The organism is Leucobacter sp. wl10, assembly GCF_003569785.1.
Classification (GTDB): domain Bacteria; phylum Actinomycetota; class Actinomycetes; order Actinomycetales; family Microbacteriaceae; genus Leucobacter.
This window is the reverse complement of the sequence record NZ_KZ983990.1, coordinates 1-55,948: the sequence shown is the minus strand read 5'-3', so window position 1 is coordinate 55,948 and position 55,948 is coordinate 1. Positions and strand designations below refer to the sequence as shown.

52 protein-coding genes, 1 tRNA gene, 1 pseudogene and 1 riboswitch (1 of these 55 cut by a window edge) are annotated in these 55,948 nt (G+C 71.3%); of the genes and pseudogenes, 32 read left to right on the top strand and 22 right to left on the bottom strand.

All coding sequences use genetic code 11. The annotated features are described in order from the left end of the window. Positions 1–712: the 3' portion of an acyltransferase family protein gene (locus D1J51_RS05250; protein ID WP_119074302.1), read on the top strand. 398 nt of this gene lie to the left of the window's left edge; only the last 712 of its 1,110 coding nucleotides appear in the window; its start codon lies off the left edge, out of view; it ends in the stop codon at positions 710–712. Positions 713–764: 52 nt separating this feature from the next. On the opposite strand, the gene D1J51_RS05245 is transcribed toward D1J51_RS05250, so the two are convergent. From D1J51_RS05245 to D1J51_RS05215, 7 genes are all read right to left on the bottom strand, one after another. Next, positions 765–2,771: an ABC transporter ATP-binding protein gene (locus D1J51_RS05245; RefSeq protein ID WP_119074140.1), complete on the bottom strand. Its 2,007-nt coding sequence runs from the start codon at positions 2,769–2,771 to the stop codon at positions 765–767. An 80-nt stretch (positions 2,772–2,851) separates the two neighbouring features. Then, positions 2,852–3,367 carry a 6,7-dimethyl-8-ribityllumazine synthase gene (gene ribH / locus D1J51_RS05240; protein ID WP_119074139.1) on the bottom strand — a complete coding sequence of 172 codons (516 nt, stop codon included), beginning with the start codon at positions 3,365–3,367 and terminating at the stop codon, positions 2,852–2,854. Positions 3,368–3,396: 29 nt separating this feature from the next. Further along, positions 3,397–4,674 carry a 3,4-dihydroxy-2-butanone-4-phosphate synthase gene (gene ribB / locus D1J51_RS05235; RefSeq protein ID WP_119074138.1) on the bottom strand — a complete coding sequence of 426 codons (1,278 nt, stop codon included), beginning with the start codon at positions 4,672–4,674 and terminating at the stop codon, positions 3,397–3,399. Next, positions 4,671–5,336, bottom strand: a complete 666-nt coding sequence (locus D1J51_RS05230) for a riboflavin synthase (RefSeq protein WP_119074137.1) — start codon at positions 5,334–5,336, stop codon at positions 4,671–4,673. The genes ribB and D1J51_RS05230 overlap by 4 nt, the downstream gene beginning before the upstream one ends. A gap of 3 nt (positions 5,337–5,339) precedes the next feature. Then, the gene (gene ribD / locus D1J51_RS05225) at positions 5,340–6,443 is read right to left on the bottom strand and encodes a bifunctional diaminohydroxyphosphoribosylaminopyrimidine deaminase/5-amino-6-(5-phosphoribosylamino)uracil reductase RibD (RefSeq protein WP_119074136.1); all 1,104 of its coding nucleotides are present in this window, start codon (positions 6,441–6,443) and stop codon (positions 5,340–5,342) included. Positions 6,444–6,494: 51 nt separating this feature from the next. Continuing rightward, a riboswitch (FMN riboswitch) is annotated at positions 6,495–6,631 on the bottom strand. A gap of 69 nt (positions 6,632–6,700) precedes the next feature. Further along, a complete protein-coding gene (locus D1J51_RS05220) occupies positions 6,701–6,988 on the bottom strand; it encodes a DUF1345 domain-containing protein (protein ID WP_240422945.1) in 288 nt (95 codons plus the stop codon). Positions 6,989–7,124: 136 nt separating this feature from the next. After that, complete coding sequence (locus tag D1J51_RS05215; protein WP_119074135.1) at positions 7,125–9,254, bottom strand: bifunctional lysylphosphatidylglycerol flippase/synthetase MprF; 2,130 nt, start codon at positions 9,252–9,254, stop codon at positions 7,125–7,127. Positions 9,255–9,433: 179 nt separating this feature from the next. Here D1J51_RS05215 and D1J51_RS05210 point away from each other — a divergent pair, with 179 nt between their 5' ends. Further along, positions 9,434–10,474 carry a zinc-binding dehydrogenase gene (locus D1J51_RS05210; protein WP_119074134.1) on the top strand — a complete coding sequence of 347 codons (1,041 nt, stop codon included), beginning with the start codon at positions 9,434–9,436 and terminating at the stop codon, positions 10,472–10,474. Between the two features lie 114 nt (positions 10,475–10,588). Here D1J51_RS05210 and trpS read toward each other — a convergent pair whose 3' ends face one another. The 3 genes from trpS to D1J51_RS05195 all read right to left on the bottom strand — a co-directional run bounded on the left by trpS (position 10,589) and on the right by D1J51_RS05195 (position 13,461). Further along, a complete protein-coding gene (trpS, locus tag D1J51_RS05205; RefSeq protein ID WP_119074133.1) occupies positions 10,589–11,602 on the bottom strand; it encodes a tryptophan--tRNA ligase in 1,014 nt (337 codons plus the stop codon). A gap of 93 nt (positions 11,603–11,695) precedes the next feature. Beyond that, positions 11,696–12,562 carry an exodeoxyribonuclease III gene (locus D1J51_RS05200; protein WP_119074132.1) on the bottom strand — a complete coding sequence of 289 codons (867 nt, stop codon included), beginning with the start codon at positions 12,560–12,562 and terminating at the stop codon, positions 11,696–11,698. Between the two features lie 20 nt (positions 12,563–12,582). Continuing rightward, positions 12,583–13,461 carry an exodeoxyribonuclease III gene (locus tag D1J51_RS05195; RefSeq protein WP_119074131.1) on the bottom strand — a complete coding sequence of 293 codons (879 nt, stop codon included), beginning with the start codon at positions 13,459–13,461 and terminating at the stop codon, positions 12,583–12,585. A 213-nt stretch (positions 13,462–13,674) separates the two neighbouring features. Here D1J51_RS05195 and D1J51_RS05190 point away from each other — a divergent pair, with 213 nt between their 5' ends. The 3 genes from D1J51_RS05190 to D1J51_RS05180 all read left to right on the top strand — a co-directional run bounded on the left by D1J51_RS05190 (position 13,675) and on the right by D1J51_RS05180 (position 17,905). Further along, positions 13,675–16,320, top strand: a complete 2,646-nt coding sequence (locus D1J51_RS05190) for a helix-turn-helix transcriptional regulator (RefSeq protein ID WP_162903670.1) — start codon at positions 13,675–13,677, stop codon at positions 16,318–16,320. Positions 16,321–16,431: 111 nt separating this feature from the next. Next, a complete protein-coding gene (locus D1J51_RS18580) occupies positions 16,432–17,742 on the top strand; it encodes an LCP family protein (RefSeq protein ID WP_119074129.1) in 1,311 nt (436 codons plus the stop codon). A gap of 71 nt (positions 17,743–17,813) precedes the next feature. Beyond that, a tRNA-Ser gene (locus D1J51_RS05180) sits at positions 17,814–17,905 on the top strand. A 210-nt stretch (positions 17,906–18,115) separates the two neighbouring features. Here the strand turns inward: D1J51_RS05180 and D1J51_RS05175 are convergent. Further along, positions 18,116–18,811, bottom strand: a complete 696-nt coding sequence (locus D1J51_RS05175; RefSeq protein WP_119074128.1) for an SDR family oxidoreductase — start codon at positions 18,809–18,811, stop codon at positions 18,116–18,118. Next, positions 18,790–20,970 carry an FAD/NAD(P)-binding protein gene (locus D1J51_RS05170; RefSeq protein WP_119074127.1) on the bottom strand — a complete coding sequence of 727 codons (2,181 nt, stop codon included), beginning with the start codon at positions 20,968–20,970 and terminating at the stop codon, positions 18,790–18,792. The genes D1J51_RS05175 and D1J51_RS05170 overlap by 22 nt, the downstream gene beginning before the upstream one ends. 131 nt (positions 20,971–21,101) lie before the next feature. Between D1J51_RS05170 and D1J51_RS05165 the strand changes: the two genes are divergently transcribed. The 5 genes from D1J51_RS05165 (at position 21,102) to D1J51_RS18320 (ending at position 27,425) form a co-directional block, all read left to right on the top strand. Next, complete coding sequence (locus D1J51_RS05165; RefSeq protein WP_119074126.1) at positions 21,102–22,745, top strand: TIGR04028 family ABC transporter substrate-binding protein; 1,644 nt, start codon at positions 21,102–21,104, stop codon at positions 22,743–22,745. Continuing rightward, a complete protein-coding gene (locus tag D1J51_RS05160; protein ID WP_119074125.1) occupies positions 22,742–23,785 on the top strand; it encodes an ABC transporter permease in 1,044 nt (347 codons plus the stop codon). Before D1J51_RS05165 ends, D1J51_RS05160 begins: the two co-directional genes overlap by 4 nt. Next, positions 23,782–24,657 carry an ABC transporter permease gene (locus D1J51_RS05155; RefSeq protein ID WP_119074124.1) on the top strand — a complete coding sequence of 292 codons (876 nt, stop codon included), beginning with the start codon at positions 23,782–23,784 and terminating at the stop codon, positions 24,655–24,657. Before D1J51_RS05160 ends, D1J51_RS05155 begins: the two co-directional genes overlap by 4 nt. Beyond that, positions 24,654–26,375 carry a dipeptide ABC transporter ATP-binding protein gene (locus D1J51_RS05150; protein ID WP_119074123.1) on the top strand — a complete coding sequence of 574 codons (1,722 nt, stop codon included), beginning with the start codon at positions 24,654–24,656 and terminating at the stop codon, positions 26,373–26,375. The genes D1J51_RS05155 and D1J51_RS05150 overlap by 4 nt, the downstream gene beginning before the upstream one ends. Before the next feature lie 78 nt (positions 26,376–26,453). Continuing rightward, the gene (locus D1J51_RS18320) at positions 26,454–27,425 is read left to right on the top strand and encodes a carboxymuconolactone decarboxylase family protein (protein WP_240422943.1); all 972 of its coding nucleotides are present in this window, start codon (positions 26,454–26,456) and stop codon (positions 27,423–27,425) included. 104 nt (positions 27,426–27,529) lie between these two features. Here the strand turns inward: D1J51_RS18320 and D1J51_RS05140 are convergent, their stop codons facing one another. Beyond that, positions 27,530–28,321 carry a helix-turn-helix domain-containing protein gene (locus tag D1J51_RS05140; protein WP_119074122.1) on the bottom strand — a complete coding sequence of 264 codons (792 nt, stop codon included), beginning with the start codon at positions 28,319–28,321 and terminating at the stop codon, positions 27,530–27,532. A 100-nt stretch (positions 28,322–28,421) separates the two neighbouring features. Between D1J51_RS05140 and D1J51_RS05135 the strand changes: the two genes are divergently transcribed. Beyond that, entirely contained in the window at positions 28,422–28,985 is a 564-nt protein-coding gene (locus D1J51_RS05135; RefSeq protein ID WP_119074121.1) for a VOC family protein, read from the top strand. A gap of 45 nt (positions 28,986–29,030) precedes the next feature. Here the strand turns inward: D1J51_RS05135 and D1J51_RS05130 are convergent, their stop codons facing one another. After that, positions 29,031–29,594 (bottom strand): helix-turn-helix domain-containing protein, encoded by a 564-nt coding sequence (locus D1J51_RS05130; protein WP_119074120.1) that lies wholly within the window; start codon positions 29,592–29,594, stop codon positions 29,031–29,033. Between the two features lie 67 nt (positions 29,595–29,661). Here D1J51_RS05130 and D1J51_RS05125 point away from each other — a divergent pair, with 67 nt between their 5' ends. Continuing rightward, on the top strand, positions 29,662–31,332 hold the full coding sequence (locus D1J51_RS05125; protein WP_119074119.1) for an SAM-dependent methyltransferase: 1,671 nt from the start codon (positions 29,662–29,664) through the stop codon (positions 31,330–31,332). A gap of 40 nt (positions 31,333–31,372) precedes the next feature. On the opposite strand, the gene D1J51_RS05120 is transcribed toward D1J51_RS05125, so the two are convergent. Beyond that, complete coding sequence (locus tag D1J51_RS05120) at positions 31,373–32,119, bottom strand: GntR family transcriptional regulator (protein WP_162903669.1); 747 nt, start codon at positions 32,117–32,119, stop codon at positions 31,373–31,375. Between the two features lie 179 nt (positions 32,120–32,298). On the opposite strand from D1J51_RS05120, the gene D1J51_RS05115 reads away from it, so the two are divergent. From D1J51_RS05115 to D1J51_RS05095, 6 genes are read left to right on the top strand one after another with little or no spacing between them, the layout of a single operon-like run. Further along, positions 32,299–33,456: an ABC transporter substrate-binding protein gene (locus tag D1J51_RS05115; protein WP_119074117.1), complete on the top strand. Its 1,158-nt coding sequence runs from the start codon at positions 32,299–32,301 to the stop codon at positions 33,454–33,456. Then, the gene (locus D1J51_RS17850; protein ID WP_162903668.1) at positions 33,453–34,352 is read left to right on the top strand and encodes an ABC transporter permease; all 900 of its coding nucleotides are present in this window, start codon (positions 33,453–33,455) and stop codon (positions 34,350–34,352) included. Before D1J51_RS05115 ends, D1J51_RS17850 begins: the two co-directional genes overlap by 4 nt. Beyond that, positions 34,337–35,245, top strand: a complete 909-nt coding sequence (locus tag D1J51_RS05110; RefSeq protein WP_162903667.1) for an ABC transporter permease — start codon at positions 34,337–34,339, stop codon at positions 35,243–35,245. Before D1J51_RS17850 ends, D1J51_RS05110 begins: the two co-directional genes overlap by 16 nt. Next, positions 35,242–36,360, top strand: a complete 1,119-nt coding sequence (locus D1J51_RS05105) for an ABC transporter ATP-binding protein (protein ID WP_240422941.1) — start codon at positions 35,242–35,244, stop codon at positions 36,358–36,360. The genes D1J51_RS05110 and D1J51_RS05105 overlap by 4 nt, the downstream gene beginning before the upstream one ends. Beyond that, complete coding sequence (locus D1J51_RS05100) at positions 36,357–37,019, top strand: HAD family hydrolase (protein WP_119074115.1); 663 nt, start codon at positions 36,357–36,359, stop codon at positions 37,017–37,019. The genes D1J51_RS05105 and D1J51_RS05100 overlap by 4 nt, the downstream gene beginning before the upstream one ends. Next, entirely contained in the window at positions 37,016–37,894 is an 879-nt protein-coding gene (locus D1J51_RS05095; RefSeq protein ID WP_119074114.1) for an endonuclease/exonuclease/phosphatase family protein, read from the top strand. Before D1J51_RS05100 ends, D1J51_RS05095 begins: the two co-directional genes overlap by 4 nt. A 21-nt stretch (positions 37,895–37,915) precedes the next feature. Here D1J51_RS05095 and aspS read toward each other — a convergent pair whose 3' ends face one another. Further along, a complete protein-coding gene (aspS, locus tag D1J51_RS05090) occupies positions 37,916–39,265 on the bottom strand; it encodes an aspartate--tRNA(Asn) ligase (RefSeq protein WP_205547737.1) in 1,350 nt (449 codons plus the stop codon). Positions 39,266–39,466: 201 nt separating this feature from the next. Here aspS and D1J51_RS05085 point away from each other — a divergent pair, with 201 nt between their 5' ends. Continuing rightward, positions 39,467–40,129, top strand: a complete 663-nt coding sequence (locus D1J51_RS05085; protein WP_240422939.1) for a TrmH family RNA methyltransferase — start codon at positions 39,467–39,469, stop codon at positions 40,127–40,129. A gap of 52 nt (positions 40,130–40,181) precedes the next feature. Here D1J51_RS05085 and D1J51_RS05080 read toward each other — a convergent pair whose 3' ends face one another. The 4 genes from D1J51_RS05080 to D1J51_RS05065 form a co-directional block, all read right to left on the bottom strand. Beyond that, a complete protein-coding gene (locus D1J51_RS05080) occupies positions 40,182–41,549 on the bottom strand; it encodes an MFS transporter (protein WP_119074111.1) in 1,368 nt (455 codons plus the stop codon). A gap of 164 nt (positions 41,550–41,713) precedes the next feature. Then, positions 41,714–43,480, bottom strand: coding sequence for an acetyl/propionyl/methylcrotonyl-CoA carboxylase subunit alpha (locus D1J51_RS05075; RefSeq protein WP_119074110.1), 1,767 nt, complete (start codon positions 43,478–43,480; stop codon positions 41,714–41,716). A 172-nt stretch (positions 43,481–43,652) separates the two neighbouring features. After that, positions 43,653–44,426: an ABC transporter permease gene (locus D1J51_RS05070; protein WP_119074109.1), complete on the bottom strand. Its 774-nt coding sequence runs from the start codon at positions 44,424–44,426 to the stop codon at positions 43,653–43,655. Further along, the gene (locus D1J51_RS05065) at positions 44,423–45,205 is read right to left on the bottom strand and encodes an ABC transporter ATP-binding protein (protein ID WP_119074108.1); all 783 of its coding nucleotides are present in this window, start codon (positions 45,203–45,205) and stop codon (positions 44,423–44,425) included. Before D1J51_RS05065 ends, D1J51_RS05070 begins: the two co-directional genes overlap by 4 nt. A gap of 130 nt (positions 45,206–45,335) precedes the next feature. Between D1J51_RS05065 and D1J51_RS05060 the strand changes: the two genes are divergently transcribed. From D1J51_RS05060 to D1J51_RS18315, 4 genes and pseudogenes are all read left to right on the top strand, one after another. Further along, positions 45,336–45,644, top strand: a complete 309-nt coding sequence (locus tag D1J51_RS05060) for a PadR family transcriptional regulator (protein ID WP_371414076.1) — start codon at positions 45,336–45,338, stop codon at positions 45,642–45,644. Beyond that, positions 45,641–45,997, top strand: a complete 357-nt coding sequence (locus D1J51_RS05055; protein ID WP_119074106.1) for a DUF1048 domain-containing protein — start codon at positions 45,641–45,643, stop codon at positions 45,995–45,997. Before D1J51_RS05060 ends, D1J51_RS05055 begins: the two co-directional genes overlap by 4 nt. A 1-nt stretch (position 45,998) precedes the next feature. Then, positions 45,999–46,310 (top strand): DUF1048 domain-containing protein, encoded by a 312-nt coding sequence (locus D1J51_RS05050; RefSeq protein ID WP_119074105.1) that lies wholly within the window; start codon positions 45,999–46,001, stop codon positions 46,308–46,310. Positions 46,311–47,594: 1,284 nt separating this feature from the next. Further along, a pseudogene (locus D1J51_RS18315) lies at positions 47,595–47,743 on the top strand (IS1380 family transposase); the annotation flags it as partial. An 82-nt stretch (positions 47,744–47,825) separates the two neighbouring features. On the opposite strand, the gene D1J51_RS05035 reads toward D1J51_RS18315, so the two are convergent. Further along, complete coding sequence (locus D1J51_RS05035) at positions 47,826–48,419, bottom strand: TetR/AcrR family transcriptional regulator (protein WP_119074103.1); 594 nt, start codon at positions 48,417–48,419, stop codon at positions 47,826–47,828. A 94-nt stretch (positions 48,420–48,513) separates the two neighbouring features. Here D1J51_RS05035 and D1J51_RS05030 point away from each other — a divergent pair, with 94 nt between their 5' ends. Then, a complete protein-coding gene (locus D1J51_RS05030; RefSeq protein WP_119074102.1) occupies positions 48,514–49,506 on the top strand; it encodes an NAD(P)-dependent alcohol dehydrogenase in 993 nt (330 codons plus the stop codon). An 85-nt stretch (positions 49,507–49,591) separates the two neighbouring features. On the opposite strand, the gene D1J51_RS05025 is transcribed toward D1J51_RS05030, so the two are convergent. Next, positions 49,592–49,807, bottom strand: a complete 216-nt coding sequence (locus tag D1J51_RS05025) for a hypothetical protein (protein ID WP_240422937.1) — start codon at positions 49,805–49,807, stop codon at positions 49,592–49,594. A gap of 136 nt (positions 49,808–49,943) precedes the next feature. On the opposite strand from D1J51_RS05025, the gene D1J51_RS05020 reads away from it, so the two are divergent. The 8 genes from D1J51_RS05020 to panB all read left to right on the top strand — a co-directional run bounded on the left by D1J51_RS05020 (position 49,944) and on the right by panB (position 55,825). Further along, entirely contained in the window at positions 49,944–50,327 is a 384-nt protein-coding gene (locus tag D1J51_RS05020; RefSeq protein ID WP_119074101.1) for a PadR family transcriptional regulator, read from the top strand. Further along, positions 50,324–51,061, top strand: a complete 738-nt coding sequence (locus D1J51_RS05015) for a hypothetical protein (protein WP_162903665.1) — start codon at positions 50,324–50,326, stop codon at positions 51,059–51,061. Before D1J51_RS05020 ends, D1J51_RS05015 begins: the two co-directional genes overlap by 4 nt. Before the next feature lie 201 nt (positions 51,062–51,262). Beyond that, positions 51,263–51,724 (top strand): MaoC family dehydratase N-terminal domain-containing protein, encoded by a 462-nt coding sequence (locus D1J51_RS05010; RefSeq protein ID WP_119074099.1) that lies wholly within the window; start codon positions 51,263–51,265, stop codon positions 51,722–51,724. Next, entirely contained in the window at positions 51,721–52,146 is a 426-nt protein-coding gene (locus D1J51_RS05005) for a MaoC/PaaZ C-terminal domain-containing protein (protein ID WP_119074098.1), read from the top strand. Before D1J51_RS05010 ends, D1J51_RS05005 begins: the two co-directional genes overlap by 4 nt. A 62-nt stretch (positions 52,147–52,208) precedes the next feature. After that, positions 52,209–53,309, top strand: coding sequence for a UDP-N-acetylmuramate dehydrogenase (locus D1J51_RS05000; RefSeq protein WP_240422965.1), 1,101 nt, complete (start codon positions 52,209–52,211; stop codon positions 53,307–53,309). Between the two features lie 5 nt (positions 53,310–53,314). Then, on the top strand, positions 53,315–54,082 hold the full coding sequence (locus D1J51_RS04995; protein ID WP_119074097.1) for a Rossmann-like and DUF2520 domain-containing protein: 768 nt from the start codon (positions 53,315–53,317) through the stop codon (positions 54,080–54,082). Further along, a complete protein-coding gene (gene panC / locus D1J51_RS04990) occupies positions 54,079–54,969 on the top strand; it encodes a pantoate--beta-alanine ligase (protein ID WP_119074096.1) in 891 nt (296 codons plus the stop codon). The genes D1J51_RS04995 and panC overlap by 4 nt, the downstream gene beginning before the upstream one ends. 1 nt (position 54,970) lies before the next feature. Further along, positions 54,971–55,825 carry a 3-methyl-2-oxobutanoate hydroxymethyltransferase gene (gene panB, locus D1J51_RS04985; protein ID WP_119074095.1) on the top strand — a complete coding sequence of 285 codons (855 nt, stop codon included), beginning with the start codon at positions 54,971–54,973 and terminating at the stop codon, positions 55,823–55,825. Positions 55,826–55,948 lie beyond the last annotated feature (123 nt).

Below are 55,948 nucleotides of genomic sequence, written 5' to 3'. Positions count from 1 at the left end.
GCGTATCCTGCTGCCCTGGATCGCGAAGCTGCGGCGGCCGCTGCTGACCTCGATCCTCATCGCGCTGGCCTCGGGGATCCTGCCGGCGATCGGCACCCAGTTCTCCGCGTCGCGCACGCTCGCCTTCCTGCCCTTCTTCGTCGCGGGCTGGCTGATCCGCGAGCGCGGCTGGCTCGAGGGGCAGTGGTTCGCGCGGCCGTCGCGCGGCGCGCTCGCGGGAGCGTGGGCGCTGCTCGGCGCCGTGGCGCTCGTCTTCGCGCTGACGCCGCGGCTGCGCGAGTTCTGGCGCATCGACACGTGGCTGACGTGGCGCGACGACTACACGTGGCTGTTCGCGAACGCTCCGATCGGCGACTGGCTGCCGGACCGGTGGGGCTGGGTGATGCTGGGCGGCGCGGGGGTCGCCGCGGCGCTCATGGCGGTGGCCGCGGCGATGACCCTCGCACTGCTGATCGTGACCCCACGCGGGAAGGGGAGGATGACGGTGTGGGGCACCCGCACCCTGTACGTGTACCTGCTGCACGGGGTGGTGATCTGGGTGCTCCGCCAGACGGGCGCGATCGACCGGATCGGCGCGGTCGGCGCGCCGGGGCTGCTGGCCATCGTCGCGCTCGGGATCGTGATCGCGGTGCTGTTGTCGATGGCGTGGTCGCCGCGGGCGTTCAGCGCGGTGGTCGAGCCGCGGTTCGACTGGGCGCTGCGCCGCTCGTAGCGATCCCGTCTCCCTGTGTGAAACCGCTGCCGCGGGCGACGGGCCGCCGCCGTCACGCGGACGCGCTGTCCTCGGGCACCAGCAGCTGGTGCCGGGCCAGTTCGCGGTAGAGGGGCGTCGACTCCAGCAGCTCGGCGTGGGTGCCCTCGCCCACGACCCGGCCGGCGTCGAGCACCACGATCTTGTCGGAGTCGATCACGGTCGAGAGGCGGTGCGCGATCACCACGAGCGTGCGCCCCGTGGCAACGGAGTCGAGGGCGTCGCGCATGAGGCGCTCGTTGACGCCGTCGAGGCTCGCCGTCGACTCGTCGAGCAGCAGGATCGGAGGCGCCGCGAGGAGGGCGCGCGCGATCGCGAGACGCTGCTTCTCGCCGCCCGACAGCATGATCCCCTTCTCGCCCACCTGCGTGTCGAGCGCGGCCGAGAGCTCGGCGCCGGAGCGCGCCGCGGCGTCCGCGCGCGCGACCGCCGATCCGGAGCGGTCCAGCAGCCCGCCCAGGTTCACGGCGCGCAGCACGCGCTCGCACGCCGCGTCCGAGGCGTCCGGGGCGGTGATTCTGAGGTTGTCGCGCAGGCTGCCCGCCAGCACGGGGGCGTCCTGCTCCACGTAGCCCAGCTGGGTGCGCACCTCGGAGCGGTCCAGGGTGCGCAGGTCGGCGCCGTAGAGCGAGATCGCGCCCCGGTCGGGGTCGTAGAAGCGCTCGATGAGCGACAGCACGGTCGACTTGCCCGCTCCGGACGGGCCGACGAGGGCGACCCGCGACCCGCGGGGCACCTCGAAGCTGACTCCGTGCAGCACCGGCGTCTCCACGATCTCGGCCGGAGCGGCCTCGGCGTCGCGCCGGCTCGATCCGCGTCCACCGCGCACCAGCTCCCGGGCGTCGGCGCGCTCGGGAGCCGCCGACCGGTACGCGAAGCGCACCTCGGAGAGCCGGATCGCCGGGGAGTCGTCGAGGCCTGAACCGGCGAGGGGCACGATGCGCCCGAGCGGCGACAACTGCGCGTCGCGCTCCGTCTCGACGGGCAGGGCGGTGATCTCCTGGATGCGGCCGAGCGCGCCGAGCGCCTGGTTGACGGCCGAGATCGCGCCGAAGGCCTGCCCCAGCGGCATCACCATAAGGAACAGGAAGATGATGAAGGTGACCAGCTGCGCGATCGTGATGACCCCGGTCGCCACCCGGAAGCCGCCGAGGCCCAGCACCGCGAGGAACGACACCTGCATCGCGATGAACGAGACCGGCACGATGAGCGCCGAGATGCGGGCCACCCGGATCCCGAGCCGGTAGGCCTCGGCCGCCTCGCCCTCGATCGCGCGCTGCTCCCGCTCGGCGGCGCCCGCGGCGCGGATCGTGCGCACCGAACCGATCGCCCGGTCCACGGCCGCCGCGAGGTCGCCCACCTTCTCCTGCGACCGGAGCACCGCCGGCCGGATCCTCGCCGAGAGCGCCACCACGACCGCGATCGCCACGAACACGACCCCGAAGGTGACGGCGAAGAGCAGCGGATCGATGACCAGCATGCCGACGAGCGCGCCGACGAAGAGCAGCGCCCCGCCGATCGCCTCGACGAGACCCTGGGTGAGCACGGCCCGCAGCAGGGTGGTGTCGCTGCCCACGCGCGAGACGAGATCGCCGGTGCGGCGCCGGTCGAACTCGGGGATGGGCAGGTGCAGGATCTTCGCGATGAGGCGCTTGCGGCTCGCCAGCACCACGCCCTCGCCCATGCACTGCAGCAGGTAGTGCTGGTAGCTGTTGAGCAGGGCGCTCACGAGCACGAGGGCCACCAGCGCCCACAGCAGCCCGCCCGGGGCGACGGAACGTTGCACCCGCTCGATCACGGAGCCGACGAGCAGCGGTTGGGTGAGCGAGGCGAGGGCGCCGAGGATGCTGAGGACGGCGATGAAGAGCAGTTTGCCGCGCTGCTCGAAGAGGTAGGGGAGCAGCTGCCTCAGGGTCGCTCGCGGCCCCCGAGCTGCGGAGGCGCCTCCTCGGGATCGGGAACGCCGGTCGGTCGGGGTCTTGCCTGCCGTGCCTGCGGTGTCGTCGGGTCTGCCAGCCACGGCCTCAACTCTAGGCCAGCGCGGCTGGCAAAGCACCGGCGATACCGGGGCGCCGGGGCGGTGCGCGAGACCCTCGGGGGCTACGACGGGTCGGGCGAGGCGAGCCCTGCCTGGCGGATGGCGCGGGCGGTGACGGCGAGATGAAGCGCGGCCTCGACGGCCTCCCGCCCCTTCGACTCGGGCGCGCCGGGGCGGCCCGAGCGATCCAGCGCCTGCTGCTCCGTGTCTGTTGTGAGCACACCGAATCCCACGGGCTTGCCGGTGTCGAGCTGCACGCGGGTGAGGCCGTCGGTGACCGCCGCGCAGACGTACTCGAAGTGGGGCGTGCCGCCGCGGATGATCACGCCGAGGCAGACCGCCGCATCGAAACCGCCCCCGCCCTCGTTCACCGATGTCAGTGCGGCCTGCGCGGCGAGGGGCAGCTCGAAGGCGCCCGCGACGCGGAACAGCTCGTGCTCCGCGCCCGACGCGGCCGCGCTCCGCTCGGCGCCGTCGATCAGCGACGACATGATCTCCTCGTGCCAGCTGCCGGCGATGACGGCGACACGCAGATCGCTTGCGTCGACGGTCAGGTCCGGGGCTCCGGCTCCGCTCATGATGACTGCTCCTTCGCTCGCGTCCGGTCTCAGGCGCCGCGCACGTCGTCGGGCAGCTGGTGCCCCATGCGATCCCGCTTCGCGGCGAGGTAGCCGACGTTCTGCTCGGTCACGCCGACGAGCAGGGGCACGCGCTCGACGACCTCGATGCCGTAGGAGCGGAGCTGCGTCACCTTGTCGGGGTTGTTCGTGAGCAGTCGCACGCGCTCCACGCCGAGATCGGCCAGGATCTCGGCGGCGGCCGAGTAATCCCGCCCGTCGGCTGGCAGCCCGAGCTGCAGGTTGGCGTCGAGCGTGTCGAGCCCCTGCTCCTGCAGCTGGTAGGCGCGCAGCTTGTTGGCGAGCCCGATGCCCCGACCCTCATGCCCGCGCAGGTAGACGACGATGCCGCCGCGCTCGCGGATGAGGTCGAGCGCCGCGTCGAGCTGAGGCCCGCACTCGCACTTGAGCGACCCGAACGCCTCCCCGGTGATGCACTCGGAGTGCACGCGCACGAGTGCTTCGGCGCCCGGCATCTCGCCGTCGGGGGTCGGCGAGATGAGCGCCAGATGGTCGACGCCCACGCGGCGATCCCGGTAGGCGAGCGCGCGCAACTCGCCGTGCTCGGTGGGGAGGAGCGTGTTGGCGCGGAGGCTGACGCTGCGGTGCTGGGGGCGGTGAGCGGTGGCCGTCACTGGATCATGCTCATTGAGGTATGCAATGAGCTGCTCGATCGTGACGACCGGCACGTTCTCGCTGGCGCCGAGCTGGATCAGCTCCGGCAGGCGCATCATCTCGCCGTCGTCGGCCACGATCTCCGCGATCACCGCGACGGGTCGCAGGCCGGCGAGCCGCATGAGCTCGACGCTCGCTTCGGTGTGTCCGTCGCGTGCCCGCACGCCGCCGTCCACGGCGCGCAGCGGGAGCACGTGGCCCGGACGGCGCACATCGCCCGGTGCCGCGTCGGGGTTCGCGAGCGCCCGGACCGTGGTGGCGCGGTCGCTCGCGCTGATGCCGGTCGTCACGCCGTGCGCCGCGTCCACCGTCACGGTGTATGCCGTTCCGCGTATGTCCTCGTTCGCCTCGACCATCACAGGGAGGTCGAGCTGATCGGCGACCTCGTTCGTCATCGGGGCGCAGAGCAGGCCCGATGAGCGATGCACGGTCCAGGCGATCGTCTCGGGGGTCGCGAGCTCGGCGGAGAGGATCACGTCGCCCTCGTTCTCGCGGTCCTCGTTGTCGGCGACGATGACGGGTCGCCCGCCCCTGATCGCGGCGACCGCCTGCTCGATCGTGGAGATGCCTGGGGTGGTGCCGGGAGCGGTCATGATGGGGTTCCTTCGGTGGTGGGGAGGCGGGCCTCGGAGACGGCTCCGAGGCGGAGCATGCGCGCGACGTGCCGCGCGAGGATGTCGGTCTCGACGTTCACCCGGTCGCCGGGTTGCAGCGTGCCGAGCGTCGTGGCGCCGAGCGTCTCGGGAATCAGCGAGACCTCGAACCACTGCTCGGGCTCCTGCTCGGCCGCGATCGCGGAGACGGTCAGAGAGACGCCCGAGAGCGTCACCGATCCCTTGTCGACGAGCAGCGGGGCGAGCTCGGGCGAGAGCGAGAACCGGAGGGTGCGCCATGCGTCGCGGGGCGTCGCGGAGAGCAGCGTCGCGGTGCCGTCGACGTGGCCCTGCACGATATGGCCGCCGAGCCGCGTGTCGACCCGCACGGCGCGCTCGAGGTTGACGGCGCTGCCCGGACGCAGCTCGCCGAGCGTCGACATGCGTACCGACTGCTGCATGACGTCCGCGGTGAAGGAGGCGCGCCCGTCGGCGGATGCGCCGAGCTCGACCACGGTGAGACACACGCCCGACACGCAGATCGAGGCGCCGTGCGTCGCATCCGAGGTGACGAGCGGGCCCGCGACGGTGAGGCGCAGCGAGTCGCCGACCGGTTCGACGTCGACGATCTCGCCGACCTCCTCGATGAGTCCGGTGAACATGGATCAGCCCTCCCTGGCCGTGGCGGTGTTCGTGATGACGGTGGCTTCGATGAGCAGGTCGGCGCCGAGCTGCGCGGTGCGCGAGACGCGCAGGCGCTTGATCCCGTCCATGCCCGCGACGCCGATGTCGCCGAGCGCGGTGCGCGGCCCGCCGAGCAGCGCGGGGGCGAGATAGACGAGCACCTCGTCGGCGAGGTCGGCGGCGATGAACGCGCTCGCGACCGTCGGCCCGCCCTCGACGAAGAGCCGGCGGAAGCCCAGCGCGTACAGGCGCTCCAGGTCGGCGGCGAGGTCGTCGCCGTCGAAGCGCAGCGGCTCGGCGAGGCCGCGCGCCGCGAGCGCCGGGTGCCGCCGCACCCGGGCTCCGTTCGGGATCGCGCGGCGCCCGAGCACGACGGGCACAGGCTGCTCCTCGGCCGGCACGAGCAGGCCGCCGCCCTCGGCGCGGGCCGTGAGCGCGGGGTCGTCGGAGAGCAGGGTGCCGGCGCCCACGAGGATCGCGTCCGCCTCGCCGCGTCGGCGGTGCACGTCGACGCGCGCGTCGACACCGGTGATCCACCGGCTCGAGCCGTCGGCCGCCGCCGCGCGACCGTCGAGCGTCTGCGCCCACTTCACCGTAACGCGCGGCCTGGGAGGGACCGCCGCCGGATTCTCGGTGCGCTGCCGCGCCAGCCAGGGCCTGAGCACCGCCCGGGCCTCGCCCGCCAGCACGCCGCCGCGCACCTCGACGCCCGCGGCGCGCATCGTCTCGCCGCCGCCGCCCGCCTCGGGGCCCGGATCGTCGATCGCGTAGGCGACCGCGCCGATGCCGGCCTCGAGCAGCGCGGTCGCGCAGGGCCCAGTGCGGCCGGTGTGGTTGCAGGGCTCGAGCGTCACGACCGCGGTGAGCTCGACGGTGCGGGACCGCCACGCCTCGGGCAGCCGCTCCAGCGCCTCGATCTCGGCGTGGGGCGTGCCGGCCCCGCGGTGCCAGCCCTCGGCGACGATGCGGCCCTCGGGGTCGAGCAGCGCGCAGCCCACCCGCGGGTTGGGATCGTCGGCGGGGCTGCGGCGCGAAAGCGCCACCGCGCGACGCATCGCGTCCTCGATGAGCCCCTGCTCCAGCATTCCCGCCGCCTTCCGTCCGGGGGTGCGCGGAGGCTGGCGATGCATCGCAGCTTCGCGTTCCTATCATCCGGACTAGAGCTGAGGGCTCATCACCGTCGGCATCGGGATTCCACCGATTCGGCCCCGCTCGAGCGGGGTTCGCGGGCTTTCACCGCCGGTTCGGAATCACACCGACCCCGGAACACATGACTAAATGTACAACGTTTCTCGCGTTCGTGCTGCCGCGTGGGCGCCGGCCCCGCAACAGTCTCCCCGCCCTAATCGAGAAGCGCGGCGAAGAGCGATCCGTTCACGATCACGTTCATCGTGAGCACGATGATGAGGGCGTTGAAGAAGAACGCGAGCGTGGTGTGCCACACGACGGTCCGGAGCATGCGGGTGTTCACAACCCTCACGTCGGACACGGAGAGGGTGGTGGCGTTGATGAAGGTGAGGTCGACGAGGCGCGGCTCGTCGGTGCCCGGTAACTCGAGCGGCGGTCGGGGCGTTCGGTGGTAGTGCGAGAAGTAGATTCGCGCGTACCCCCCCGGTTGAACAGCATCCACGAGAGCCGCATGCTCCACACGGCCGTGAACTCACCGAAGATCTGGGCGCCGATGCCGAAGACGGCGCCCGCCGTCGAGCGGAGGGCATGCAACCTGGACATGATCCCCACTGTAGGCCGTTTCGGAGCGGCGCGGATCAGCCCGAGCGGCCGACCGTCGCGGATGCGACGAGATCCCGCAGCGAGGCGTCGGGCAGGTAGGCGCGGGTGAGCGCGATCCCGATGCGCGGCAGATCGCCCTCGTCGCGGTAGAGCAGGTGCAGCGGCTCGTGCCGCGGGTTGAACTTCTGCTTGAAGCGGTGCAGCGACTTGAAGCCGTAGAGCGGCTCGATGAGCCCGCCGATCTGCTCGAGCACCTGATCCACGGGGCCGGCTTCCGCGTCCCGAGGCCGCACGAGCGGGGCGCCCGAGAGCGACACGAACTCGTAGTCCCGGTCTGAGAAGTGCTGCGCCGACGCGGCGATGAGGAACTCCATCACGGGGCCGAAACCGCCGTCGCGTCGCCGCATCAGATCGAGCGTCCAGCCGACGATCCGGGGCTCGCCACCCGTCCTCGCGGACGCCCCGTGGACCGGCAGCCACGACGTCACCCCGTGCAGGCTGCCGTCACCATCGACGGCGATGGCGACGCGGGTCTCGGGATCCAGCGCCTCGTCCACCGTGCCCAGGGTGAACCGCATCTCGGGCAGCCCCTTGTCGCCGCTCCACTGCTCCGAGATCGCCCGCACCTGGGCGAGCACGTTCCACGGCTCGTCGGCGAGCCGCACCATGCGGAACTCGATGCCCTCGCGGCCCGCCCGATTCATCGCCGTGCGCACGGGCCCCCAGGCCTTGCCCTTGAACTCGAGGCCGGGCAGGTCGACGATGGTGTCCTCGGCCACGATCACCGAGCGCCACCCGGCGGGGCGCGCGGCGGCCGCGGCGCCGCTCGCCGAGAAGACGCACGGGATCAGCCCAGCCTGCTGCGTCACCCGTTCGAAGTCGGCGAGCGCATCCGCCCGCGCCGCCTCGGGAACGATGGGATCTCCCAGCATGATCGCGACGCCCGCGTGCGCCTGGTAGGCGACGGCGCCCTCGCCGGCGGCCGCGACGCGGTCGTTGGCGTTCCACGTGGCCATCCAGGAGATCGTGCCGCCGCCGAAGTGCCGCAGGCGGTCGATCAGCTGCGCCCGGGTCAGCGGCTCCGCGGCGAGGCGGCGTCGCGCCGGTCGCAGCCGCACCCGCCACGCGGCGCGCCCCGCTATGAGGAGGACGAGGATCGCGGCCCAGAACAGCGCCGGGGCGACGAGCAGCCCGAGCAGATCCGTGGGCGCGGCGACGGCTCCGAGGTCTACGAGCACCGGCAGCAGGGCGATGCCCAGCACGCCGGTCGTCACGTTGTAGGCCCCCAGCACGATCGCCGCGATCCAGGCGACTCGGAAGCCCTGCCTGATGCCGTTGGCGATGAGGGCGATGATGATCACGTCGACGGCGACGTCGACGAACGACGCCGTGGGGGCGTTGCTGCCGAGCGGCCCGTCGTAGGGAACGACGAGGTCGAGCACCTGGATGACGCCGATCGCGACGAGCGCCGCGAGCCCGATGAGCCGCCACTCGCGCTGGCTCGGCCTGCCTGCGGGGCGCCGGAAGGCCGGCAACCAGCCGCTCGCGACCAGCGCGGCGACCGCTGAGACGGCGTGCTCCAGATCGTAGAGCTGGCCCAGATAGAGCACGGAGATGCCGACCCACACCGCGATCGCGAGGCGGGCCCGCAGCCGCCAGGGGGCGGGCAGCGTGGCGACCGCGAAGACGAGCGTCGTGAGCGCGCCGCCCGAGGGGCCGACGTCGTAGGTCTCGGAGAGTCGCACCGCCCACGGCCACCCGCCCTGCGAGACGATGACGAGGATCCCGGCGGCCCCGAGCACCCCGACGAGGTGGCCGCCCGCGAAGAGCCCGGCGGTGCGCAGCGAGCCGAAGCGCCACTCGGACCACCCGAGGCCCCCGGCCACGAGCGGCAGAAGGGTGAGGTAGACGAGTGGCGAGTCGACGAAGAAGGGGGAGGTGAGGATCGTCCACCAGCGGCCCTCGGCGAGGGCGGGGAGCCCGGTCGCCACTTGCGGGTACCACGGCTGCTGCGCGGCGGGGGTCAGGATCGTGCCCGTTACGGCGCCCACCACCAGCATCGCGAGAACGAACGAGATCGTGAGGGGCACGCGACGGAGCGCGGCGACCGATGGAGGGCGCCGGCGGACGGCCTCGGCGGTGCGGACGCGGGCGTCGTCGGTCATGGGCTCAGTCTACGGATCCCGAGCGTCAGGGGCCGTGACGTCGCCGCCGGAAACGCCCGGTGAAGACAAAGTGACGGCTGATGCTTTACGGAGACGACGGGAGTACCCTGAGGTGAGGACGCCGATCCGACGCCCTGAACAGTTGCGGTCGCAGACCCGCGGCCAGAACAGGAGAAGCGATGCGCGCAGTGACCTACGTGAAGAACGACACGGTCGAGATCTGGGACAAGCCCGTTCCCGAGATCGAGCCGGACGAGGTGCTGCTGAAAGTCGGCGGCGCCGGCCTCTGCCACTCCGACATCGCGATCATCGGCATGGGCGACGAGAATCCGCTCATCGGCGGCACACTCGGCCACGAGGTGGCGGGTACGGTCGCGAAGGCGGGCGCAGAGGTGCGGGGATGGAACGAGGGGGACGGCGCCCTCGTGGCGCTGATCCTGTCGTGCGGGCACTGCCGGGAGTGCCTCGCGGGGCGCGACAACCAGTGCGAGGTCGTCTACCCGCGCGACGCGCTCGCACCGCTGTCCCCCGGCATCGGCAGCCCGGGCGGCATGGCCGACTACATCGCGGTGAAGGCGCACCACCTCGACCCCATCGGCGGTCTCGACCCGGTGGAGGCCGCCCCGCTCGCCGACGCGGCGCTCACCCCCATGCACGCGATCAACACCGTGCGGGACCGCATGACCGGCGACGCCACGGTCGTCACGATCGGGCTCGGCGGGCTCGGGCACATGGCGCTGCAGATCCTGGCGGCGACCACCGGATCCCGCATCATCGCCCTCGACACCGACCCGGAGAAGCTGGCCTTCGCCGAGAAGAACGGCGCCGATCTCACGCTGCCGAGCGACGGCGGCGCCGCTGCGCGGATCCTTGAGGAGACCGGCGGGATCGGGGCCGACGTGGTGCTCGACTTCGTGGGCGTGCAGCCGACGGTCGATCTCGCGCTCGCCGTCGTGCGCGGCGGCGGCGCGATCCGCTTCGTGGGCCTCGGTGGAGGGGCGTTCGAGTACGTGGCGGGCAGCGGCACCGGCCTGCCCTGGGGCGTCAACATCGAGCGCGCGTACGGCGGCACCCGCTCGGACATGCGCGAGGTCGTGGCGCTCGCGCAGGCCGGCAAGATCGGCGTCGAGGTGGTGCGCTACCCGCTCGACGACGCGCTGCAGGCCTTCGACGACCTGACCAACGGCCGTGTGCAGGGACGCGCGGTGCTCGTGCCGTAGTGCCGAGTTCTCCCCTCCGGCCCGGGCTCGGCGAGGGATTCGGCTTCGGTCAGGCGCTCTCGGGCGCACCGGCCCGACTGAAGCCGAACCCCTCGCCGAGCCCGGGCCGGCGGCTCACCGCCGCAGCAGGCCGATGCGGTCGTAGACGAGGTCGAGGGTGCGGCCCGAGACCTCGTCGGCGCGATCGGCGGCCGCGGTGAGCAGGCGGTCGAGTTCGGCCCGATCCGCCAGCAGCTCTTCGGTGCGGGCGCGCACGGGCGCGAAGGTCTCCTCGACCACCTCGACCAGGCTCTTCTTGAGGTCGCCGTAGCCGCGGCCCGCGAACTCCGCCTCGATCGACGCGACGGGGCGCCCGGTGAGCACCGAGTAGATGGTGAGCAGGTTCGAGACGCCCGGCTTCGCCTCGCGATCGAAGCGGATCTCGCCGTCGGCGTCGGTCACCGCGCGCATGATCTTCTTCTTCGTGACGTTCGCGGGATCGAGCACCTTGATGAGCCCGGCCTCCGTCTCGGCCGACTTCGACATCTTCGCGGTCGGCTCCTGCAGGTCGTAGATCTTCGCGGTGCCCTGCTGGATCTGCGCCTCGGGCACCGTGAAGGTCTCGCCGAAGCGCGAGTTGAAGCGGTTCGCCAGGTCGCGCGTCAGCTCGACGTGCTGGCGCTGATCCTCGCCCACGGGCACCGCGTCCGCCTGGTACAGCAGGATGTCGGCCGCCATGAGCACCGGATACGTGAAGAGCCCCACCGAGGTCGTGTCGGATCCGTAGCGCTGGGACTTGTCCTTGAACTGGGTCATGCGGCTCGCCTCGCCGAAGCCCGTGAGCGTGTTGAGCACCCAGGAGAGCTCGGCGTGCGCGGGAACGTGCGACTGCACGAACAGCGTCGACCGGGCCGGGTCGATGCCCGCGGCGATGTACTGCGCCGCGGTCGCGCGGGTGCGCTCGGCGAGCTCGGCCGGATTCTGCGGCACGGTGATGGCGTGCAGGTTGACGACGCAGAAGAAGGCGTCGTACTCCTCCTGCATCCTCGTCCACTGGCTGAGCGCGCCGATGTAGTTGCCGAGGTGCAGCGAGTCGCTCGAGGGCTGCATGCCGGAGAAGATGACGGGCTTGGGGGTGCTTGTACTCATTGGGGTAACTCTCTCCCGAGGCCGAGACGGCCTCGGCGTGGTCGTGGCGACGCGATGCGCTGCCCGTAAGCGGGGAAGATCTCGAGGGCGGAGTCAGCGCCCGAGAGCGTAATCGACGACCACGGGCGCGTGATCGGACCAGCGCTCGGCGTAGGAGGCGGCACGGTCGATGGCGTAGTGCTCGACGTGCTCGGCGAGCGCCGGGGTGACGACCTGGTAGTCGATGCGCCAGCCCGTGTCATTGTCGAAGGCCTGGCCGCGGTTCGACCACCAGGTGTAGGGGCCGTCGACCTCGCCGTGGAAGCGGCGCCCCACGTCGACCCAGCCGAAGCCGGGGCCCTCGGTGCCGTCGACGCCGAGCACGTTCTCGCCGCGCGGGCCGAAGAAGCGGTCGAAGTAGGCGCGCTCGCGGGGCAGGAAGCCGGATCGCTTCACGTTGCCGCGCCAGTTCTTGATGTCGAATTCGCGGTGGCCCACGTTGAAGTCGCCCACGATGGTCACGAACTCGCGCTCGTCGATCAGCTCGTTCATGCGCACGCCCATCGCGTCGAGAAAGGCCCACTTGGCCTCCTGGCGGGGGGTGTCGACCTCGCCCGAGTGCGTGTAGTTGCTGATCACCGTGATCGAGGAGCCGCCGACCTCGAAGTCGGCCTCGAGCCAGCGGCCCGACGACTGGATGCGATCCTGCGCGTCGAGCGGCCCGAGCCCGACGCGGTGCGCGGTCGCCGGAGCGCGGCTCGCGATCGCGACGCCGGCGCGGCCCTTGATCTCGCAGGGGTCGTGCAGCACGTGCCAGCCGTTCCCGCCGAGGAACTCCTCGAGGTGCTCGTCCTGCGCGCGCACCTCTTGCATGGCGAGCACGTCGATGTCCCGGCGCTCGAGCCAGTCGCCCATGCCCTTGCGATACGCGGCACGGATGCCGTTGACGTTGACGGTTGCGACGCGCAGGGTTTCAGCCATGCGGTCCAGTCTACTTGCGGTCAGAACACCATGGGCCGGTCGTACTCGTCCTCGAAGGTGCCGCCGAGCAGCGCCGGATCGATGTCGACGACGACGGGCACGTGGTCGCTCGGCGCGTCGCCCTTGCGCTCGTCGCGCTCGATCGAGGCGCCGGTGACGGCGTCGGCGAACGCCCGCGAGCCGAGGATGAAGTCGATGCGCATGCCCTGGTCCTTCGGAAAGCGGCCGGCCTTGTAGTCCCAGAAGGTGAAGCCCTCGGGTACGATCGGCCGCACGACGTCCTCCACCGTCGCCGAGAACGAGGCGAACGCCGCGCGCTCCTCGGGCGAGACGTGCGTGGACTCGCCCACCGTGAACGACGGATCCGCCATGTCGCCGTCGAAAGGGGCGATGTTCCAGTCGCCCATGAGCGCGAGCGGCAGATCCGGATCCTGCTCGAGCCAGGCCTCGGCGTCGTGCCTCAGCGCCTCGAGCCACGCGAGCTTGTAGTCGAAGTGGGGGTCGCCCAGCGCCCGGCCGTTGGGCACGTACAGGCTCCACAGCCGCAGGTCGCCGACCGTCACGCCGAGCGCGCGGGCCTCGAGCGGCATCCCGTTCGGGCCGGCTCCCTGCACGGCCTCCTGGCCTTTGACGGGGTGTCCGAATCCCGGCATGTCGGTGAAGGACCGCGCAGCGTCGGTCATCTCGTGCCGGCTCGCGAAGGCCACGCCGTTCCACTGGTTGAGCCCGTGGATCTCGAGGTGGTAGCCCGCCCGCTCGAAGGCATCGACCGGGAACTGATCGGGGCGGCACTTGATCTCCTGCATGGCCAGCACGTCGATGTCCTCGCGGACGAGCCAGTCGACCACGCGGCCGAAGCGTGTGCGGATCGAGTTGACGTTCCAGGTGGCGATGCGCATGGAACCAGCGTAGCGGGGGCGCGAACGGGGAGGGACAGGCTCCGCGCACGCCCGGGAGTGCGACTCATGTCTATGCGTGAAATGGATGATCTACGCCAAAGGTCCAGGTGCATCTTTGACGAAAGTCTGAGAATCGCTTGCAATTTCATCGGGGAACAGGCGAGAATCTGGCGGGGGCGCATTTCAGGGGGCTGAGGGAGCAGGAGGATGCCGATGCTGGTCGGTTCCCGAGGTGATATCGAGGGTTCGCGGGACGTTCTGGAGCGTCGCGTTCGGCCATCCACGACGATTCCGCACCGTCTCGAACGCGTGATCGACGCCGCCGAGCCGTCGGCGTCCGTCACCCTGCTCATCGGAGAACCCGGAAACGGCAAGGCCTCCCTCGCGCAGCAGGCGGCGGAGGAGTTGAGGAGCCGCGCGACCGGCGTCGAGACGCTGGTGCTGCCGCACCCGCCGCGCGCCTCGAGCGGCATCGCCTCCGTGTTCTCCGCCGACTTCGGAACCTTCGGCGAGGAGCAGGATCCGGCCGAGCTGTCGCGCCGCGTCCTCGAGCAGGTCGAACGGTGGATCGGCGGGACCGACCTCGTTCTCGTCGCCCTCGACATCGACGACTACTCGCCTCTGGACTCGCAGATCCTCGCGCATCTCGCGCGCGCTCGGCGCGTGCGGATCATCGCCACCGCGAGATACCTCACGAGCGATGTCGAGCGGATCTGCCACGGACCGAGCGGTCGCCTGATCTCCATCGGCCCTCTCGATCTGGCCGAGAGCGGCACCTACCTGGCTGACCTGCTGCGGGTGGAGCGCATCGAGGCCGAGACGCTGCGCGGATGGCACGAGGCGTCCGGCGGAAACAGCCACGCGCTCACGACGCTCGCCCTCGCCAGCGACCGGACGGGCGCGCTGCGCCGCGCCCGCGGCACCGCGTGGGTGCCCTCCGACGCCGACCAGGTGCCCCACGAGTTCGCCGACCTCGTCACCGAGACCTGCACCGCAGAGGAGCGGGACGCCCTCGAGCTGATCGCCCAGGCCGAGCCTGTGATGGAGTCGACCCTGCTGCGCAGCATCGACGCCGCGTGCCTGTCGAGGCTGTTCGAGCGCGGCATGGTGGCGTCGAAGACGCACGACGGCAGGCCGTCGCTCGTGGTGACGCACCCGCTGCTCGCCGCCTCGCTGCGCTCCGGGATGTCTCCCGTGCGCATGATCCAGCTCAGCGACCAGATCTTCCGGGCACTCGACGAGGACCGCGGCGGGTGCGACCCGACCCACGCGCCCGACCGCCTGATGCGATTGGTGGTGTTCGGACTCGAGGGCGGACGCGAGCTGCCGCTGGAGTGGCTCTGGACGGCGCTCGAGCTGACCGACCGGGGCGGCGATCCGCGTCTGGTGCTGCGCCTGGCCATGGCCACCGCCGTGCACCCGGGGGCCGAGGCCGGGCAGGCAGCCGTCGCCGTGCTGCGGGCGTCGCGGATCGCCAACCTGCTCGGCGACGGCGGGATGATGCGCAGTGCGCTGCGCATCATCCGCGGGCTGCTGGACGACCCCGCGCGCTCCGACGCGCTCGAGCAGCGGATCAGGGTCGCGCTGCACACCACGCTGATCCGCCAGACGATGTGGGAGGGCGGGGACATCTCCCTGGCGCTCGCCGCCCTGGACGAGCTCGACGGGGAGGTCGAGGCGGCCGATCCGATGACGACCGAGGTGGTGCGCAGCACGAGGGTGTTCGTGCTCGCCTGCTCGGGGCGCATCCGCGCGGCCGCCGAGGCCGGCCCCCGCCCCGAGCTGTCCCCGGACCTCGGCGTGGAGTGGGCGCGGTCACCGGCGCGCGCGATGCAGGGGCTCATCCTCGAACAGCAGGGCGCGCTGATGCAAGCCGTCTCGAGCGCCGAGAACGCGCGGCGGCTCAGCCGCCTCGGCCCGCGGTCGCGAGCCGACCACGTCGACCTGCAGGGCTTCTGCTGGCTGCTCGGCTACTGGGTGAGCGGGAGCGGCGAGAGCGCGCGCCAGGTGCTCGACGAACTCGTGACGGAGGCCTACGCCGACACCCACGCCGAGGCCCGGTACTCGGGATTCGTGGAGACGGGAGGCGTGCTGCTCGGCGTGCAGGAGGGACGCTGGAGCGACGTCGTGGAGAGCGCGGAGCGCCTCGTGGATCGATTCGAGCGGCACGACAGGTACGGCCTGGCCGCCCTCGTCCAGGCGGCCCTCGCGCTCGCACTCGCGGTGACCGGCGAGCGCGAGGCGGCGATCCGCGCGATCCACGCCTCGGAGGTGCCGCTGCCCGGCATCTCCCTGGCGCTCGGCGGGCACCGCCGCATCCTCGTGCTCCGCGCGCGGCAGTGGCTGCGCGGAGGGGACGTGCTCGCCGAGGCCGAGCGGGTCGCGGAGTGGGCCCGCGCCGAGGGGCTCGCGCTGATCGAACTGCAAGCGCTGCACGCGATCGCCTTCGAGACGCGCGCGCCCTCGGACGAACTGCTCGAGCGGGCCCGGGCGCTCGCCGCGGACATCGACCCGGCCGTCGGCGATGCGTTCGTGGCCCACATGACGCGCATCGCCGCGCAGCCGGGGCTCACGGCCGTCGACAGCGAGGAGCCGGAGGTGCGGCTGCTCGCCGATCTCGGCATCTGGCTGCCCCTGCCGCCCGTTCCGGGGCTGACCGCGCGGGAGCGGGAGGTCGTGCTGCTGGCCGCGCTCGGGCACACGAGCCGCTTCATCGCGGAGCGGCTGTACATCTCGGCGCGCACGGTCGAGACCCACCTCTCGAACGTCTTCGCGAAACTGGGCATCGAGAACCGGGACGAGCTGTGGCGCTGGGCGGCCCGGAACCGTGCCGAGACGATGGCGATGGCGCCGGCGTGACGGCGACCCAGCCTCGTCGGCTTCTCCAAGGGCTCACACAGTAGCCTCGGGTACATTGGGTCGTTATTGACGAGCGCGGTGGTCGCTGCTCGCACGAACCCGGGAAGCTGAATGGCCAAGAGAATCGCTGAAGGCGTGGAGCGCTCGACGTCCGTGCGACACGGCAGGCTGCACCGGTCGAGCAGCTGGGGCAACGCGCTGCGCGTGCTGCTGACGGCCGCCATCGTGGTGACGCTGAGCGGCGTCGCGACGGCGGCCTACGCCGTCTGGGGCCTCGTCTCCGACGTTCGCACGGTCGACCTGGGCGCCCAGGCCAAGGCGGTCGGCGCCGGCGACCAGACCATCAACGGCGACCTGGCGGTTCTGCTGGTCGGATCCGACACCCGCCAGGGTCAGGCCTATCAGGACGGCGAGGAGGGCGAGCTCAACGACGTCAATCTGCTGCTGTACGTCTCGGCCGACCACAAGAACGCGACCGTGGTGAGCTTCCCCCGCGACCTCATGCTTCCAATCCCGAGCTGCACCGCCCCGGACGGCACGCAATACCCGGCGATGAGCGAGCAGCAGCTCAACAGCGCCATGACCTACGGGGGGCTTCCCTGCGTGGCGAGCACCATCTCGGAGCTCACGGGCATGAACATTCCCAACGCCGCCCTCATCACCTTCGACGGGGTGATCGGGGTGTCGAACGCCATCGGCGGCGTGGACGTCTGCCTCACGCAGCCCATCGTCGACGAGAAGACCGGGCTCGACCTGCCCGCGGGCATGAACACCCTGGTCGGGTGGGACGCGCTGCAGTTCCTGCGCACCCGGTACGGCGTCGGTGACGGCGGTGACACGAGCCGCATCAGCAATCAGCAGGTCTTCATGTCGTCGCTCGTGCGCGAGCTCAAGAGCGCCGAGACCCTGTCGGATCCGGTCAAGGTGTACGGCCTCGCGAAGGCGGGCGTCGACAACATGACGCTCTCGAGCAACATGGCGAGCGTGGAGTTCATGCAGCGGGTCGCGAGCACGGTGCGCGACATCGACCTGAACCGCATCAACTTCGTGCAGTACCCCTCGTTCTCGCACCCCTACGCGGAGGGAAAGCTGACTCCCGATTACACCAGCGGGCAGCTGCTCTTCGACGTGCTCAAGAGCGGAAAGCCGATCACGGTGACCGGTACCGGCGAGGGCGTGGTGAAGGAGGGCGAGGGGCAGCCGGCCGATCCGAACGCCCCGGTCGATCCGAACGCCCCGGTCGACCCGAACGCGCCCACCGATCCGAACGCGCCGGCCGATCCGAACGCGCCGACCGACCCGACGCCGTCGACCGGCCCGACGCCGTCGACCGGCCCGGACGGCTCGGTCGTGCTCCCCGACCGGATCACGGGCACGACGCCCGCCGTCGCGACCTGCTCCGCCGGGCGCACGGTGCCCTGAGCCTCCTCGGACCGGGGCGATTTCCGGAGGGACGCGTGGTCCGGTTAGAATGGGTGACGTTGTTCGCGTATGGAGACGTGCCGGAGCGGCCGAACGGACTTCACTGCTAATGAAGGGTCGGGGTTGAACTCGACCGGGGGTTCAAATCCCCCCGTCTCCGCCAGACGGACAACGCAAGAGCCCCCGCCTCGGCGGGGGCTCTTGCGTTCCCTCGCGCCCCATCGCCCGCCTTACGGTCATGGCGGTCGACCCGATCCGTGTGCGCCTTCCGGGGGTTCCGTCTCGGGGCGAACGCCCGAAAGGCGCACACGGATCGAAGGCGGGGCTGTCGGCGCAGCGGGGAGCGCGGACGGGCGCGGCGCCCGGACCGCCGCTAGATGCGACTGATCTCCTGGCGGGGCCGCACCGCCAGGTCGGTGATCTGCACGTCGGCGGGCGCGTCGACGACGAAGCGCACGGCGCCCGCGACCGACTCGGGACGAATGTAGCGCTCGGGGCGGTACTGCTCGGCCGGGACCATGGAGCGCAGCATGTCGGTGTCGGTCTGCCCGGGAGCCACGGTGACCACGCGCAGGCGGTGCGGCTCCTCGTCGATGCGCAGCACGTCGGCGACGGCGCGCAGCGCGTGCTTGGTGGCGGTGTAGACCGCGCTGCCCGGGACGGGACGGGTGCCCGCGCCCGATCCGATGAAGACGACCGTGCCTCGCGCCTCGCGCAGCAGCGGCAGCGCGAGGCGCGTGAGCACCGCGGGCCCCGTGACATTGACGGCGAAGTGCGCGGCCCAGTCGGCGGCGTCGGCGGCGTCGACTCCCAGCGTGCGGGCGATCGCGGCCGCGTGCACGAGCACGTCGAGCCGGTCGAGCCCCGCGATGCGGTCGGCCAGGGCCTCGGCGTCGGTGACGTCGAGCCGCCACGGATCGGCTCCCGTCTCGGCCGCGACGGCGGCCAGTCGCGAGGCGTCCCGGCCCACCGCGATGATGCGGTGGGTGCGGGCCAGTTCGCGCGCGATCTCGCGGCCCATGCCGCTCGAGGCGCCGGTGACGAGTGCTAGGGGGCGGACGTCAGACATGCGGGGTCCTTTCTGTCGGGGGCGGCGGTCGCGACGCGGATGGCGCTGCGGGCGACCCGGTCGGTCTCTCGCAGCATGGGCGGGTCGGTGCCCGGCATGGGGCTGATGATGGTGCCGTGAACGGCCTCGTCGACGGGGATCCCGGCGACGTGCACGGATCGGTCGGTCGAGCCGTCGGCGCCGATCAGCAGCCCCGTCGCGGGATCGATGTCGAAGGCGCCGGTCGTGGCGCGCGGCCCGCGCCGGGCGGGCACGGTGAAGGCGCGGGCGCGTCCGTCGACGACGAGGCTCCGCGCCAGCGGGTCCGCGGTCTCGGCCAGGCTGTGGAAGTGCATCCACGCGTCGATGAGGGCGGGCGCCGAGACCTCCGAACCCGCGACGGCCGGCGAGCTCGCGACGAAGCCCCGCTCGTCCACGGCGACCCGCGCCGTCGGCCCTATGAAGCGCACGAGGCCCCGCTCGGCGAGCGCCACCAGCTGGCGGTTGCGGAAGGCGGGCGGGCCCGATCCCACCATGCCCCCGATCGCGATCAGCAGATCGTAGCCCGATGCGCGCGACTCCGCGTCGAAGCCGCCCAGCGAGCCCACGGCCCCGGCGACGCCTCGCGCCGCACTGATCGACCACAGGCCGGCCTTGAGTGCGCTGTCGCGCCCGAGTCCGGCCTCGCGCAGGTCCTCGAGCACGCGGCGCCGCACCCAGGCGTCGAACTCGTCGGGGCTCTCGAAGCCCCGGTTCACGGGTCGCATCTCGGCGGCGAGGTCGAATCGGAGCGCCGGATCGGGCACGAACGGTGCGAGCGCCTCGCCGATGCGCGCGGGGGCGGCGAAGAGGTCGACGGGCTCCGAGGCTCGCTGCGCCTGCTCGCGGGCCAGGCCGTCGACGGCCCCGGCGACGGCGGCGATGAGCTCCTCGCTCGAGGCGGCCACGGCGTCGGGGCGCGTGCGGCGCAGCGTCGCCGTGTAGTCGAGGTACGCGTCGGCGACGATGAGCGGCCACAGCCGCCGATCGAAGTCGATGGGGCGCGGCTCGGCGCTCCAGTCGATGCTCAGCGCGAAGCGCTGGGCCGGGCTCGGCGGCAGCGAGCCGTAGAGGGTCTTCGCGCGGAAGGGCACGCCCCGGTGCGAGGCGACGTGGAGGATCGGCTCGCGCCCCGACGGCTCGTAGCGCAGCCCGCCCGGGGCGGCCGGATCCTCGACGAATCGCCCGCCCCGGCCGATGGTCAGCAGGGCCATCGTGTCGAAGAAGCCCATGCCCATGCCCCGCACGATCGCGCGGGCGCCTGGCACGATGCCCTCGAGCTCCTGCTCGACCGGGCTCGCCGGCCGCACCCACGTCAGCTCCGGACGCGCCGACAGCGCAGCGGCGAGCGCGCGCTCGGCCGCGGTCTCCTCGCGCGGCATCCAGCCGGCGGCGATGACCACCGAGTCGGCGGTCACCCGCCCCCCGTCCGCGAGCCGCACGATGTCCCGCCCCTCCTCGGCATTCGCGGCGCGCTCGATCGCGACCGCCGGCACGTGGTGCCGGATCACCCGCACGCCCGCGGGCAGTGACGCCACGGCGCGGTGGTAGCACCAGCTCAGGTACTCGCCGTAGAGCGCGCGGCTGGGGTGGGAGTCGGGGCGGGTGCGGGCGAGCTCGTCGCGGTAGTCGGCCGCGAGGCCGTCGCGCACGGGGAAGGAGTCGAAGGCGGCGACGTGGGCGGCCGGGATGCCGGCGACGCGGATGGCGAGCTCGGGATCGACCCGATCCTGATCGGCCGGCCGGGTGCCGCCACGCCGCACGAGCAGGATCCACTCGTAGAGGGTGGGGCCCGGCCGCACGGGGCCGGCCACCGTGCTGCCCGGTTCGGTGAACAGGGTGACGGCGTGGGCGAGCGTGTTCATGCACAGTTCGCGGCTCTGATCGGTGCGCCAGATGCGTCCCGGGCCCGACTGCGCTGGGTCGATCACGTGCAGATCGAGGGCGAGCCCGTCGAGGGCCGCGACCTCGAGGTTCGCGCCGATGCGCTCGATGAGCGATGCGCCCCGCGGACCGGCGCCGACGAGGGCGATGGAGGCGCGCTGCGGGCGGGCGGGCGCATCGTCGTTATACGCGGCCGGGTCGCGAACGGTGAAGGCGGATGACCGAATGCGACGGCCGGAACTCGGAACGGATTTCATGAACTTCTGTGACGGGGCTATTTTTCGATATCTTATGACACGTATAACAATAGTTGCATCGTACGCATTGCCGCGCAGACGTCTGCCCGGCGCGGTTCACCGCAAGATACCAAGAGACCAGAGGAGTCCCCATGAAGAAGCGCCGTGCCGTCTGGATCGGGGCCGTCGCCGCCATCGCGATCGCGGTGACGGGCTGCTCCGCGAGCGGCGGTGGCGGGGGGAATGCCGCGACGGGCTCGTCCGGAGGCACCCTCACCTACCTCGAGCCTCAGACCTGGATCACGCTGTACCCGCCGGCAGGCGGCTTCTACCCGAACGGCGGCGTGATCAACCAGATCACCGACCGCCTGCTGTACCAGAACCCCGAGACCCTGGAGCTCGAGCCCTGGATCGCGGAGAAGCTGCCCGAGGTGAACGAGAACGCCACCGAGTACACCTTCACGCTGCGCAAGGGTGTGACCTACTCCGACGGCACGCCGCTCGACGCGGCGAACGTGGTGAAGAACATCGACCTCTTCGGCAAGGGCGACCCGAATCGCGCGCTGCCCGTCTCCGAGGCGATCAACAACTACGACCGCGGCGAGGTCGTCGACGAGCGCACGGTCAAGTTCTTCTTCTCGGCGCCGTCTCCCGGTTTCGCCCAGGCGGTGTCGACCATCAACTCGGGCCTGCTCTCGAACGACACGCTCGACCGCACCAGCGAGGAGTTCGGTCCGGGCAATGCCACCGAGATCATCGGCAGCGGTCCCTTCGTGATCGAGAACGAGAAGATCGGCAGCGAACTGTCGCTGAAGACCCGGGCCGACTACGCCTGGGCGCCCGCGTCGCGCGACAACCAGGGCGCCGCCCGGATCGACGGCGTGAACTTCATCGTCGCGAGCGAGGCCAGCGTGCGCGTCGGCACCGTCGTCTCGGGCCAGGCCGACGTCGCGCGCACGATCCCGGCGCCCGACGAGGGGCAGTTCGCCGCTGACGGCCTCGAACTGGTCGCGGCGCCCACCAACGGCGTCAACAACAGCCTCAACTTCCGCTTCGGGAACCCGCTGCTGCAGGACGTCAGGGTGCGCCAGGCGCTCATCGCGGGCATCGATCGCAAGACGATCGTCGAGACGCTCTTCACCGCCAGCTACCCGCTGGCGACCGGCGTCCTCGCCAAGAGCGCGCTCGGCTACGTCGACACCTCGCAGAACTACGTGTTCGATCAGGACCGGGCGAAGCGGCTGCTCGACGACGCGGGCTGGAAGCCCGGATCCGACGGCATCCGCGAGAAGGACGGCCAGAAGCTGATCCTCACCTTCAACGAGGCGCTGCCGCAGCCGCGCTCGAAGGAGGTCGTGACGCTCATCCAGGAGCAGCTCGCCCAGATCGGCGTCGGCGTGAAGATCTTCGCCGGCGACCAGGTGGCGCAGGACGAGGCGCAGCGCAGCCTCGACACCGTCCAGGTCTTCCACTCGATGGTGGGCCGCGCCGACTTCGACGTGCTGAAGTCGCAGCTGTACTCGGGCAACCGCAATGCGCTCGTGAACCTCGACCCCGGCACGGGCGACCTGTACGATCCCGAGCTCGACGCGATGCTCGCGAAGATCGCGTCCGTGCCCACGGTCGAGGAGCGCCAGGCCGCCTCGGCCGCCGCCCAGCAGCGCATCGCGGATCAGGCCTACGTGCTGCCGCTCTTCGAGGAGCCGCAGGTGTTCGGCCTGCAGTCGAGGGTGAAGGGCTTCGAGACCGAGTCGATCGGCCGTCCGTCGTTCTACGACGTGACCATCGAGCGATGACCCGGGCGGCGCTGCTGCGGCGCGTGGGCCAGGCCTTCCTGGTCCTCGTGCTCGCCTACACCGGTGCCTACATCCTGCTCGCGGCGCTGCCCGGCGACGCCGTGATGGCGCGCTACGGCAGCCCCGAACTCGGCCTCACCGACGAGCAGATCGCCGAGATCCGCGCCTCGTACGGCATCGACCGACCGCTGGTGCTGCGATACCTCGAGTCCATCGGGGGATTCGTGCGCGGCGACTTCGGGTACTCGGTGCAGAGCGGCGCGAAGGTCTCCGACCTCATCGCCGAGGCCCTGCCCTCGACGCTGGCGCTGGCGAGCATCGCGCTCGTGGGCGCCGTGCTGCTCGCCGTGATCATCGCGTTCACCGCGAGCTACGGCAAGGGATCGTGGCTGCGCCGCCTGTTCCGCAACCTGCCGCCGTTCTTCATCTCGCTGCCGGTGTTCTGGATCGGCATCGTGCTCATCCAGGTGTTCTCGTTCAGGCTCGGCCTGATCCCCGTGATCGGGGCGAGCCCGGCGCAGGCGCTGATCCTGCCCGCCGTGACGCTCACCATCCCCATCGCGGCGCCGCTCGCGCAGGTGTTCCTGCGCAGTATCGACGAGGTGCGCGAGCAGCCGTTCGTGAACGTCGTGCGGGCCCGCGGCGCGAGCACGTCGTGGCTGCTCTGGCGCAACGTCGCCCCCAACGCCCTGCTGCCGGCCATGACGATGGCGGGTCTGCTCTTCGGCGAGCTGGTGGGCGGCGCGATCGTCACCGAGGCCGTCTTCGGGCGGGTCGGCATCGGCAGCCTCACCGCGCAGGCGGTCGCCAACCGCGACACCCCAGTGCTGCTCGCCGTCGTGGTGATCGCGACGGTGGCGTTCGTCACCATCAATCTGCTGGTGGATCTGCTCTACCCCGTGCTCGACGCGCGGTTGCGGCACCGCGGCGGGCCGGGCGGCCGCGCCTCCCGGAGGTCCGCGCCCGCCGGCCCCGCGGCGGGCGCGACCGACGCCCTCGCCCCGTCCGCGCGCAGCACGACCGCGGGAGGCGCCCGATGACCGCCATCGTCTCGACCGCGACGCCCGGCGCACCCGCGGGCCCCTCCCGGGGGGCGCGAGCCGCGAGCGCCTGGCGCGCCGTGCTGCGGCCCGGCGTGCTCGTGCCGCTGCTCGTGCTGCTCGTCGCGCTCGCCTGGGCGGTCGCGCCGGGCCTCTTCACCTCCGCGGACCCCACCCAGCAGGTGGGCGCGGCGCTGCAGGGGCCGAGCGCCGAGCGCTGGTTCGGCACCGACGCGACGGGGCGCGACGTGTACGCCCGCGTGGTGCACGGGGCGTCGCAGTCCATCAGCGCGGCGCTCATCGCGGTGCTCGTGGGCCTCGTCTTCGGCTCGCTGATCGGCGTGACGGCGGGCGCCACGGGCGGCAGGGTCGACGAAGCGCTCATGCGGCTGGTCGATGTGCTGCTGGCGATCCCGACCCTGCTGCTGTCGCTCAGCGTCGTGATCCTGCTCGGCTTCGGCACCGCCAACGCGGCCGTCGCGGTGGGCGTCACCTCGGTCGCCGTCTTCGCCCGGCTGTCGCGCTCGCAGGTCGTGAGCGTGCGCGCGAGCGAGTTCGTCGAGGCCGCTTACGGCTCCGGCGGCACGTTCTGGAGCGTGCTGCGGCGCCACGTGCTGCCCAACTCGCTCACCCCCGTGGTCGCCCTCGCGGCGCTGCAGCTGGGGTCGGCGATCCTGCAGATCTCGACACTCGGCTTTCTCGGCTACGGGGCGCCGCCGCCCACCCCCGAGTGGGGTCTGCTCATCGCCGAGGGGCGCAACTACGTGGCCACCGCCTGGTGGCTGACCACCCTGCCCGGCCTCGTCGTCGTGGCCGTGGTGATCGCGACGAACCGCCTGAGCCAGGCCATAGGCGCGGGAGGAGACCGATGAGCGAGGCGCCCCTGCTGAGCATCCGCGACCTCGCGGTGCAGTACCGCACGAGGCGCGGCGTCGTCGACGCCGTGCGCGGCGTGAGCTTCGACGTCGAGGCGGGCGGGGTCACGGCGGTCGTGGGCGAGTCGGGATCGGGCAAGACCACCGTCGCGCAGTCGGTCATCGGCCTGCTCGCCTCGAACGGGCGCATCGTCCGAGGCGGCATCACGCTGAACGAGCGCCGCCTCGGCACGACCGAGCTCGTGGGCCTGCGGGAGCGCCGCTGGCAGGATCTGCGCGGCCGCTGCATCGGGCTGATCCCGCAGGATCCGGGCAACTCGCTCAACCCGGTGCAGACGATCGGCAGGTCGATCAGCGAGTCGCTGCGCATCCACGGCAGGCCGAGCCGCGACGAGATCCGGGATCGCGTGCACGCGCTGCTCGAGCAGGTGGGCATCGACGACCCGATCCGCCGTGCGCGGCAGTACCCGCACGAGTTCTCGGGCGGCATGCGGCAGCGCGTGCTCATCGCCGCGGCCATCGCCAACAGCCCCGAGCTGATCATCGCCGACGAGCCGACGAGCGCGCTCGACGTCACGGTGCAGCGCACCGTGCTCGACCTGATCGACCGCCTGCGCGAGGAGACCGGCACGGGGGTGCTGTTCATCACGCACGACCTCGCGGTGGCGGCCGACCGCGCCGACAGCGTCGTGGTGATGCGCGACGGCGAGGTGCAGGAGTCGGGGCTCAGCGCGCGGGTGCTCGCGCACCCCGAGTCGGAGTACACGAGGCAGCTGATGGACGACGCGCCCTCGTTCGGGCGCATCGTGGTGCGGGAGCGGTCGGAGGCGGCCGAGTCGTCCGCGCCGCGCACGTCGGCCGAGCGCGAGGGCGCGCGCGGCGCCGTCGCCGCGAGACGCGACGCGTCGCCACGAGCGGCCTGCCGCGTGAGCGAGCTGCGGCAGGAGTTCGGGCGGGGCGCCGACGCGTTCGTGGCGGTCGACGGCGTCTCCTTCACGGTGGTGCGCGGCTCGACGCACGCGCTCGTGGGCGAGTCGGGATCGGGCAAGACGACCACGGGGCGCGCGATCGCGGGCTTCTCGAAGCCGACCTCGGGCAGCGTGCGCGTCGGCGACGCCGAGGGCGGCGGGGTCGAGGTCACCGAGCTGCGCGGAGGGGCGCTGCGCGAGTTCCGGCGCACCGCGCAGATGGTCTACCAGAATCCGTACGGCTCGCTCGATCCGCGCCTCTCGATCGGGCAGACCCTCGCCGAGCCCCTCAAGAACTTCCGCATCGGGTCGCGGCGGGAGCACGCCGAGCGCGTGGCCCGCGCGCTCGAGCTCGTCGCGCTGCCGCCCGAATTCGCGCACCGCCAGCCGCGCGAGCTCTCGGGCGGACAGCGGCAGCGCGTCGCGATCGCGCGGGCGCTCATCGTCGAGCCCGAGCTCGTCGTGCTCGACGAGGCGGTCTCGGCGCTCGACGTGACGGTGCAGGCGCAGATCCTGCGGCTGCTCGCCCGGCTGCAGGACGAGCTCGGGCTCACCTACGTGTTCATCTCGCACGACCTCGCCGTCGTGCGGCAGATCTCCGACACCGTCTCGGTGCTGCAGGGCGGACGGCAGGTCGAGCACGGCGTCACCGAGGAGGTCTTCGGCAGCGCCCGGCACCCCTACACGCGGCGGCTCCTCGAGGCGATCCCCGGGGCCTCGCTCGCGTCGGGCCACTGGGAGATCTAGGGATCCCGCCCCGCCTCCCCGCGAGAATTCGACCCGGATCGGGCAGCGACCGCAGAATCGCCAGCAGATAGGAGTCCCATGACCACCGGCGCCACCGCCCAGACCGACATCATCGACGCGCTCACCGGCATCGCCCCGGGCGACCCGCTCGACGCCGCCCGCGGGCGACGGCCCGACGCCCACGCGCAGGGCAGCTTCGAGGCCCTCTTCCGCCCCGTCGACGCGTCGCAGGTGTCGCTTCCCGAGCGCGCGGCCATCGCGCTGTTCGTGGCGCGCCTGCACGAGCAGCCCGCGGCGGTGGCGTTCTACGGCGCGCTGCTGCGCGAGACCGGAGGCGGCGCGGGGCTCGAGCCCCTGATCGTGGCCGAGGCCGAGCGGGCCGCGGGATCCGGCCCCTACGGGGCCTTCCGCGCCGAGAACGCGCCGGAGAGCACCGACGGCGCCGTCTACGCCGTGGCCTCGGTCGAGGCGGCCTACGCCCTCGGCGACCGGCGCGCCGACGGCGCCTCGGTCGAGGCCGGCGAGCTGGGGACGCTCGCCGCGGAGGTCGCGCGCGCCGCGCGAGAGGGACTCGGCGGGGCGGATCCCGCGCCCGCCGTCGAGCCCGCCGAGCAGCTGCCGCCCGCTCCCCGGGTCGCCGAGCCGCCGCGCTTCACCCAGGACTCGCTGTGCTGGAAGCCGTGGCTCGAGCCGTTGCCCGTCGCCGAGTTCACGGAGCGCCACTACGAGGCGCTCGTGGAGCGGGAGCGCACCCTCACCGACCTCGACATCTTCCACAACGCCAACGCCGCCGCGCGCCGAGCGCGAACTCGCCGCGCTTCAACGGCTGCGTGTTCTGCGCTTCGGTGCACTCGCGCTTCGGCGCGAGGTGGGACGCGCTCATCAATGCGACCGTCGCACTCATGGCCACGCCCTCCCGCTTCGGCGAGGCGGAGGTCGCGGCGCTGCGCGGGATTCGACGAGCTCGAGCTGCTCGACGCGATCCAGGCGGGCGCCTTCTTCAACTGGGCCAACCGCCTCATGCTCTCGCTGGGGGAGCCCACCGTCTGAGCCCGGGTGGTGCCGTCGAGCCGTGCCGCGCAGATCCTCACCCGAGCACACCGATTCGCCGCAAGTCCTGTGTGTGAGCGCGGATCTGTGCGTTACTGCCGGGGCTACATCTGCGCCCGTGCGCGATACTCGCTCGGGGTGACGCCGAGCAGCGCCTTGAAGTCCGAGGTGAAGTGGGCGTGGTCGGCGTAGCCGAGCTCGCTCGCGAGCGCGGCGATCCCGAGCCCCGCGTCCTCGCGCAGCCGCTGAGCGCCCTCCTGCAGCCGGCGCCTGCGGATCATCGAGTGCAGCGAGAGGCCGAAGAAGCGCTCGGCGAGCCGCTGCAGGGTGCGCGCCGAGGCGTGGAGCAGCGCGGGGAGCTGGTCGGCGCGGGTGACGGCGGGATCGGCGATCGCCTCGGCGAGCTCGTTCGCGAGCGCCCCGTCGGCGCCGGGCTGCGGGACGCGCTCCAGCAGCCAGCGCGAGAGCACCTCGACCGCGCGCGCCCTGCGGGCGTCGCCGGGCGCTTCGGGATCGGCCATCGCGCGGGTGACCTCCTCGAGCAGCGCGGCGTCGGGCACCGGGCGCTCCGCGTCGCGGCAGCGCGCCGGATCCGGAACGAGCGCCGGCACCGCGGCCGGCCGCAGCAGCGCGCCGACCGCCCAGCCGCTGCCCGTGAGCACGCGCTCGGACCGCCGCGTGGTGGGGCCGACCGCCGTGGTGCCCGCGGGCTCGACGACGAGGTTGCAGGCGGGGTAGGGGAGCAGCTCCTGGCGCGATTCCGCGCCGCGGGGCAGCGACCACTCCGGGATCCAGAACCAGTGCACCGCGTGGGCGAGCGCGGGAGGCGGCGCGAGGCGGTGGAACTCGGGGAGGCGCTGGGGGTAGAGGATGCCCCGCCGATCCTGCTCCTCCATGTCGTCTCCCTCCGGCGATCGCGGGGAGGCGCCGTCGCCCGCGCGGCATCGTGGCGCAGATCTGCAAGCGGCGACCCCGGCCCGATCCTACGCTGAAGGCATGAACGCGCACGAGACCCGCGCCGCGAACGGCGCGCACACGACCGACGGGATGCCGCACGGATCCACGAGCCTCACCCCCTTTCTCGCCATCCCGCGAGCCGCGGACGCCATCCACTTCTACCGCGACGTGTTCGGCGCGCGCGTGGTCGACGTGACGGAGATGCCGTCTCCGGCTCAAGACGCGGACGCGTCGCGTCCGTCGTCGGAGCCGCCGGGCCCACCGGCCCGGGTGGTGGTGCACGCCGAGCTCGACTTCGGCAGCGGCCACCTGCAGCTCGGCGAGCCCGTGCCCGACTACCACCTCGTCGCCGCGCCGGAGGGCGAGGACGACTGCTATTCCATAGGGCTGTACGTGCCCGACGTCGACGCGACCGTCGAGCGCGCGGTGGCGGCCGGCGCGACCGTGCGCGAGGCGCCCGCCGACTTCGTCTCGGGCGATCGCTTCGCGAGCATTCGCGACCCGTTCGGCGTGCGGTGGTCGGTGATGACCCGCGTCGAGGATCTCTCCGAGGAGGAGAGCGCCGCCCGCGTGGCGGAGTGGGCACGGAATTTTCAGGGCTGAACGCATCGCGTTCGGCCGAATTCCGTGCCGGCCCGGGCGGCAGGATCAGGTCGCTCCCTCGTCGTGGCTGTGCAGGTGCAGGCGCTCGCCGACGGTGTTGAAGATGCTCACCACCTCGGCGGGCCGGGCGCCGACGGCGCGTATGCGGTGCGGCACGGTGGTGTCGAACTCGGCCGCCTCGCCGCGGCCGAGAACCAGCTCCTGCTCGCCGAGCGAGAGCCGCAGCCGCCCGGAGAGCACGTACAGCCACTCGTGCCCGTCGTGGACCTGCGGCGGCCGCTCGGGCGCGTCGGGGTGGTAGGTGATCTTGAACGCGCGCACCTCCGACTCCTCGCGGGTGAGCGGGGCGATCGTCATGCCGTCGCGCCGGATCGGGCGGCGCCTGACGCGGGGGTCGCGGTCGAGCGGCTCGAGCAGGTCGTCGACGCGGATCCCGAGCTGCCGCGTGAGGGGGAGCAGCAGCTCGAGGCTCGCCTGGCGCTTGCCGGATTCGAGGCGCGAGAGCGTGCTGACCGAGAGCCCGGCGCGACCCGCGAGCTCGTCGAGCGTCCACCCGCGCTCGCGGCGGGCGGCCCGCAGGCGGGGGCCGAGCTGCCGCAGTTCGTCCACGAGCACTCTCCTTGCTGATTCGGCAAACCTCATTGCAAGTATCGCACACTTCCGCGAGCATGGGAGCATGACGAACATCACCGCAACCACCACCTGGGACGCCGTCGTGATCGGCGGGGGCGCCGCCGGCCTGAGCGCGGCGCAGTCGCTCGGCCGCTCTCTGCGCCGTACGCTCGTGATCGACGCGGGCAGCCCCCGCAACCGATTCGCCTCGCACATGCACAACGTGCTCGGGCTCGACGGCACCCCGCCCGCGCAGCTCCTGGCCCGCGGGCGCGAGGAGGCCGAGCGCTACGGCGTGACGTTCCGCGAGGGATCGGTGCGCGCGGTGCGCGACGGCTCGGCCCCCGAGGGGGAGCCGGGCTCCGGATCGCCGGCCACCGTGCAGATCGAGCTCGTGGGCGGCGAGACGATCGACGCCCGCGCGCTGCTCGTGGCCACCGGTCTGCGCGACGCGCTGCCCCCCATCCCGGGCCTCGCCGAGCACTGGGGCAGCGGGGTGCTGCACTGCCCCTACTGCCACGGCTGGGAGGTGCGAGGGCGGAGGCTCGCGGTGATGACGACCTCGCCGCTCGGCCTGCACCAGGCGAAGCTGCTGCGGCAGTGGACCGACGACCTCGTCGTGTTCAGCGCCGGTTCGGGCGCGCTCGACGCCGAGACCGAGCGGGCGTTCACGGCGCGGGACGTGGCGATCGAGCCGGATCCGGTCGCCGAGATCGTGGGCGACGGATCCCGCGTCACCTCCGTGCGCACCGAGAGCGGTCGCGAGGTCGCCGTCGACGCCGTGTTCACGGCGAGCGAGATGGTGCCGCACGACGACTTCCTCGCCGAGCTCGCGCTGGAACGGGCCGAGTCGCCGATGGGCGGCTTTCTCGCGGTCGACGCGATGAGCCGCACGAGCCACCCGCGCGTCTGGGCAGCGGGCAACGTGGTCAACCCCTGGGCCTCAGTGCCGATGGTGATGGGCGCGGGAGCCTTCGCGGGGGCGGCCGTCAACGCCGCGCTCGTCGAGGAGGACTTCGCGCGAGCGGCCGATGAACCGGCGGAGCGCGCGCACCGTCACGGCGCCGGCCACGGGGCCGCCGCCGATGAGGACCCGGATGAGGACCCGGTCGCCTTCTGGCAGCGCCGCTACGCCGGATCGGACCCCGTGTGGTCGGGGAGGGCGAACCGCACGCTGATCGACATCGCGAGCGACTGGGCGCCCGGGCGATCGCTCGACCTGGGCTGCGGCGAGGGCGGCGACGTGCTATGGCTGGCCGAGCGGGGATGGGATGCGACGGGGACCGACCTCTCCGAGGCCGCCGTCGCGCGTGCGCGCGGGGCCGCAGCGGAGCGAGGGGTCGCAAACGCGCGCTTCGCGGCGGTCGACCTGGGGGTGTGGGCCGAGGATCCGGCGAGCGTCCCGGAGGCGGCCGGGCACTTCGACCTCGTGACCGCGAGCTTCCTGCAGTCGCCCGTTGAACTGCCCCGCGAGCGGATCCTGCGCGCCGCATCAGAGCGGGTCGCCCCGGGAGGGCGGCTCGTCGTGATCTCCCACGCCGCGCCGCCGCCGTGGGCGGAGGGGCAGCACGGACCGGGGGACTTCCCGACGCCCGAAACCGAGCTGGCGCTGCTGGGGCTCGATCCCGAGCGCTGGGCCGTGACCGCCGAGGTGCGCACCCGCGAGGCGACGGGGCCGGGAGGCGAGACGAGCGCGCTCGACGACACGCTCGTGGTGGCGCAGCGGATCCGCTGAGGGGGAGGCGGCGTGATGCCCGGCGTCCCGGCGCGAGCCGTCAGCCGCCGGGGTCGGTCACCCAGCGCAGGGGGTTGACCGCCCACGAGTTGCCCACCGCGACTCCGATCACGTCGGCCCGATAGCGGTCCTCGGACCACTCGAGCGGCACCCCCCTGCGGTCGAGGCTGATCCTCCGGTGCGAGAGCAGCGGCGTGCCCGGCGAGACGTCGAGCATCGCGGCGTCCTCGGCGGAGGCCGCCGTCGCGGCGAAGACGTGCTGAGCCCTGGCGAAGATGATGCCGGGGTTCTCGGCGAGGGCGACGGTGACCGAGGGGCAGTCATCGGAGAGCTGCTCGACCGCTCGCCCCACGGCCTCGCGGTAGTGGGTCCTCTCGATCATGACCGGCTCGCCGTCGAGGGTGCGCAGGCGCACGATCCGCAGGACGTTCGCGCCGGCTTCGACGCCGAGGTTCTCGGCGTCGGCGGGATCGCCCGCGACCCACGCCTTGCTGCGCACGATCCCGCCCGGCACCCGCTGCTGCTGGATCGCCCACTGCGCGAAGCTGCGGAACTGATCGAAGGGCTCGGGGGGCGCCGGGGTGCCTATCACGGTCTTCCGCGCGCCCCGGGTGCCGTCGATGCTGCCCTCTTCGACGAGGGTGCGCAACGCGATGCGGACCGTACCGGGGGTGACCCGGAAGCGCTCGCTGAGGGCCTTCTCGCTCGGAAGCTTCATCCCGACCGGCCAGCGCCCCTCGGATATCTCCGCGCGGATGGTCTCCGCGATGCGTTCCGTCTGGTTCACGGGCCTCCCACTCTCCAGCCGACGAATGAGTCTACTCTGCACGCCCCACCGTACCTCCCCCGTACCGGGTGACCGAACACGGCGGATATTCACCGACCGGCTACCCTCCGGCCACGAGGAAGTCGATGTTCACTGGTGAACTTTGAGATGTCGAATCCGGGCACCTCTGAAAGGACATCATGAACACACGGGTACGCAGGCTCGCGGTCGTGAGCGGCCTCGCCGCAGCGGCAGTGCTGATCACGGGATGCGCGAGCTCGCCGGCGTCGGGAGGCGCCGCGACCTCGGGGGGCGTCGACTGGAGCACCGTCACCTCGGCCGAGGAGGGCGGCGGGATGGACGCGCTCATCAAGGCCGCCCAGGCGGAGGGAACCCTCAACACCATGGGCCTGTACGAGGACTGGGCCAACTACGGCGGTCTGCTCCAGGCGTTCAGCGAGAAGTACGGCATCGAGATCGTCAACGACACCTCGATGGGCTCCAGCCAGGACCTGATCAACGCCGTGAAGAACCGGGTGGGGCAGGACACCTCGCTGGACTACCTCGACACCGGCGTATCCTTCGCGGAGGGCGCGGCGAAGGAGGGCCTGCTCGCCGAGTACACCCCGCAGACCATCGACGACATCCCCGCCGAGAAGCGCTCCGCCTCGAACCAGTGGATCAACCACCTCGGCGGCAGCATCGCCATCGGTTGCGACACCAGCCGCATCAAGGACTGCCCGACCAGCTTCGCCGAGCTGCTCGAGCCGCAGTACAAGAACTCCATCGCCATCCCGGGCGATCCCACGCAGGGCGAGAGCTCGTTCATGACGGTCTACGCGGCGGCGCTGGCCACAGGCGGCAGCCTCGACGACATCGGCCCCGGCATCGACTACTTCCAGCAGCTCAGCAAGTCGGGCAACCTGCTGCAGGTCGAGCACTCGCTCGGCACCATCGAGACCGGTGAGACCCCGATCGTGCTCAACTGGGACTACCTGATGCTGCCCCAGGCGGCACAGCTCAAGAAGTCCGGGATCGACTTCACCATCGCCCTCCCCGAGGACGGCACGGTGAGCTCCTTCTACGCGGCCTCCATCAACGCGGACGCCCCCAACCCGGCGGTGGCGCGGCTGTTCTACGAGTTCCTCTTCAGCGACGAGGGGCAGAACCTGCTGCTCGAGGGCTTCGTGTCCCCCGTCCGGCTCCCGGCGATGACCGAGGCGGGAACGGCCGACGAGGCCCTGGTCGCCGCCCTTCCCAAGGGCAGCGGCGAAGACCCCCTCCCCTCCATCCAGCAGCGGGATGCGGCGCAGGCCGTGGTCTCCGAGCGCTGGATGAGCGCGGTCGCGGGGCAGTGACCGCGTCGCGCACCGCGCGGGCCCCGGGCGCCCCGTTCACCCGCGGCCCCGCGCGGGTGAACGGGCCCGTGGTCTTCGCCTCATTCCCCTTCTTCCTGCTCGTGGCGCTCTTCTTCGCGGTTCCCGTGGTGGGGATGGCACTCGTGGCGTTCCAGGTGGTCGAGGAGGGCGAGAGCAGCCTCGGTCTCGGCAACTTCCAGGACTCCCTCACCGGCACGAACTTCACCGCCATCGCCAACAGCGTGAAGGTGAGCCTCGTCTCCGCGACCGTCGCCGCGATCCTGGGCGGCGCGCTGGCCTTCCTCATCAGTCAGCTGAACAGCCGCGCGCTCGACGCCGCGGTCCCGGTGATCTCGAGCGTGCTCGCCGACTCGGGCGGCATCATGCTCGCCTTCTCGTTCATCGTCATGCTCGGCAACACGGGGGTCATCACCGGGCTGCTCGGGCTCGGCGAGCTCGGGTTCACCCTGTACAGCTGGCAGGGACTCGTGATCATGTATCAGTACTTCCTCGTGCCGACGATGGTGCTCGTCATCCTGCCCGCGTTCAAGGGCATCAAGGACTCGTGGATCCAGGCCTCCCAGGCGCTGGGCGGCGGCCGGGTGCGGTTCTGGCTGCGCGTCGGGATCCCCGTCGCCCTGCCGAGCATCGTCGGCGCATGGGTGCTGCTCATCGGGGCGGCGTTCGCGACCTACGCCTCCCCGGCCGTGCTGCTCAGCACGGGAGGGTTCCCGCTGGTGCCGCTCACGATCTCGAACCAGCTCTCGGGCGGCGCCGCATCGGGCCGGGAGGGAACCGCGATGGCGCTCGGCCTGCTGATGGTGCTGGTCGCCGTCGTCACGCTCTTCGCATCCACCAAACTGCAGCAGAGAGGAACGAGATGGGTCGCTCGCTAGCCGACCGCACGGTGCGGGCCGCCGGATGGGCCGCGGTCGGGGTCGCCCTGCTCGGCGCCGTGCTGCCCCTGCTCTTCAGCGTCTCCTACGCGTTCACCCGCAACGACGGCGCGTTCACGCTCGACGGACTGTCAGCCCTCACCGAGCTGGAGTCCTCGCTGGGGCGCGCCCTCTCCGTGACCGCGGTGATCACGGTGGGCACGGTGGTGCTGATGCTCGGCACGCTGCTGCCGATACTGATCGTGGTGCACGTGTGGCGGCCGGGCTGGCGGCCCGTGATCGAGACGATCACGACGATCCCCCTGGTCGTGCCCACCATCGCGCTCGCGGCGGGCATCGTCGCGATGCTGCGCTGGGGCGCGCAGCAGGGGCGGGGCAGCTGGCAGAGCTCGATCAGCCAGGCGCTGCAGAACACCGACTTCCCGATCCTGCTCATCGGCACCTACACGGTGCTGTGCCTGCCGTTCGCCTTCCGGGCGCTGGACTCGGGGCTGCGCACGCTGCCGCTGAAGAGCTTCTTCGAAGCCTCCCAGAGCCTCGGCGGCAACACCTTCCGCACGCTCGTCAGGATCGTGATCCCGAGCCTCAAGCAACCGGTCATGTACAGCTCCTTCTTCGCCATCGCGCTGTCGATCGGCGAGTTCACGGTTGCCGCGACGCTCAACCAGCAGACGTTGCCGGTGTGGATCTTCGTGAACTCGTCGCAGGATTTCCGCGGATCCATCGCGCTCAGCCTGATGAGCACCGCGCTCACCTGGCTGCTCCTCATCCTGGCGACCGTCGCGGCGGGTCGCGCCGGTCGCGCCGGTCGCGCGAGACCGCCCGTCGGGATCCGCTCCGAAGCGGCGCCCGCCCCGTCCCCCACCGCCACCAGAGAGGAGGCGCTCGTATGAGCCAGACCATGAGCCCCGAAGACACCCGTTCAACCACGGCATCCGCGGCCGACGCGCACGAGACGCGCGAGGTCGCCGTGCAGTTCCGCGGCGTGCGCAAGTCGTTCAAGCACACCACGATCCTGCCGGGCCTCGACCTCGATATCTTCCGCGGCGAACTGGTGACACTGCTCGGCCCCTCCGGCTGCGGCAAGACGACCACGCTGCGACTGCTCGCCGGATTCGAGCACCCCGACGCGGGTGAGGTGATGCTCGACGGCAGGCGGGTGGACGCCCTCGCCGCCCACCGGCGGGACATCGGGATGGTGTTCCAGTCGTACAGCCTGTTCCCGAACCTCAGCGTCGCGGGCAATGTCGACTACGGGCTGCGCATCCTGAAGCTGCGGAAGGCCGAGCGGACGCAGCGCATCGACGAACTGCTCGAGCTGTGCGGGCTCGACGGGTTCGGCGACCGGTACCCGCATCAGCTCTCCGGCGGGCAGCAGCAGCGGGTGGCCCTGGCGCGCGCCCTCGCGGTGCGCCCGGCGGTGATGCTGCTGGACGAGCCGCTCTCGGCGCTCGACGCCTCGGTGCGGAGCCGCCTGCGCACCGAGATCCGGGCGCTGCAGCAGCGACTGGGCAGCACGATGCTGTTCGTGACCCACGATCAGGCGGAGGCGCTCGCCATCTCCGACCGCATCGCGGTGATGAGCGCGGGGGCGATCGAGCAGATCGCTCCGCCCCGGGAGGTGTACGAGCACCCGGCCACGCCCTTCGTCGCGCGCTTCGTCGGCACCGTGAGCGAGATCCCCGTCCCGCGCGAGTGGACCGGGGGGATGGTGCCCGCCGCGGGCAGCGGCTCCGCCCGGACCGCCGCCGCGGGCGCCGACGTGATCTTCGTGCGGCCCGAGCACCTGAGTCTGCTGCCGGACGAGACGGGCGAGGCGGTGGTCGTCGAACGCACCTACGCCGGAGAGACGACCCGGATCGTGGCGACGCTGGGCGGCATCGAGCTGCACTCGCAGGTCGCCGCCGGCGTGGACGGCGAGATGCACCCCGGCACGCGAGTGCACGTGCGCGCCGATGGCGACATCGCGCTGCGCGTTCCCGCGGCTGCTGCGGGAGGGAGCCGGTGACCGCTGTCGCGGCACTGCTGTTCGACTGCGACGGGCTGCTGGTGAACTCCGAGCCGCTCTGGACGGAGGCCCTGGACGAGCTCGCCCGCGAGGCGGGCGTCGAGATCCGCGCGGAGGCGTATGCGGGGCTCGCCACCGACGCCGCGAGCCTTCGCCTCGCCGCCACGCTCGGAATGAGCGCCCCGGTGCTCGCCGCGGAGATCGACCGGCGCTATCAGGGGAGGCTCCGCGGAGGGGTCTCGCCCATGCCGGGGGCGTACGACTTCATCCGTCGTCACCACGCCTCGGTTCCGTTCGCCGTGGTGAGCAACGGGAGGCGCGGCGAGGTGCTGCCCATGCTCGACAGCACGGGGCTGCTGCCCTACTTCGCCCTCGTGCTCACGGTCGACGACGTGGAGCGGCCGAAGCCCGACCCGCAGCCGTACCTCCTGGCGGCCGACCGGCTCGGCGTCGACATCGCGCGGTGCGTCGTCTTCGAAGACTCGCCCGCGGGCTGCCTCGCGGGGATGCGCGCGGGCGCCACCGTCGTCGGGGTGCAGGCCGATCCGATCGAGCTCAGCGCCCACTACCGGCTCCGGAGCTTCGACGACCTCGACGATCTCTCTTCCACCCCCTTCGCCTCGCCGGGCGAGGCCGTATCGATAGGAGCACGCGAATGACCGGAACGATCCATGTCCTCAGTTGGAATCTCTGGTTCGGAGGGCAGCAGGTGGACGACGCGCTCCGCAAGCAGCTCGACGCGATCCGAACGCATCTCGCCGGGGAGGCGCAGCCGGTCCTGCTCGTGCAGGAGTCGGTGGGCGCGGCGGAGCGGCTCGCGGCGGCGCTCGGGTGGAACCTGGTCGGCAACGCCGACACGGCGATCTGCTCGCCGCTGCCGCTGCGGGAGGTCGAGACGCACACCGGAGCCTACGGGTGCGCGGCGCTGGTCGGCACAGATGCGGGAGAGACGCTCGCGTGGTCGGTGCACCTGGACTACCGCGACTACGGCCCGTACTACGCGGGTGAGCCGCACGGCGAGCGGGTGAACGAGCTGATCGGCGAACGCATCCGGGCGGAGCAGGCGGGGCGGATCGTCGCCACGACCGAGGCGCTCGTGCGCGAGCGGGGCGCGGTTCCCGTGATCGTCGGCGGCGACTTCAACGTGCCGGCGACCGGCGACTGGTCGGCGCAGCCCGGGCGCTCCTCAGTCGTGCGGCGCGGGGCGCGCTGGGCCGGCACCGACACGCTGCTGCAGGCGGGTTTCGCCGACGCGTTCCGGGAGGCGTGGCCCGATCCCGTCGCGGTGCCGGGCCCCACCTGGTCGCCGATCGAGCCCCCGGAGTCGGAGCCGCGTGATCGCATCGACTTCGTGTTCGTGCGGGATCTGCGCGTGCAGAGGGCGGGGCACCTGGGAGGGCGCACTCCCGGCGAGGACCCGGGGCCGGAGCTGCGGGTCGTCGAGGGCCGATCCGAGCTCATTCCGGATCACCGCGGCAACGAGTGGCCGAGCGACCACCTCGCGGTGTTCGCCACCGTCTCGGATCTCGGCTGAGGCGGTCGCCCGGGTGGGGGCCTACGGCAGCAGCCTGTTGGGCCCCCTGAACAGGTAGGTGACCTCCCGGATCGAGGACTGCTGCAGCATGAGCATCAGCACGCGGTTCAGGCCCATGCCGAAGCCGCCGTGCGGGGGCACGCCGTATCGGAAGAAGTCGAGGTAGAAGTCGAGCTCCTTGGGGTCCATGCCCTTCTCGACGGCCTGCGCCTCGAGCATGTCGATGCGGTGCTCGCGCTGCGCGCCCGTGGAGATCTCGGTGCCGCGGTAGATGAGGTCGTAGCTCTTGGTGAGCTGCGGGTTCTCGGCGTCGCGCATGTGGTAGAACGGGCGGATCGACGCGTCGTAGTCGGTGAGGAAGACGAAGTCGCTGCCGTACTTCTTCTTGGCGTGCGCGGCGATGCGGCGCTCGCCCTCCGGGTCCATGTCGGCGTCGGCGCGGGGCACCTCGTAGCCCTCGGCCTTCACGATCTCCTTCGCCTCGGCGAGGGGGATGCGCGGGAACGGGCGCGACGGCACCTCGACCTCGACGCCGAAGAGCCTCTGCAGCTCGTCGCCGTGCTTCTCCTTGACCGCGGAGAGGCCGGCGACGATGAGCTCCTCGTGCAGCTCCATGACGTCCTCGTGCGAGTCGATCCAGCTGAGCTCGGTGTCGATGGAGGTGAACTCGGTGGCGTGGCGCGACGTGAACGAGGGGTCGGCGCGGAATGCCGGGCCCACCTCGAAGATGCCGCCGAAGCCGGCGGCCTGCGCCATCTGCTTGAAGAACTGCGGGCTCTGCGCGAGGAATGCCCGGCCCTCGAAGTACTCGACCTCGAACAGCTCGGCGCGCGACTCTGAGGCCGAGGCCATGAGCTTGGGGGTCTGGATCTCGATGAAGCCGCGCTCCACCCACACCTGGCGCAGCGCGTGCAGGAACGTGGTCTGCACCCGGAACACGAGTTGCTGCTCGGGGCGGCGCAGGTCGAGGAAGCGCCAGTCGAGGCGCGCGTCGATGCCGGAGTCGGTGGCGATCGGGTTGTCCGGGAGCGCGCGCGTGACGACCTCGAGCTGCTCGATCTGGATCTCGACGCCGCCGAGCTTCACGCGCTCGTTGTGCTGCAGCTCGCCCTCCACCGTGATGAAGGTGCCGTGCGTGAGCTCGCTGATGGTGCGGGTGCGGGGCACGAGGACGTCGGATCGCGGGTTCTCCGGATCCGGCTCCCGCAGCACGCCGCCGTTGACGAGCTGCACCGCCCCGCTCTCGTCGCGCAGCACCACGAACTGCACGTAGCGCTGGTCGCGCACCCTCTCGACCCAGCCGGAGACACGCACGGGGCCGTCCTCGCGGGCGGCGAGGTCCTTGATCAATACACGCTCAGTCACCCGCATAGTCTACTGGGCCGCCGGACCCCGACGGCCCCGAGCGAAGCCGGCGGCGGGCGCGCTCGCGCCGAGAGCCCATCTTTCTGCCGAGAGCCCATCGAAATCGCGCGATTTCGATGGGCTCTCGGTGCTTCGATGGGCTCTCGGCGAGGAGCGGGAGCGGGTGCGGGATCCGCAGCGACCCGGCCGGGCTGGGAGAATGGGGGCGTGACCGAGACCCGCGATCCCGAGCCCCACCCCGAGCACACCACTTCCGGGGTCGGGCCGTGGCCCGGCGGGCGTGAGGCGTGGCCGGGCGAGGAGCGCTACGACCCCGAACTGCTCGAGCACGGCGACACCCGCAACGTCGTCGACCGGTACCGGTACTGGCGCATGGAGGCGATCGTCGCCGATCTCGACGAGCACCGCCACCCCTTCCACGTGGCCATCGAGAACTGGCAGCACGACATGAACATCGGCTCGATCGTGCGCAGCGCCAACGCGTTCGCCGCCGACACGGTGCACATCGTCGGCCGCCGCCGCTGGAACAAGCGCGGCGCCATGGTGACCGACCGCTACCAGCACGTGGAGCACCGCGAGAGCATCGGGGCCCTCGCGGAGTGGGCGCGGGATCGGGGCATCCCCGTCATCGCGATCGACAACGTGCCCGGCTGCGTGCCCATGGAGACCTTCGCCTGGCCCGAGCGCTGCGTGATGCTCTTCGGGCAGGAGGGCCCCGGCCTCACCGCCGAGGCGATCGCCGCCGCGGAGGCCGTGGTGGAGATCACCCAGTACGGCTCCACCCGCTCGATCAACGCGAGCGCCGCGGCGGCCGTGGCGATGTACAGCTGGGTGCAGCAGCACTCGCCGCTGCGCCCCGGCGCCCCCTGATCCCGCGCTGCGTTTCCCCGGCCCCTGGCCCCGCCGCCTCGGACGGGGCGGGCTATGCCTCGACCCTCGAGGGCGTCCAGCTCTTCCACTGCCCGCTGCGCTCGAAGTCGAGGTCGAGCGGGATGTTCGAGCGATCCCGCAGCAGCACGCTCGCGAGCAGGCCGAACGCGGTCATGATGAGCAGGTAGACGACGATCGCCCAGGTGGTGCCGAACGACTGCAGCAGGATCTGGGCGATCGTGGGTGCGAAGGCGCCGCCGATCACGCCGCCCAGGGCGTAGCTGATCGAGATGCCCGAGTAGCGCACGGAGGCCGGGAACGTCTCGGCGAACCACACCGCGGCGGGGCCGTAGGTGAGCCCGAGGCCCACGGCGAGCAGGCTCGAGCCGAGGAGCACGCCGCTCACTCCGCCGTTGACGACGAACTGGAAGAGCGGGATCACGCCGAGCGCCTGCACGATCCAGCCGATGTTCATGATCGGCTTGCGGCCGTAGCGGTCGGAGAGCGGGCCCGAGAGAAAAGTGAAGACCGCCCAGACGACGGCCGCCGTGAGTACCGCGAGCTGCACCTGCACCGGGTCGTAGCCCAGGCCGCCGTCGGCCTCGGGGCGCGAGGCGAGGCCCTGCACGTAGCCGCCGGTGAGCATGTAGCCCACGGCATTGTTGCCCGCGAAGAGCAGCGCGCTGAGAACCACGAGCGGGAGGTGCAGCTTGAACACCTGCACGATGGGGGCCGACTCCTGCTGGCGGGTCTCCTTGATCTCGCTGAAGACGGGCGACTCGTCGACCGTCTTGCGGATGACGAATCCCACCACGATGAGCACGACCGAGAACAGGAACGGCGCGCGCCAGCCCCACTCCTCGAACGCCTCGCCCGGGGCGACGACGCGCATGAGCGCGAGTATCGCCGAGGCGAGCAGCATGCCGAACGGCACGCCGAGCTGCGGGAATATGCCGTACAGGCCGCGCTTGCCCCCGGGTGCGTGCTCGACCGACATGAGCACGGCGCCGCCCCACTCGCCGCCCGCCGAGAGGCCCTGCAGGATGCGCAGGAGGATCAGGATCACCGGCGCCGAGGCCCCGATCGCGCCGTAGGTGGGCAGCAGGCCGATGCCGACGGTGGCGATCCCCATGAGCAGCAGCGTGATCACGAGCATGGGCTGCCGCCCGAGCTTGTCGCCGAAGTGCCCGGCGAGGAACGCGCCGAGCGGGCGGAAGAGGAAGGAGAGGCCGATGGTGAGGAGCGAGAGAATCTGCATCATGCTCTCGCCGGCGGGCTCGAAGAAGAGCTTGGCCAGCACGAGGTTGGCGGCGAAGGCGTAGATGAAGAAGTCGTACCACTCGATGGTGGTACCGATCACCGAGGCCGCGACGACTTTCCGTCGTTCCCTGGGGGAGCTGAGGGGGACGTGTTGTGTCATTATGTGACTTCCTTGTCCAAATATCGAATTCGAGGGAAACCACACCATTGTAAACCCAGAGCGATGCGCCGTGCCTCGCTCACGCGGCCGCGGCGTCGGACAGCGCGGGATCGCGGCCCACGTGCGTGCGCGCCCGCTTACTCCGGGTCGGCGATTCGCCGCCCTCAGGCGGGGTCGACGATGCTGAGCAGAAGATGCCCGTTCGGAACGGTCTGTCCCACGGGCGCATCGATGCCCGCCACGACGCCGTCGCGGTGCGCGTAGATCGACTGCTCCATCTTCATGGCCTCGAGCACCACCACCAGGTCGCCCTCGGCGACCCGCCGGCCCTCCTCGACCGCCACCTTCACGACGGTCGCCTGCATGGGCGCGGCGACCGCGTCGCCCGTCGCGGTGGCGACGCCGGCCCCCTTCGCGCGCTTGGGCGCGGGCCCGCGGGTGACCTCCTGGTCGGCGAGCGGCAGCAGTGTGGCGGGCATGGTCACCTCGACGCGGCGCCCGGCCACCTCCACGACCACGGTGCGCCGCTTCGGATCGGAGATGATCGGGGCGAGCTCGCCCTCCCACGGCTCGAGATCGTTCTCGAACTCGCTCTCGATCCAGAGCGTGTACACGCCGAATCGGCCGTCGGGGGCCGTGAATGCGGGATCCCGAACGATCCTGCGGTGGAACGGCAGCACGGTGGGCAGACCCTGGATCTCGAACTCGTCGAGGGCGCGGCGGGCGCGCTCGAGCGCCTCCTCGCGGGTGGCGCCGGTGACGATGAGCTTGCCGAGCATCGAGTCGAACGCTCCCGAGACGACGTCGCCGGAGGCCACGCCGGTGTCGACGCGCACGCCGGGGCCCGCCGCGGGCTTGAACAGCGTCACCGGGCCCGGGGCGGGCAGGAAGCCGTTGCCGGGATCCTCGCCGTTGAGGCGGAACTCGAGGGAGTGGGCGTGGGCCACCGGGTCCGGGTAATCGATGGCGCCGCCCTCGGCGATGCGGAACTGCTCGCGCACGAGGTCGATGCCGGTGACCTCCTCGGAGACGGGGTGCTCGACCTGCAGCCGGGTGTTGACCTCGAGGAACGAGACCGTGCCGTCTCTCGCGACGAGGAACTCGCAGGTGCCGGCGCCCACGTAGCCCACCTCGCGCAGGATCGCCTTCGAGGCCTCGTACAGCGCGGCGTTCTGCTCGTCGGTGAGGAACGGCGCAGGAGCCTCCTCGACCAGTTTCTGGTGCCGCCGCTGCAGCGAGCAGTCGCGGGTGGAGACGACCACGACGTTGCCGTGCTGGTCGGCGAGGCACTGGGTCTCGACGTGTCGCGGCTTCTCGAGGTACTTCTCGACGAAGCACTCGCCGCGGCCGAACGCCGCGATGGCCTCGCGCGTGGCCGACTCGAAGAGCTCGGCGACCTCCTCGCGCTCGTAGGCGACCTTGAGGCCGCGACCGCCGCCGCCGAACGCCGCCTTGATGGCGATGGGCAGGCCGACCTGGTCGGCGAAGGCGAGCACCTCGGAGGCGTCCGCGACCGGGTCGCTCGTGCCCGCCGCGAGCGGGGCGCCCACCTTGTCGGCGACGTGGCGCGCCGAGACCTTGTCGCCGAGCCGTTCGATCGCCTCGGGCGAGGGGCCGATCCAGGTGAGGCCCGAGGCGATGACGGCCCGGGCGAAGTCGGCGTTCTCGGCGAGGAAGCCGTAGCCGGGGTGCACGGCGTCGGCGCCCGCGCGTCGGGCGACGGCGAGGATCTTGTCGATGACCAGGTAGGTGTCGGCGCTCGTCGTGCCGTTCAGCGCGTACGCCTCGTCGGCGAGCTGCGCGTGCATGGCGTCCCGATCCTGGTCGGCGTAGACGGCCACGGAGGCGATGCCGCTGTCAGCTGCGGCGCGGATGATGCGGACGGCGATCTCGCCGCGGTTGGCGATGAGCACTTTACGAATGCGCGACATGGATGACAGCTTATTCCAGGGAAGGAGGCGAGCCTTGGATATAGGCCACAAACCTTCCCGTGATTCGTTGCCGTCGGGGATAAAAGGTCCGCGGGGGCCGACAACCTCGCACGCGCCGTGCAGCAGCACCGGACGCCGGCGGAGAAGCTCCCCCTCGAAGCGATCGGCGCCGTCAGTTGGTTCTGCGCCGGTAGATGGTCATCGCGGCGGCGTAGGCGACGAGGAGTATCCCGAGGCACCAGGCGAGGGCGATCCAGATGTCTGCGTTCACGGGCTGCCCGGCGAGAAGGTCGCGGATCGTGTTCACGATGGAGGTGATCGGTTGGTTCTCGGCGAACCAGCGCACCGGTCCCGGCATGGACTCGGTGGGGACAAAGGCGGAGCTGAGGAACGGCAGGAAGATCAGCGGGTAGGAGAACGCGCTGGCGCCGTCCACGGTCTTCGCGGTCAGACCGGGGATCACGGCGATCCAGGCCAGCGCGAGCATGAACAGGATCAGGATGCCCGTGACGGAGAGCCAGCCCAGCACGTTCGCCCCGGTGCGGAAGCCCATCAGCAGTGCGACTCCGACGACGACCACGAGTGCGACGGCGTTGGCGACGAGCGAGGTGAGTACGTGCGCCCAGAGCACGCCGGACCGGGTGATCGGCATGGACTGGAACCGTTCCAGGACGCCGCCCTGCATGTCCATGAACAGCCGGAACGCGGTGTAGGAGATGCCGGAGGCGATGGTGATGAGCAGGATACCGGGTAGCAGGTAGTTCACGTAGGGCGTGCCGCCCGCGCCCTGCCCGGTGTCGATCGACCCGCCGAAGACGTAGACGAACATCAGCATCATGGCGATCGGCATGAGCGCGGTCGTGATGATGGTGTCCGGGCTGCGCAGGATGTGGCGCAGGGACCGCCCGGTGAGGACGACGGTGTCGCCGAGGACGTGCGCGGTCATGATTCGTTCCTTCCGTTGTCGCCGACGATGGAGAGGAAGACCTCCTCCAGTGTCGGCTGCTTCTCGACGTACTCGACCTTCGCGGGAGGCAGGAGCTGCTTGAGCTCGGCGAGGGTTCCGTCTGCGATGATCGTGCCCCGGTGCAGGATGGCGATGCGGTCGGCGAGCTGCTCGGCCTCGTCGAGGTACTGGGTGGTCAGCAGCACGGTGGCGCCGTCATGGGCGAGTTGCTCGACGGTCTGCCAGACCTCGATGCGGGCCTCCGGGTCCAAGCCCGTGGTCGGTTCGTCGAGGAAGACCAGGGGAGGATTGCCGATGAGGCTCATCGCGATGTCGAGGCGGCGGCGCATGCCGCCGGAGTAGGCGGCGACCTTGCGGCTGCCGGCGTCGGTCAGCGAGAACCGCGCGAGCAGGCCGTCGGCGATCGCGTCCGGGTCGTTCACATGCCTGAGCCTGGCGATGAGGATCAGGTTCTCCCGCCCGGTGAGGATTTCGTCGACAGCCGCGAACTGCCCGGTCAGGCTGATCGATTCCCGCACATCCGCAGCGTGCGTCGCGACGTCGTAGCCGTTCACCGTCGCGGTGCCCGCGTCGGCCCTGAGCAGGGTGGAGAGGATCTTCACGAGCGTGGTCTTGCCGGCCCCGTTGGAGCCGAGCAGGGCGAAGATGCTGCCGCGCTGGACGTCGAGGTCCACGCCGCGGAGCACCTCCAGCGTGCCGTACGACTTCTGCACGGCGCGCATGCTGATCGCGGCGGTCGCCGCCGGTGGAGGTGTCATGAGCGTGTCCTTTCTGTTCCGGGGGAGGAATCCGCCCGCTACTCTGTGTTACGATCTAGTGGTACCATGTGAGACGAGGTAGCGCAACCCGCGAGGACGAAGGGCATGGATCATCGACGGACTGACCGAGATGTTGAAGGGCACGCTGGAGGGCTGCGTGCTGCGGATCATCGACGCCGAGGAGACCTACGGGTATGCGATCACCCGTCGGCTGACCGAGCTCGGCTTCGCCGATGTCACCGAGGGAACGGTCTACACGATCCTGCTGCGGCTCGAGAAGCGCGGACTGGTGGATGTCGCGAAGCGTCCCTCGGAGCTGGGCCCGCCGCGCAAGTTCTACAGGCTCAACGACGCAGGACGCTTGGAACTGGCGAGGTTCTGGGCGAGATGGGACTACCTGTCATCGAGGATCGACGAACTCAAGGAGGACGGAGCATGAACTTCTGGGAGAGGATCACCGGCAGCGACCTGGCCCGGGACTGGCGGGCGTTCGAGGCCCGTGCCGCGGCGCTGCCCGAAGACTACCGCCAGGCGTGGGAGCAGATCGAAGCCCACCTGTGGCAGCACGGCGACTTCACCGGCCGCAATCTCACCCCGATAGTCGACGGCGTCCTCGGATTGCTGGAGACGACCGCGTCGGACGGGCAGAGTGCGGCGGAGGCTCTGGGGGATGACATCCCCGGCTTTTGCGCGGCGGTGATCGGCGAGGACGGCGCGGAGGACTACCGGGACAAGTGGCGCAAGCAGCTGAACAGGACCGTCGCACGCAGACTGAGCAGGCTGGGAGGCTGATGTGAGCATCAGGGACATCATCGAGGGCAAGCGGCAGTGGCGTGCGCACATGGCCAGAGTCAAGGCGCTGCCGCCGGACTACCGGATCGTGTACGAGGAGATGCAGAAGTACCTGTTCAAGGTCGGACCCATCTCGTTGAGCGACGGCGGGCTGCTGTCCGAGATCGTCGACTTCTTCGAGACGGGTGTCGCCTCGGGCAGGAGCGCCATGGAGCTGATCGGCCCCGATGTCGCCGCCTTCTGCGACGACCTCATCGGCGACGCCCCGACGTATGCTGACCGCTACCAGGAGTCGATCCGCAAGAGGCCCTGACGATGCCGGTGCGAACCGGGCATCGGCAGTCCTGAGTGAGAGCGCGTCGACCAGCTCATCGCCACCGCGGGCTCACGACCGCCCGCGGTGCCGGGTCGAGGTTCAGCTGCAGCCGTCCCCATCTCGCGCGAGCGTGTCTCGCGCTGCACCGAGAACGGGAGCCGGATCGGCGCCGCTGGCGGTTCCCCGTGCAGGACCGACGAGCGGGCGAAGCGCACCAGATGCCGACGGCGTGCGCCTGTTCTCGATGGCCCCAACCTGGTGTCCTCCGCGGGCCTGGCGCCTGTACTCGGTCTCGCCGATCGTGCCGGCCTCGATGATGCGCTGGCCGCGTTGACGATCGACTCGCCCAATGCCGAGATCACGGCGCGGTCGGTGGTCGCGGGCATGCTCGCTGCGGGATTCGTGCTGCGAGTGTTTGCGCGGGTGCCGCGGGAGTGTGGCGGCGGGCTGGGCTCGCTTGCGTTCCCGCCGGGGGGCCATGCTGTTCCCGAGACGCCATGCTATCCACGCGATTTTCGTGGCGTCTCGGGAGGATCATGGTGTTCCGGCGCGTTCGGCCCTTGGTGGGGCGGTACGCGACCGCTGCGTTTGATCGAGGTCTCCAGGCCGTCCCGGCCGGGGGCACCGGTTCGAGCGGGCCGTTAGGGGTTTGGGGTTGTGCGAGGTAGTCGGCGTGGTCGCGGCGCCCGCTGATGGCGTTGTCGCGGCGCACCGGCGCATCCGGGGCGGGGCGTCGGGGTGGCCGGGTCGAGGGCGGGCGGTGTCATCGGGGTCCAGAGGTCGATCAGTATGAAGGCGACGGGTCCCTTCCAGTCCGCCCAGAGTCCCGGCTTCCAGGCCTTTGCGGGCGCTGAGTGTGCGGCAGAGCAGATGGTGCGGCGCGGCCTTTGCCGGGTCGAGCGCGACCAGTTTGTCGGCGACCCGGCCCCGGCCCCGGCGCCGGGTGCCGGGCGCGCATCGGCCTCCCGGCCAGTGGCACGGCGTTGCGCATGGGCTGCGTTCGGCTCCGCGCGTGCACTTCCGCCACAACGGCCTCCGCGCGCGCGTCCGCGAGCGATGGTGCGAGCCTCGCCATCGCTCCAGGAGACACCCCGCCTCAAAGCCGCAGCCCGGGCAGGTCATCGAAGTCAGATGCCGACGACGCCCTCCCGCCACCGCGCGGCCACCCCAGACGCAGTCGCGTTGCATGCACAGGCAACCAGCCGGCGAGCAGCGGATCCAGGCCCCGTCTACACCCAAATCCGATGAGCCCCCAATGCCGAGATCACCGCGCGGTCGGTGATCTCGGCCATGCTGGCAGGGGCCGACTCGATCGACGACCTCGACCTGCTGCGTTCGGGCGGTATGGCGCGGCTGATCGGCGAGGTGCGCGCGCCCTCGACGCTCGGAACGTTCCTGCGCAGTTCACGCATGGGCATGTCCGCCAGCTCGCGATCCAGGCTGAGGAGTGGCGGTCGCGGATGCCCTCGCGCCCGCGGCGAGGACGACTTCGCGCATGGGCGATTGAGTTGATCAGTTCGTCCGGATTCCGTGGGTGATCAAGTCGATGAATCGGGAGGCTCGTAGTGCAGCGATGCCCCGGTCTGATGCTGCAACGGCGCGAAGAGCGACCACGACCGTCAGGATGTCGTCGACGCCGAAGTCATCGCGAACCTGCCCGCTGTCATGCAAGCGCTCGATGAGGACGCTGAGCCCGTCTATCGCTCGGGAGCGAAAGTCATCGTAGACCGCGAGCGACTCACGTTGACTGGTGATGGCTCGCGTCAGCCCAGGAGTTGTGACCTCAATCGCGACGACTGCTTCGAGCGATCTGGTGAACCCTCGCCACGGGTCAGGATCGTCGACCGCATCGTCAAGTATCGCGATGCAGTGTTCGATCTGCTCGCCGAAGACGGAGGTGAGCAAGATCTCGCGAGTGGGGAAGTGGCGGTAGAGCGTGGCCGCGCCCACGCCTGCGGCGCGTGCAATGGCCGCAGTGGGCACATCCACTCCCCGCTCTCCGAAAACGTCCCGCGCTACCTCAAGAATTCGTGCACGGTTGCGTACAGCATCGCATCGCACCGTCGCCGGGCGCTCCCCGTCGATCGAGCCGAGAGGATTTGTCATTCTTGTCACTCGCTTCGTCTTGAAACGGATACCGGACTCCGTTTCTCAAGATAGCGTGGTTGGCGCCACTCTCGTCCGCGAAGGAGACCCGAAGATGACGATGCGAGCCGCAGTATTCAACAGCTACGGAGCGCCGGATGTGCTGTACGTCACTGACGTTCCCCGGCCCTCGCCTGCCCGGGGCGAGGTGCTCGTGAGGGTTGCGGCGTCCTCGGTGAACGGTGGCGAGATCATGGGGCGCCAGGGCCGTCTCAAGGCAGTCACCGGCCGGAAGTTCCCACAGCGGATGGGAATCGATTTCGTCGGGAAGATCGTCGAGATCGGCGATGGCGTCGTCGACCTCCCGGTAGGAGAACAGGTCTGGGGCGCGCTCAACGAACGAGGCGGACTCGGGGCGGCCGCGGAGTATGTCACCGTATCCGCCGACCAGCTTGCTCCTGCCCCTGCCGGACTCGCTGCCGCAGAAGCAGTCTCGCTGCTCTCAGGGGGAAGCACAGCGCTCGCGGCCCTCAGAGATGCAGCACGCCTGCGACCCGGAGAAAGGCTCCTCGTCCGCGGCGCGGCCGGGGGTGTGGGAAGCGTGGCAGTGCAGGTCGGCAAGATGCTCGGCGCGCATGTGACGGGGCTCGTCAACACCGCCAGCGCAGGATTCGTGCGGGACCTCGGTGCGGATGAGATCATCGACTACCGCACACCGGCCCGCGAACTCGACACCTTCGACGTGATCTTCGATACCCGTGGCACCGATCTCAGCTCTTTCCGCTCAAGACTCGCCCGCGGCGGGCGGATGGTGACGATCGCGTTCGATATCGACCACATCGTTCGCAGTATCGGCAGCATCCTCTGGTCGTCTCTCCATGGCGTGAGCCGCGTGCGATTGTTCTTTGGGCATCCTGATCGCGCGCTCCTCGCAGACGTCGCGCGGGCCGTTGCCGACGGCAGTCTGCGACCCGTGGTGGACACGATCTATCCGCTCGAGAGAATAGACGCCGCGCATGCTCATCTCGAAGCCGGAGGCGTGAGGGGCAAGATCGTCATCAACGTAGCGGCCGAGGCGACCGAGCAAGATCCATTCAACGGCGTGTAGCGTTCGGCGCACATCCGTGGAGACCACCCGCAGCTATGCGCATCCGGGCGATCCCCGCGTGTCAGGGTTGGGTGAGTCCGCCGGTTCATAGCAAGTCCGCCCGCTTCGCGTACTCATCGGCGTCGAACATGCGCGCGTTCGTCACCTCGCCGAGGGCGTCGGTGACAGCGAACTCCGCGAGGGCGGTTCCGGCTTCGAGGTAGTGCTCGTCTGCGGTGGCGCGGTCGGAATCCAGATACCGGCGCGCCGCCGCACCAGCGCCCCGGAACAGGCTCACGCCGCCTTTCATGACGCTGGTCACCGCCTCTCACAAGCTCGTCCTTGTGAGAGAGGCGCGCTCTACGGAGCCCATAATGTGCGTCCCTTTGATCCGGCTCTTGAATAGCGGAGGCGATAGTGAGATTGACTTTCGAACTAGTTAGATAGACAATCTAGTTATGCAGGTGAAACAAGAAGGTGGTGGCGAGCAGTCGTCGGAGTGGCCGAGCGACTGGATGCGGGCGATCCTTGGCGTGCTGACTCTTCGCGCGCTGGAGCCGGGACCGTCGTATGGGTACGCGATCATCGCCGACCTGGAATCCCACGGCATGGGCGCCGTGAAGGGCGGCACCCTGTATCCGCTTCTGACCCGCTACGAGTCGGCGGGGCTTGTCGCCGTCGAGTGGCGGCCGGGGGAAGCGGGGCCCGGGCGGAAGTACTTCTCCTTGACCGATCTCGGCCGCAGCGAGCTGGAACGAGTGCGCGCCGAATGGTCGCGCTTCACGAGCACCAGCACCGAGTACCTCAGCAGTACGACACCCGTAAGGACGGACACCCCATGAGCGCGACAATGACCGACAAGACCTGGATCGACCTGTTCATCGTCGAACTGCGCATGCGCCGAGTTCCGGGGCCGGTGATCGGCGACGCGGTAGCCAGCGTGCGCGAACTCCTCGCCGACTCAGGTCAGAGCGCCGAGGAAGCCTTCGGGCCTGCACGCGAGTACGCGGCCTCGCTCGATCTGCCCACGATGCAGGCGGGGCAGCGGGCGTTGAAGACGCTCTTCCTGCCCGTCATGGGACTCTTCGCGTTTCTCGTGTTCGCGCTCGCGGGCACCGCCTGGTTCGTCGGTAAGCCCGTACTGCTGTCGGTGCCCCAAGCGCTCCTGCTGTCCGTTCCCGTGCTGCTGACGGTGCTGTTCGCCTTCCCGTTCTACCCGCGAGCTGTATTCCGGCAGCGCTGGCTGCCCGTCCCGCTCGTCCTTTCCGCTGGTGCGGCCAGCGCGATAGCGGCGCTGATCGCCCCATCGACGGAGGCCGAGGCGTGGTTGGCGCTGTCGCCGCTTCCGCTGCTGATGGTCACCATGACTGCGCTCGTGGTCCTGTCCGTGATCGGCACCATCACGACGCTCCGGAGCAACGACGGGGACGAGATCATCGAGCCCCTGGAGGCACAAGAACCCTCGAGGAGGCGGCCCGGAAGAAAGGCGTTCGTCCTCTTCGTGGACTGGCTCTTCCCCCTCCTCGCCGTCATCATCTTCTTGATGACCTGGGGATTCAGTCTCATGCGCCCTTGAGGGCCACCCAAAGCGGGGCAGCGCGCCGGATCGCGTCAAGCCGCTACGGTCTCCCGCCACCGTGGCCCCTCCGCCCCATCCGGGATGATGTCGAACCCGAGTACCGGGTTCGACAGGTGCGTTCACCTCCCCGCGGGACCCCGCTTTCGGGGCGCCTCGGGTCGCGGACCCCGAAATCGGACCCCGCGGTAGACTGGCCCGGTGGTGAATCCAGAGATCCAGGGGCGGGTGTACCCGCCGACGTCCCCCTACCTCGTCGGGCGCGAGAAGGTGCGCGAGTTCGCCCGCGCCGTGCTCAGCGAGTCCCCGCTGCACCTCGACCCGGAGGCCGCTCGGGCCGCCGGCTACGCCGACGTCGTGGCGCCGCCCACGTTCCCGGTGGTCGTACAGGAGGCCACGCTGGCCCAGCTGCTCGCCGACGAGGAGGCCGGCGTCGACTTCTCGCGGGTCGTGCACGGTGACCAGCGCTTCACCTACTCCCGCCCCGTCGTCGCGGGCGACGAGCTCACCGCCACGCTCACCATCGCGGCGGTGAAGAGGCTCGGCGGCCACTCGATGGTCACCGCCTCGAGCGAGATCGTCGACGCGGCGGGCGAGCACGTCGTCACCGCCGTCTCGACGCTCGTCGTGCGGGCGGACGAACCGCAGGAGGAGCAGGCATGAGCGCCCCGGTCTTCGAAGAGCTGTCGGTCGGCCAAGCCGTCTCCGAACGCGAGCTGCTGCTCACCCGCGACCGCCTGGTGCGCTACGCCGGCGCCTCGGGCGACTTCAACCCGATCCACTACCGCGACGACGTGGCCGTCTCCGTGGGCCTGCCGGGGGTGCTCGCCCACGGCATGCTCACGATGGGCGCCGCCGCATCGGTCGCCACCGACTGGCTCGGCGCCGCGGGGCGCGTGATCGACTACCAGTCCCGCTTCACCCGACCGGTGCCGGTCGACGCGGCCGAGGGCGCGGCAGTGACCGTGACCGCCACCGTCGGTGCGCTCGACGAGGCCCTGCGCGTCGCCCGCATCGACCTGAAGGTCGTCTTCGACGGGGCGACGGTGCTGGGCAAGGCGCAGCTCGCGGTGGCGTTCGCGTGAGGCTTCCCGATATCGTTCCCGAGCCGATCGGCGACGGAACCCCGCTCGCCGATCTGACGACCATGCGCGTCGGCGGGCCCGCCGAGCGGGTCCTCGTCGCTCGCAGCGCCGAGGACCTGGCCCGGCACGCGAGAGAGCTCTGGAATTCGGCCGAGCCGTGGCTGCTGCTGGGCGGCGGATCCAACACGATCGTTCGCGACGAGGGCTTCCCGGGCACGGTGCTGCTCGTGCGCGACACGGGCATCGCCGTGATCGAGGAGGACGGGGAGCCGGGGATCGCCGGCCGCGGCGCGGTGCACCTGCGCGTGCAGGCCGGGCACGACTGGGATCACCTGGTGGCCACCTGCGTGGACCGCGACTGGTCGGGCATCGAGGCGCTCTCGGGCATTCCGGGCCTGACGGGCGCCGCCCCCGTGCAGAACATCGGCGCGTACGGCCAGGAGCTCTCGGACGTGCTGCACGCCGTCGATTTCCTCGACCGCGAGAGCGGTGAGGTGCGGCGCATGACGGCCGACGAGTTGCAGCTCGGCTACCGCGACTCGGCGATCAAGCGCGGCCTCGAGGGCGTCGTGCTCTCGATCGACCTGCTGCTGCGCAGGGACCCGCTTTCCGCCCCGGTGCGGTACGTGCAGCTCGCGAGCGCGCTCGGTGTCGAGATCGGCGACCGGGTTCCCCTGCGGGCGCTGCGCGAGTCGGTGCTGCGTCTGCGCAGGTCGAAGGGCATGGTGCTCGATCCGGAGGACCATGACACCTGGAGCGCGGGATCCTTCTTCACGAACCCCATCGTCACCGAGCGCTTCTCGCGCGAGTTGCCCGCGGACGCGCCCCGCTTCCCGCTCGATGCCGACGAGCCGGCGCCCGCTGTGACCACGCTCGAGGAGCTCGCGGCGGGGGTGCCGCTGCGCGTGCCGCGGACCGCTCCCGAGCGCTCCGTGAAGCTGTCGGCCGCGTGGCTCATCGAGCGGGCCGGCGTCTCCCGCGGATTCCGCCTCCCCGGATCCGGGGCCGCGATCTCGTCGAAGCACACGCTCGCCATCACCAACCGCGGAGCGGCTACGGCGGCCGACGTGGCGGAGCTCGCGCGCTTCGTCGTGCAGCGGGTGCAGCAGGAGTTCGGCGTGATCCTCGCCCCCGAACCCAATCTCTACGGCTTGGAGCTGTAGCGCGCATGCGCGTCCAGATCATCGGCCGCGGCCGCATGGGCACGGCCCTCGCGGAGGCGCTGCGCGGCGCGGGCGTCGAGGTCCCGCCGCCCGCGGGGCGCGGGGCGACGGGCGACGGCGCCGAGGTCGTGCTGCTCGCGGTGCCCGACGCGGCGATAGCGGAGGCGGCGTCGCTCGTCGCGCCCGGCCGGCTCGTGGGACACCTGTCGGGCGCGACCGGGCTCGACCCGCTTCGTCCGCACGAGGCGTTCAGCCTGCACCCGCTGCTCGCCGTGACCGGAGCGGGGAGCTCGTTCGCGGGTGCGCACGCAGCCATCGACGGCTCGGACGAGGAGGCGCTCGCCGCGGCGCGCGAGCTCGCCGGGCTGCTCGGCATGCAGGCCTTCCGCGTGGCCGACGAGGATCGCGCCGCGTACCACGCGGCGGCTTCGGCGGCCTCGAACTTCCTGGTGGTAGTCGAGGGCTTCGCCGAGCGCCTGGCCGCGAGCGCCGGGGTGCCGCGCGAGGCGCTCGTGCCGCTCGCGCGGGCCGCGCTCAGCAACTGGGGCGAGCTCGGGGCGGCCGCGGCGCTCACGGGTCCCGTCACGCGCGGCGACGAGGCGACGGTCGCGGGGCAGCGGGCGGCCGTGGCGGATCGGTCGCCTGGCGACCTCGAGCTGTTCGACGCGCTCGTCCGGGCCGCTCGGGAGCTGGTCGCCGATCCCGAGCTCCGTCGCTCGGGCGGGGTTCATCCGAGCGAGGGAACGGGATCCGCAGCGGGGGAGGCCCCGTGAGGATCGTGCGCACCGTCGATGAACTGCGCGCTGCGCTGGCCGAGCGCCGCGCCGCGGGCTCGCGCGTGGGCCTGGTGCCGACCATGGGCGCCCTGCACGAGGGGCACCTCTCTCTCGTGCGCGCGGCCCGCGCCGAGAACGAGGCTGTGGTGATCTCCGTCTTCGTCAACCCCGCGCAGTTCGACGACGCCTCGGACCTCGCCGCCTATCCCCGTCAGCTCGAGCGCGACGCCGAGATCGCCGCGGAGGCGGGGGTCGACCTCCTCTTCGCCCCCGACGCCGCGGAGATGTACCCCGAGGGCTTCGCGACCGTCGTGCACGTCGAGGGGGCGCTCACCGAGACGCTCGAGGGCGCCGCCCGCGGCGGATCCCACTTCGACGGCGTCGCCACGATCGTCGCGAAGCTGCTGCTCGCGGGCCTCCCCGACGCCGCCTACTTCGGCCGCAAGGACGCCCAGCAGCTGCTCGTGGTGCAGCGCATGGTCGCCGACCTCCGCATCCCGACCCGCGTCGTGGCCTGCCCCACGTCCCGAGACCCGGACGGGCTGGCCCGTTCCAGCCGCAACGCGCGCCTCAGCGCGGAGGAGCGGCTGCGGGCGCTCGCGATCCCGCGGGCCCTCGACGCAGCTGCGGCTGCCGCGGCCGCGGGCGAACGCGACGCCGCGGCGCTGCGGGCGCTCGCGACGGAGACCCTGCGGGGCGCCGGCATCGAGGCGGAGTATGTCGCGCTCGTGCGCGCCGACTCCCTCGCGCCCCTGGAGCGGCTCGAGGACGCGGCGCTGCTCGCCGTCGCCGCTCGGGTCGGAGAGGTGCGGCTCATCGACAACGCAGTACTGCGGGCCGCAGGAGGCGACCCCGAACCGGTCCATCCCGACGAGGAGGTATGAGATGCCACGAATGACGATTCCGATGCTGAACGAGAAGCGCGCCGCGGGCGAGCCCATCGTGATGGTGACCGCGTACGACTACCCGGGCGCGCGAGCCGCCGAGCGCGCGGGCGTGGACATGGTGCTCGTGGGCGACTCGGGCGCGCAGGTGGTGCTGGGCTACAGCTCCACCGTGGCGGTCACCACCGACGAGATGCTCGTGCTGGCGAAGGCCGTGCGCCGGGGCACGGAGTCGGCGTTCGTCGTGTGCGACGTGCCGTTCGGTTCGACCGAGGTCTCCGACGCGCAGGCCGTCGAGACCGCGGTGCGCTTCGTGAAGGAGGCGGGCGCCGACGCCGTCAAGCTCGAGGGCGGCAACCAGGATCGCCTCAGCCGCATCCGCGCCATCGTGTCGGCGGGCGTCCCCGTCGTGGCGCACGTGGGGCTCACGCCCCAGACCGCGACCGCGCTCGGCGGGCTGCGCGCTCAGGGCCGCACTGTCGAGAGCGCGGTGCGCCTTGTCGAGGAGGCGCTCGGCGTGCAGGAGGCCGGCGCGTTCTGCGTGGTGGTCGAGGCGGTGCCCGCCGAGGTGACCGAGGTGCTGCGGGAGGCCCTGCGGATCCCGATCATCGGCATCGGCGCCGGATCGGCCGACGGCCAGGTGCTCGTGCTGCACGACCTGCTCGGCATCACGGAGGGCCGCCCGGCGAAGTTCGTGAAGCGCTACGCCGCGATCGGCGAGGACACGGTCGCCGCGATCACGGCCTACGCCGACGAGGTGCGGGGCGGCGCGTTCCCCACCGCGGAGCACCAGTACGCCGCCGCGCCCGAGGCCGTCGAGGCGGCCGCGCAGCGCATCGCCTCCCGCGAGCGCTGACCGGGCCGCGCGACTGGAGCTGCGGTCGCGGAACCCCCGCGAGAGGCGAAAAAGTACGCCGATCGCCGCGGGCTCGGCGTACTTTTTCGGCTCTTCGTATTTGGGGGTGTAGGGCGGGCTGTG

Coding starts and splice junctions, on each gene's coding strand:
- D1J51_RS05110 (WP_162903667.1), top strand. CDS start 34,337: ATGGGTCGCTCGCTAGCCGACCGCACGGTGCGGGCCGCCGGATGGGCC.
- D1J51_RS05060 (WP_371414076.1), top strand. CDS start 45,336: ATGTTGAAGGGCACGCTGGAGGGCTGCGTGCTGCGGATCATCGACGCC.
- D1J51_RS05160 (WP_119074125.1), top strand. CDS start 22,742: ATGACCCGGGCGGCGCTGCTGCGGCGCGTGGGCCAGGCCTTCCTGGTC.
- D1J51_RS05015 (WP_162903665.1), top strand. CDS start 50,324: ATGAGCGCGACAATGACCGACAAGACCTGGATCGACCTGTTCATCGTC.
- D1J51_RS05150 (WP_119074123.1), top strand. CDS start 24,654: ATGAGCGAGGCGCCCCTGCTGAGCATCCGCGACCTCGCGGTGCAGTAC.
- panB (WP_119074095.1), top strand. CDS start 54,971: ATGCCACGAATGACGATTCCGATGCTGAACGAGAAGCGCGCCGCGGGC.
- ribH (WP_119074139.1), bottom strand. CDS start 3,367: ATGAGCGGAGCCGGAGCCCCGGACCTGACCGTCGACGCAAGCGATCTG.
- D1J51_RS05215 (WP_119074135.1), bottom strand. CDS start 9,254: ATGACCGACGACGCCCGCGTCCGCACCGCCGAGGCCGTCCGCCGGCGC.
- D1J51_RS05070 (WP_119074109.1), bottom strand. CDS start 44,426: ATGACCGCGCACGTCCTCGGCGACACCGTCGTCCTCACCGGGCGGTCC.
- D1J51_RS05125 (WP_119074119.1), top strand. CDS start 29,662: ATGACGAACATCACCGCAACCACCACCTGGGACGCCGTCGTGATCGGC.
- D1J51_RS18580 (WP_119074129.1), top strand. CDS start 16,432: ATGGCCAAGAGAATCGCTGAAGGCGTGGAGCGCTCGACGTCCGTGCGA.
- D1J51_RS18320 (WP_240422943.1), top strand. CDS start 26,454: ATGACCACCGGCGCCACCGCCCAGACCGACATCATCGACGCGCTCACC.
- D1J51_RS05175 (WP_119074128.1), bottom strand. CDS start 18,811: ATGTCTGACGTCCGCCCCCTAGCACTCGTCACCGGCGCCTCGAGCGGC.
- D1J51_RS05200 (WP_119074132.1), bottom strand. CDS start 12,562: ATGGCTGAAACCCTGCGCGTCGCAACCGTCAACGTCAACGGCATCCGT.
- D1J51_RS05210 (WP_119074134.1), top strand. CDS start 9,434: ATGCGCGCAGTGACCTACGTGAAGAACGACACGGTCGAGATCTGGGAC.
- D1J51_RS05115 (WP_119074117.1), top strand. CDS start 32,299: ATGAACACACGGGTACGCAGGCTCGCGGTCGTGAGCGGCCTCGCCGCA.
- D1J51_RS05165 (WP_119074126.1), top strand. CDS start 21,102: ATGAAGAAGCGCCGTGCCGTCTGGATCGGGGCCGTCGCCGCCATCGCG.
- D1J51_RS05195 (WP_119074131.1), bottom strand. CDS start 13,461: ATGCGCATCGCCACCTGGAACGTCAACTCGATCCGCACACGCTTCGGC.
- D1J51_RS05000 (WP_240422965.1), top strand. CDS start 52,209: ATGCGCGTCGGCGGGCCCGCCGAGCGGGTCCTCGTCGCTCGCAGCGCC.
- D1J51_RS05095 (WP_119074114.1), top strand. CDS start 37,016: ATGACCGGAACGATCCATGTCCTCAGTTGGAATCTCTGGTTCGGAGGG.
- D1J51_RS05230 (WP_119074137.1), bottom strand. CDS start 5,336: ATGTTCACCGGACTCATCGAGGAGGTCGGCGAGATCGTCGACGTCGAA.
- ribD (WP_119074136.1), bottom strand. CDS start 6,443: ATGCTGGAGCAGGGGCTCATCGAGGACGCGATGCGTCGCGCGGTGGCG.
- D1J51_RS05020 (WP_119074101.1), top strand. CDS start 49,944: ATGCAGGTGAAACAAGAAGGTGGTGGCGAGCAGTCGTCGGAGTGGCCG.
- D1J51_RS05140 (WP_119074122.1), bottom strand. CDS start 28,321: ATGGAGGAGCAGGATCGGCGGGGCATCCTCTACCCCCAGCGCCTCCCC.
- D1J51_RS05155 (WP_119074124.1), top strand. CDS start 23,782: ATGACCGCCATCGTCTCGACCGCGACGCCCGGCGCACCCGCGGGCCCC.
- D1J51_RS05075 (WP_119074110.1), bottom strand. CDS start 43,480: ATGTCGCGCATTCGTAAAGTGCTCATCGCCAACCGCGGCGAGATCGCC.
- aspS (WP_205547737.1), bottom strand. CDS start 39,265: ATGCGGGTGACTGAGCGTGTATTGATCAAGGACCTCGCCGCCCGCGAG.
- D1J51_RS05135 (WP_119074121.1), top strand. CDS start 28,422: ATGAACGCGCACGAGACCCGCGCCGCGAACGGCGCGCACACGACCGAC.
- D1J51_RS05065 (WP_119074108.1), bottom strand. CDS start 45,205: ATGACACCTCCACCGGCGGCGACCGCCGCGATCAGCATGCGCGCCGTG.
- trpS (WP_119074133.1), bottom strand. CDS start 11,602: ATGAGTACAAGCACCCCCAAGCCCGTCATCTTCTCCGGCATGCAGCCC.
- D1J51_RS05005 (WP_119074098.1), top strand. CDS start 51,721: ATGAGCGCCCCGGTCTTCGAAGAGCTGTCGGTCGGCCAAGCCGTCTCC.
- D1J51_RS05105 (WP_240422941.1), top strand. CDS start 35,242: ATGAGCCAGACCATGAGCCCCGAAGACACCCGTTCAACCACGGCATCC.
- D1J51_RS05080 (WP_119074111.1), bottom strand. CDS start 41,549: ATGACACAACACGTCCCCCTCAGCTCCCCCAGGGAACGACGGAAAGTC.
- D1J51_RS05055 (WP_119074106.1), top strand. CDS start 45,641: ATGAACTTCTGGGAGAGGATCACCGGCAGCGACCTGGCCCGGGACTGG.
- D1J51_RS05170 (WP_119074127.1), bottom strand. CDS start 20,970: ATGAAATCCGTTCCGAGTTCCGGCCGTCGCATTCGGTCATCCGCCTTC.
- ribB (WP_119074138.1), bottom strand. CDS start 4,674: ATGACCGCTCCCGGCACCACCCCAGGCATCTCCACGATCGAGCAGGCG.
- D1J51_RS05030 (WP_119074102.1), top strand. CDS start 48,514: ATGACGATGCGAGCCGCAGTATTCAACAGCTACGGAGCGCCGGATGTG.
- D1J51_RS05190 (WP_162903670.1), top strand. CDS start 13,675: ATGCTGGTCGGTTCCCGAGGTGATATCGAGGGTTCGCGGGACGTTCTG.
- D1J51_RS05035 (WP_119074103.1), bottom strand. CDS start 48,419: ATGACAAATCCTCTCGGCTCGATCGACGGGGAGCGCCCGGCGACGGTG.
- D1J51_RS04995 (WP_119074097.1), top strand. CDS start 53,315: ATGCGCGTCCAGATCATCGGCCGCGGCCGCATGGGCACGGCCCTCGCG.